Source organism: Rhizobium sp. 25PS6 (assembly GCF_032464655.1).
GTDB classification, from domain to species: domain Bacteria; phylum Pseudomonadota; class Alphaproteobacteria; order Rhizobiales; family Rhizobiaceae; genus Rhizobium; species Rhizobium laguerreae.
In genome coordinates, this window is the sequence record NZ_JAWDIV010000030.1 from 1 (window position 1) to 52,522 (window position 52,522).

Below are 52,522 nucleotides of genomic sequence, written 5' to 3' on the forward strand. Positions count from 1 at the left end.
AGGTTGAGGCGTCGATTTCGCCGGCGGGTCGGAATTTCTGCTTCTGGGCGGGGTTGGAACGCTTCCACGACCGGGACGGAGACTTCCGCGAATACTAAGCGTCAGATTCTATCCGTTAGCCGCCGCTTTCCCCAACCAACTCCCATAAATCGACCTTCTCGGCGCGCCCCTTGACCGGCACCAGGCCAAGCGGGCGAAGGTCGAAGCGATCGGCGACAGCGTCGTGGATGGCGGCGCTGACCAGGATCGAGGTATTGAATTCCTTGTTCAATCCTTCCAGCCGCGAGGCGACGTTGATCGTGTCGCCCATGGCCGTGTATTGCTGCCTGGAAATCGCGCCGAAACTGCCGACGACCGCCGGGCCGGTGTGCAATCCAAATCGGGTGATGAGCGCGGGACGGCCATTCCGGCGGTTGGCTTCATTCAATTCGTCGATCGCCGCTTTCATGGCAAGCGCGCATCGGCAGCCGTTTTCGGCATGTCTGGCATCTGGAACAGGGGCGTTCCACATGACGAAAATGGAATCGCCGAGATATTGCACGACAGTGCCGCCATTGCGTTCGGCGATCGTGTTTAACAGTTCGAAATAGGCTGACAGCATATCGACCACGTCCTCGGGCGAATGCTGCTCGGATATGGTGGTGAAGTCTCTGATGTCGGTGAAGAGCACCGTCACATCCTGTCGCTGCGCCTTGGCGACCGCTCGCCCTTCGGGATTGACGATCCGCCTGACGACTTCACGCGGAACATAGAGGGCAAACTGGCTGATGGCATGGCGGCTTGCCGCCAGCGCGCCCGCCAGCGTGTTGATCTCCGATATAAAGGAGTGGGAGACACCTTTCTCGCCGACGTCGAGATCGCCGATCCTGCGCGCCTCGTCGGCCAGCCGATAAAGGGAGCGGCTGACCATGCGCGAGAGCATCACCGAGGCAGCGACACCCGCGATCAGGAAGGCGGCCGCAATCAGGAGATTGTGCATCAGCAGCCGATCGGCCTCCGCCACCAGATCTTCCAGGGGCACGACGATTGCGGCGACGCTTCCCTTGAACAGACCGGACACACCGACGGGGGCGATCTGCAGGATCTGGCGTTCGCCATCGAGATCGATCCGCACCACGCCGCCGCTTGCAAAGGCCGGATCCCGCCTGAGCCTCGCCACCGTTTCGAGGCTCGTGTCGTAACTGTCTTTCGTCGTATCGACGGCAACGGCGCCATCGGCATTTTTCGACCATACGTCGAGAAGCCTGTTCATGATTGCCGGGTCGGAATGGGCGATCAGATCATCGGCGTCATCGATGATGTAGGCGCGCGCCCGCGGCGAAATCTCCTGCGCATCCAGCAGCCGGCTGACAGTCATCAGGTGGATGTTGATGCCGACGACAACCTGATCGTCGTCTCTCATCGGTGCTGCGATCGTCAGCGTTGGGAGCCGCAGCGTTCCTGCAACATACGGTCCGACGGATACTTCCTCGCTGTGCTGGATGACGAATTGGTACCAGGGGCGTTGCCGCGGATCGAATGATGCATAGTCGACGTCACGCTCGGCGATCGGCCTTGCCTGGCGGTCGAGGAAGCGAAACGTCGATATGACGTCCGGCCCCTGTCTGCGTGCTATCGTGCGGATCGCGAAAGCCGTGCCATCGGGTGCTGCAAGGATCCGGTGGACATCCTGCCTTTGCGTGTTGATGACCTGCAGATACGAGCCGTCAGGATAGCCCGTGTAGACGCTCGTCGCGTTGGGGACGTTTCTGAGAACCTCCAGAAAGAATTGCTGTTTCGCCGTGATATCCTGGGGCGGCGGGGAGGCGAGCAGCGGCAGGGTCGATGCCAGTGCCACCGCCTCGGTGCCGCCCTGCAGCGTATTGCGGTACCCCTCGATCAGCCGCAGGCTCATCTCGCGCATCTGCTGCACGCCCGCACTGACGGCAGCATCGCTTCCTTGCCTGAACGCCAGCCAGATGATCGGCGTCGAGGTGCAAAGCAGCGATGCGACGACCAGGACGCCGAGATGCAGTCTGAGCGGTTTGGACCAGTGCACGAGATTTCCCCCGAAATGCGGACACGTCTCAGCACACGAGGCATAGCCAACGATGGCAGCTAACTGCTTTTTGAAAACTTACACAAGGCGGTGAGTGCGGTCACACCGCCGCTGCGCGTCTCGGCTGGGATGACGGAGGGTGAGGGCGGGTTTCGACAACCAAATGGGCGGCAAAACTATCAGTCGACGTTTTACTTCGATCCGCCGTATTCGGGTAATGAAGACGACTATGGTAGGGCTGTGTTGAGCAGGGGATGACTTTGCCGAACTGGCAGATGTCCTCGGCAAAATTCGGGCCCGGTTCTCCTATCTTTGAGTGCCGTTCACTTGTCTTCGAGAGGTTTTCAACGTTCCAGATTGAAGAAATCGATTGCAGTTATCTGTCGCCGGTGGCGGGCATAGCAATACCGTCAGGGAGGTGATTATATCGCCCGCTGGGTAGAGGCAGCAACTCGTCGGGGGCGCAAATGTGGATTGAGCTGTCGGAACATACGATCGAGGCGCTCGCGCAGGTAATCAGTGGCGGCTCTGCCTCAGATCCCAACGAACCCATAGGGCTTTATCGGCGGGGATGGGAGTTGGAACAATGGTTCGCCTCCTGCCAGGTTCGTTTCAATCTGGATGCGGGCAGTCGCCATATTGCAACCCGACAGGCCATTTCAACTTTAGCGGGGTTCAAGGACGACAACGCCGCTCTTGAGCGCCTCATAGAGAAGGCTGCCGACCCTCGTGATTTCATCGAGCGGCCAGAGAGGCATGAGGGCGTCATGGAGTATTTGAACCGCCGCTTGGAGCACGATGGTCTCCAGCTTGTTAGAGAGGGGCGAAAGGTTCGCCTTTGCGCTTTCACCGAGGCGGGTTCGATCGCGAATCTCATAACTGCTGGGACTAAGATCGATTTTGATACCGTGAACAGAGACCTTGAGCGTGCAAAGAAGGGTGTAGTGGATGACCCGGAAGATGCAATCACAGCGGCTTGCTCTTTGGTCGAGAGCGTCTGCCGATCGATCTTAGTCGAATTGAAAGTGGAGTTCCCCAAAAAGCTGGATTTGGCCGGAGTCTATAAGGCGGTCCGAGAACCCTTGGGACTCTCGCCAACAAAGGAAGGTGTGGCAGACGAGATCTCTGCGGATGTTCGTGCTGTGCTCTCTGGCCTTGTCAACGCGGTGCAGGGAATCGGCGCACTTCGGACCCATGGTGGCGACGCTCATGGTAGGGAGCGGGGCTTCAAGAGAGTGGATCCCAGAATTGCGAGGCTCGCCATTCATTCGGCCAGCGCTGTCGCGGTGTTCCTGATCGAGACCTGGCAGTTGAGATTTCCGGGCAGGGATTTACCAAAGTCTGAAAAGTAAACTGGAACTTTCAAGCTCGCCATTTGCCGGGCTGCCCTTGGGATGACCAAGCCTCCGAGGGCGTGGCCGATGACGGAAAGCTGCGTCTTTTCGGGGCTCCGCAAGGTTTAGGGATAAGGCGGCGGTTTATGCGATCGGATGGGGAAGTCCGTTTCAGCCTCGCGCAATCGAGGCGAAATAGACACGCCTATGCATAAGGAAAGACACCGATGCCGAAGGAAAGACACCGATGCCGAAGGCACTCCTGAACCCGCATATGCGACTGTGCTTCACAGCAATTTTTGCTCTGTTGGTTATGGATCTGACGCCAGCAGCCGGATTGCCGCGATGCCCTCCTCAGGAAGAACTGCTGGCGAAAGCGGAGATCGTGGTTGAGGCGCGCGTGAAATCGCTGTCGATCGGCGAATCCGGTTTCCTAGGGACAGAAGACTCTCCGACGCGGTGGATAAGGGCAGATCTGGAGATCAAGAGAGTTATCAAAGGCAAATTCCCGGGAAAGGAGGCGACTGTGTACGGTGCCGTGTATCCCCCAGGGCCTTTCGGGGAACTGACCATGATGGCGTTATCTTACGGTTTCGATGGCCGTGACACCTTCGAATGGGAGCTTTCGCGCCGCGAAATCGGTGACGATGTGGCGTTGTTTTCGATGAACGCCTGCAACTATCACAAATTCCCCGACGGGGCAGTTGCTCCCCGCTGATCGACGGTGTCACATCGCGATTGGCGCCCGCCGCCTCAGGCCCGCTTCCGCCGCATCTGCGTGACGCTTCGCCAGACGGCCGAGACCAGGAAATAGAAGGCGCCGAGGCCGGCATAGCCGGCGATGTTGGCGATGGACGGTGCTTCCGGCATTTGCGCCTGGGCGATGAAGAAGGCGCCTGCCACCGCGGATTGGCCGCCGCTGAGGATCATCGCCCACTGGCCGCCATCGGTCTTCCATCGCCGGACGGCGGTTCCAAGCTGCAGCAGGCCGGAAAAGATCGCCCAGAAGCCGAAGACGCCGAGAACCCAGTTCATGCTCATCGTCAGGGCGACGACCACGGCCGCTGTCGTCACCGCGCTGACGGCGACGTTGATCGCCTGGCTGCGGTTGTTTGCCAGGCCGCCGTTTCGTGCTGCATCGATGAGGTTGGCGGCGGCATCCCAGGCCGGGTAGAGGATCAGCAAGGCGGCCGCGACGGCGAGCGACTGGCGGCCGGCCGTCAAGGCTGTGGCGACCCAGATGGCGGAAAAGGCTGCGCGCGTGAAGTAATAGCGCGTCAGCCACTCTTCCCTGTCGCCAGACGCGACGGTGGTTTGATCGGTGGTCATCATGATCTCTTTCCTGTGTGTGATGGTGTTGGTCTGATAGGGGCGGCTCACCGTCATCAGCGGCGGCGTCCGTCATCGAGATTGGATTTTCTGGGTTTGCCGGAACCGCCCGAGCATCGCCGGGCTGCTGTCGAGACGACGTCTTTCGTCATTCGAGTCCATCGCCTGCCGGTCAGACGGCATTCCCTGGTAAATCGCCGGTCGAACCGGGGGCGGCCCAGCCGACCGGCGACGATGTGGTCACATCGGCGGGACCACGCCATTTTTCCCGACAAGCACCTGATGGGCGAGGGCCCCCGAGGCAGCCTTCTCGGCGGGGATGAAGACGACGGCGCCGGGAACGAGATCGTCCTTGGTGGCCGGAGCGATGGTCACGACCGGCGTGCCGTCCGGAATGGCGATCTTCTTTTCCTTGCCGTGATAGGAGACGGTGACGGTGCGGCCATCGACGCCCTTGACGGCGTCGGCCACGGTCGCATTGGTCATGCTGCTGTTGGGCTTGAGGTCCCAGCCGTAGCTGCCTTCACCGGCACCTTTCATCGCCGGCGGGAAGATCAGCACCTCAAGCGCGCCGTCGCCGCCGCCTTCACTCGGCAGGGATGCGATGCCGACGAAGTCGCCCGGCTTGATGTCGGTGACCGCAGCATTGGCAACGCTCGCCAGTTTCCAGCCGTCGGCAAGGGTGACATCGACGGTCTCTCCCTCGCGGGTCTTTACCTTGAGGGCGGAGCCGCTATAGGCGACGATGCTGCCCCTGAAATGGACCTGCTCGGCCTTCTGGTCTTCGGCATGGGCGGGCGCCGCTGGAAGGGCCGCCGACGCGATTGCGCTGAGCCCAAACGCGAGAGCGGGAAGAATGGACTTGAACATGTTTGTCTTCCTACTAGTTGGTAGTTTTCTGTCGTGGTTGTTGCTTCGGGCGTATATTCCGTCCGGAGCTCTATCGAGCAGCGGTTGGCGTGAGCCGCTGCAAGGTGGGAGCCAGAATGGTGGCGAAGACCTCCGGAGTCCCGTAGGCCCGGGCTGAGAGCATGGCGCCATGGACGGAGGCCATGAAGGCTTCAGCCTCGACGCGCGGTTCGCTCGACAGTTTCAAACTCCCGTCCTGAACGCCTCGTTCCATCACCGAGGTCAGCCATGCCGAGGCAAAGCGGAAGAAAGCCTTGACCTCGGCTGCGACCTCCGGCGGCAGTGCCGGCAGTTCGCTCGCAAGCAGGGCGCAGACGCAAAACGGCCGGCTGGCGTCCTCGATGCACTGGGCCCAGTGGCCTGCATAGGATTGGAGAAGCGCCAGGGGATCCTGCACCCGCTGCTCCAGGCCCGCGATACCCGCCTCGGCATCTTCGCGATATCGCACCACAAGCGTGCGCACCAGATCGGTCTTGCTGGGGAAATGGTGATGGATGCTGGCCTTGCGGATCCCGACGACGGCAGCAATGTCGGCATAGCTGAAGCCGTTATAGCCTCCGGTCATGATCAGGGTTCGGGCGGAGGCCAGGATCTCGTCGGACGTCGTCAAAAGATTGCTCATAAAGCCATCTACCTTCCAGTAGGAAGGCTGTCAAGCAAAATGCGGTTTTCTGCTGTCGGCCGTCGTCGAGGCGGTCACCGTGATGGCGGCATCGGTTGTAGTGACCAGCCTTGACTCGCCTCGAACCACCAGAACATAATCAGAACACCTAATATGTGGGGATGGAGTTCTGGATGTGCGGCCGCGTCTATATCAAGACCTCGCTTGAGGAGTTGGTGCGCAATTTCGCCTTCGCAGAGCGAGGCGCGATCGATGCGCTCGGAAACCGATTTCCACTCTACAACGGCGCGCCGACGCTGGATTATCCAATCATCATTCGCGATATGGTCCGCGAGCCTGACATCATGGGGCCGGTATTCGCCTCGGCGCGCTGGGGTCTAATGCCGGCATGGATGAAGCCGGGTGGGCGGCCGCCACCGATCAATGCGCGCTGCGAGGGCATCAGTACCAACGGCCTGTTCCGCTCGGCCTACAGGTCGCGCCGTTGCCTGGTGCCGATCAACGGCTTCTTCGAGTGGAAGGATATCTTCGGCACCGGCAAGAACAAGCAGCCCTATGCGATCGCCATGGCCGACGGCTCGCCCTTTGCGCTCGCCGGCATCTGGGAGATTTGGCGCAGCCCGGAAGGCGTAGACATCAGAAACTTCGCAATCGTGACCTGCGAGCCGAATGAGATGATGGCGCAGATCCATGATCGGATGCCGGTCATCCTGCATCGTGAGGATTATGAACGCTGGCTATCGCCGGAACCCGATCCGAACGACCTGATGAAGCCGTTCCCGGCGGAACTGATGACTATGTGGCCGATCGGCCGCAATGTGGGTTCGCCGAAGAATGACACGGCTGACATTATCGATCCGATCGACCCCGATCCGGAACCGACGCTGATCTGAATTCACCGGCTCGGGCGGGAGCCATCCACCAACCATGCGGTCAAAGAGAACCTCGCGAGAGGACAGGACGACGCATGCCAGAACAAATCACCTGGAAATCGTGGGAACATGTCAGCGGCCGAGAAATCAAATACAAATGGCGGCACGCCTGGAAAGAAAAACCCGGCGACGATTACGTCGCTTTTGACGGCGATACCCAGATCGGAAGGATATTCCGGCCACAGGCAGGCGGAGGGATCGATAGCCGATGGTTCTGGATTGTGGCGGCTGACGGCAGCCATCGATTGGATTGGCCGTCAGCCGGATACGAGGACAGTGCCTATGTTGCCTCGAGGCGGCTGGAAATGATCTACGAGAGCATCAAGAGCGGGAAACGGAGGACGGCGCACCCATGAGCATTGAAGCAGGCAGGCGTGATGTCGGCTTCGCCGATCGCGACGTGAGGGTCTCACGCGCCCGACGGTGCAACGGCCCGCAACGCGGTCCTGACGATCGCATCGCCGAACTCCGGCGAGACAGGGCGATGGCCGACCAGCAGCCGGAAGAAGACCGGTCCGTAGATCATGTCGAGCAGCGCCTCCATATCAAGCGGCGGAACGATCTCTCGCCGAGCCAGAGCCTCCTCCAGGATGACACGCCCTGCGTTGCGGCTCGACAGGATCACCTGTTTGCGGAAGGCCTTGGTGAATTCGCTTTCCGGGTCGGCGGCCGCAAGTGCCATGGTGATCTGCCGCCCGCGCGTGCTCGCAAAGGCAGTCACCAGTCCGCTCATCTGCGCGCCGAGAGCCGCCTGCGCCGTGCCCCCTCCAACCTCCGCTTCCGGTAGCCGGTTGACCAGAAGAGCGGCCATCGCCAGTTCCTGCGCATTGGCCCAGGAGCGGTAGATCGTCGGCTTGCCGACACCGGAGCGCGCCGCCACGGCTTCGATCGTCATGCGGCCAAAACCTTCGGCCATCAGGATTTCATGGGCGGCCTCCAAGGCGCGCCTCTGCGCGGCGGCGCTTGGCGGCCGCCCTCGTTTCTTCGGTGTTGCGTTATTTTCTTGACTCATATCTTTACGATACGTAACGTTAATATAAGACCCAGTCAAGGAGGATCACCCATGCCGAGTTTTGCCCGAAAAGTGAGCGCCTACTTCATCGTCAAGGATGCGGCACGGGCTATCGACTTCTACAAGGAGGCTTTCGGCGCCACGGAGGTCTTCCGCATGACCGATCCTTCGGACGGGCGGATCGGGCATGCCGAGCTGCGTTTCGGAGAGACGCTGATGATGTTGGCAGACGAATATCCGGACTTCGGCGCCCTCTCTCCCGATACCGTCGGAGGCTCGCCGGTGACCTTCCACATGGACACGATGTCGACCGACGAAGCACTGGCGCAGGCGCTGTCGGCCGGGGCGACGATGCTGCGCCCGGCGACCGACCAGAGTTTCGGCGAGCGGGTGGCGCAGGTGCTTGATCCCTTCGGTCATCGCTGGATGTTGTCGCAAACCATCGAGCAGGTCACGCCTGAGGAGATGCAACGCCGCTGGAACGAGGATATGTCGGCGTGAGTGCCGCAGCCCTTGAAGCGCTCCAGGAGGCTGAGCGCGCCTTCAACGCGGCGATGGTGTCCAACGATCCCACCCAGATCGCCGCCTGCATCACGAAGGACTGGGTGCTGGTGACGCCTGAGCGTGGCCCGATCCCTGCACAGGCTATTCTTTCGGCGATCGGATCCGGTGTCCTGAGCCATGACACGATGACCAAGACGACGCATCACGTCCATCTGCTCGGCAATGTCGCCACGGTTACCGGTCGCGGACAGAACACCGGCATGTTCCGTGGCGAACCGATATCAGCCGACGAATGGATCACCGACGTCTATCACCGGCAGGGTGAAAGGTGGCGGTGCGTACTGACCCACCTCACCCCTGTTTGCAGCCCCTTGGAAATCCCTTCGATTCAAGACAAGATCATCCCGCTCTAGCTGGGGGACTCTGATGGAAAACCACGAGCCGTTTTTACGCGAGGCGATTGCACTCTCGAAATCCGCGCTGGAACACGGCGGCGAACCGTTTGGCTCTGTGCTGGTGAAGGCCGGCGAAGTCATCCTGCGCGCCGAAAACAGCGTTTTCAGCGGCCACGATATGACCAACCACGCCGAAATGAACCTGGTCAAACTGGCGGCGCAGCACTACGACGCTGCTTTTCTCGCCGACTGCACGCTCTACACCAGCACGGAGCCCTGCGCCATGTGCTCCGGGGCAATCTACTGGTCGGGCATCGGGCGCATGGTGTTTGCGTGCTCCGAAACACGGCTTGGCGAGATCGCCGGGATCGGGTTGAACGTGCCGAGCCGGGCGGTGCTGCAAACCGGCGCGCGCAATGTCACCGTGGTTGGCCCGACGAACCTCGAAGAAGAAGCCGCCAAAGTTCATCAGGAATTCTGGCCGAAGCATCTGGGCAAGGCTTAGAGGTTGCCGGCGATAATCCGAGGGCAGCTATCTCCCGCAACGCCCGCTATCAAGTGATCGCTGCACGGATGTCTGGCGGCCGCGCACGCGTAGGACGCGGTCTGCGGTTCAGCGCCTGTATTCCGGCTCGCTGCGATCGAGCGCGCGCTTCACCGATTCCAGATGGAGCCTGGCCGATTCCGGGTCTCCTTCGCGCATTTGCCGGTACGCCGCTTCGGCGATCTCAGGCGCGACGGCAAGGACTTCACGTCCGGTCGACAGCGCGAGCGCCTGCACTTCGCAGGCGCGCTCGAGGTAATAGAGGTCGTCCCAGGCTTCGGCGATATTGGGTGCGCAGACCATGACGCCGTGGTGCTTCATGAAGACGATGTCGGCATCGCCGATAGCGGCCGCGATGCGATCGCCTTCGCGCGCGTCGAGCGCCAGGCCGTTATAGTTGCGGTCGACGGCCGTGCGTCCATAAAATTTCAAGGCGGTCTGCCCGGCAAAGATCAGGGGATCGCCCTCCGTCATCGAAAGGGCGGTGGCATATGGCATATGGGTGTGGAATGCCGCCTTGGCGCGGGGAATGTTCTTGTGAATCCTGGCGTGGATGTAAAAAACGGTGGCCTCAGGCTGTCCGCTGCCCGACACCACATTGCCGTGAAAGTCGCAGATCAACAGCATCGATGCCGTCAGTTCGGCGAAAGCGTAGCCGTAAGGGTTGACGATGAACAGGTCGTCATAGCCTGGAACGACGACCGAGAAGTGGTTGCAGATCCCTTCCTCCATGCCGAGCCTTGCCGCCATCCGGAAGCAGGCCGCAAGATCGATGCGGGCCTGCCAGATGTCGTCCGTATCAAGTTTCGGCTGGTTGGGGCCGCCGGCGGGCGTTGGAGCTGTATTGAGGGAGTGCGCCATGAGGTCGTTTCAGATTGGTTCGAAGGAGAAGGTGGATGCCTTCTGGATTACGCCCGGATCAGCCTCGCATCAAGCCGGCTGGAGACAAACATGGTTCGCGTCATCTGCACATTTTGGGTGAGTACGCTGGCAGATCGTCGATCATCACGGCCGGGTAATCGCTGCTGTTTACTCCTATGCCCTCCGACCGCGGTAAGTCGGCGGCGGAGGGAGCGCCTCATGGGCTTGCGCCAGTGTCTCGAGCCAGGTCGCTAAACCGGCCGGGATCTCTTCGTTTCCGGCCTCCAGCGCTTCAATCCAAGACAGCTCGCATTGCAGCGCCGAGGCAATGTTGATTGGCGTCAGCAGGCACTCGGAGAAACGTTCTGAAGTCATGATGAACTCGCCAATTATCGTGGCTGCGAGTGTGCCACAGAAGAGGCTCGGAACCAAACCCTGACGGAGCGGTCAGAATGGAGTCTGGTGGCTCCCCAATGAGCGGAGAAACAGATCGTCGGCCAGCCGTCTCCGGCAACGATTCGGCGAGGTCGACAAGGCGCATAAACGGCAATTCGATCGGCGGTGAATTCGAGCAGGAACTTAGCGGGCGTCGTGGAAGTTTCTCCTGCTCGAAAGGAACGCATCATGGCAAAACTGAAGATTCCGAAAAAGGTCGGCGCATATAAGATCCCGAAGGCAATTCGCAAGAATCCGATTCTGAAGGGCATGCTCGCCAACAAGGCGGGACGCGATGTCCTCGCCAAGGCCTTGGTTGCTGGCGCGGGTGCGGCAGCGGCTGTTCTTGTCGAGGACCGCAAGGACGTCGCGGACGCCGCAAAGACCACGGGGCGTACGGGCGCCAAGGCACTGGGCCTAGTTGGAGAGGCCTTCTATCGTGCATCCGACGCCGCAGTCGACGTCGTGCGCGATGCGGCTGGCGACATGTTGCCGAAGAAATTCAAGAAACAGGCAGACGAAAACCCTCGGAAGGGCGCCGTCGTGCACTAGCCACGGCGCCGCCCAGGAAGAAGAACCGGCGGCTGGAAACACTGATGCGCAATCGTGCCGCGGGCGGGGTGCTGGAGCAGGCCAAAGCGGCCGCCACAGCGAAAATGATCGGAAAGCTCCTTCGCAAGCACCCGCTCATCGCCGCAGAACTGGTTGCCTCAGGGGCCGCCAGAGGGCTTGCTGTGGGAATTGACGAAGTTCGTCATCTGGTCTTCGGTGGTGACGCCACCAAAGAGAGAAGGAGCAGCGATGAAGGAGAGTGATCTTAAAGAACTGGGCGAGGCGATCCTCAAGGAGACACGGTCCGATATCACACCCAAACAACTCATCAAAGCAGTGCGAAAAGCGCATCCGGAGGCGACGAAGAAGGAGATCGTCCGGGCTGCATTCTATGCGCTGATCGCTAACGCCGATCGGGAACCGCAAAAGGCGGCGGCGCTGCAGGATTTCGCGATCACCCAGCGCATGAACGATGACGAGCTGCAGGACTGACGGGCCTCGTCGGCATGGAATTTCATTCTTCTGTCACGCAACCTTCTGCCGATGACGGACTTAAGCGAAAGGTCCATCAGCAAAGGAAGACGCTATGTCAGATGATCGCAAGAGCGCCCCGCCGGCAAAGCAGGCGGTTTTGACCCCGGAGACGAATGTCGTCGACCGCGCAGCGGCGGCAACTTTGGTAGAAGACCTGCGCCGCGATGTCGGACCCTCGACGGAAGCCCATGAAACCGCAGATCAATCCGCAAAGGCGCTGACCTGGCACCTGGATCCCGCAGATGTTGCGAATGCGGCTTTCTCGACGGCCAGCCTATCATTGATCCTGTGGAGCCAGTCTCTGTCGATTGCGCGGATGTTCTGGTCGCTGCCGATCGTGTCGTGGCAGGCCGGGCTCACCACACCATCGACCGACAAGAACATCGGTTAGCGTGATGCCGAAAAGTATGAGCGGTTTTCTCCTGTTCTAGGCAGAAGACAGGTTCTTTGGGTGCGAGCGGAGGCCGCGAAGCACATCCTCAGCCCTGGCTGACGGACATGGCGGACGGCCTCTGCCAGAGGCACCCTCTTCGGTGCGATGATCGAAAGCTATCGCGCCGCTGGATTGCTTCCAACCTGAAACGAACCTTTTCGAGCCGTTGCCGGATGGCCGCCACCGCGCCTGCGCCGCTATGGTAAGAATGATGGATGCGTCGTAGGGAACATTGGTCGCGTTTGCCGGTTCGGCAGAATAAGTTGCCATCATCGCGAGCAGGTATCTCATGACGACCGAGTGGCCCCCATTGCCGCCCATCCGCACCGGCATACGCGGGCTCTGCCCGCGCTGTGGCCGCGGGCATTTGTTCGATGGCTTCCTGACGCTGCGCAAGAGGTGCGAAGTCTGCGATCTGGACTATTCTTTCGCCGATCCTGCCGATGGCCCGGCATTTTTTGTCATCTGCTTTGGGTGTATTCCGAGCGTCCTGCTCGCGGTCTGGCTCGAAGTTAGGTTTCAACCGCCATGGTGGGTGCACATGCTGGTGACACTTCCCTTCATGCTGTTCACCTGCATCCCGCCTTTACGCCCTCTCAAGGGCTGGTTGGTGGCAAGCCAATATTATCACAAGGCCGAGGAGGGAAAGCTTTCCCGCCCGTCTTAGGGGCAGCCGTCATCGTCCATCCCTTGGCTCTCGAAGGCGAGCCGATGATCGTCGGCTTGTGATCGTTCTGCGCTTTCACACCCGCCTCTCGCTTGCCCCAAAATCCCGACAGTCTCGGCATATCGGCCGGCGACATTGTGATGGTCCCTGCCGCGATGAAGGCGGTGGGGCGGCTGCTCACCGATCCCGATGTGCCGATTGATGCGGCGCGATGCTGTCGCCAACAGCATCCGTCTTGACTCACTCCGCAATGAGAACATAATAAGAACATCGGCGCTGCGGCCGCCATCTGAAAACCGAAGATGTGGAGAGTGGGCATGCGCCAGCAGCCGAGCGGCGAAGCCGCCGAAGAGTGGGATCCGCGTGAGGTGATATGGCCGCCGGAGAAGGAGATCGATGTCTCCGAGGCGCATGCAAGTCTGGTCAAGGCCGTGGCGGGAAGTCGCGGCGTAAGATATTTCACGGCCTTTATCATCGACGTCACCAACGATGGTTATCTCGGCGATGTCCAGATGGCGATCGATGATGTCGCCGGCGAGGCCTGCGGCATCCTTTTGCGGTCGTATGTCACCGGCAGTGACGCCGCAACGGGCCAGCCGATCCTTGCCGAGGAAGCCACGCGGCCATTCAAGTTTCCCTGCGGCGGGGGCGTGGCGAAGGCGATAGCGGTGTTTTGCGACAAACTCAAAATGGCCGGCGTTTTTCCTTGAGTGCTTCCCTTGGGCCCGAACGACATGATCGGGGCAGGCACCGCCTTCCCGAGAATTCGTGATCCGTCGAGAGCAGGGGCGGGCGAGATTGTCTACATGCCGAAAGGTGAAACGGTGACCATCCGCTCGCAGGAGGCTCGCGGTGGTCTGACCGTCGATTGCACAATCTGACACGCCGTTGCCCCGCCTCACATCGGCGGCATTCCCTCGAATTTTTGCGCAGCCGGATCGGTCTGATCCCAGGCAAGCCCGCGCGCGGTGTAGGTCACCATCTGCGGCTGGTATCGGCCGGGCTCGTCGAGGCTTGCGGCGTGGATGGTGAAAAAGTCAGGCATGTAGGAGAAGGTCATGTAGACCGGCGAGCCGCAGGCGGGGCAGAAACCGCGGATCTTGACGTTGCCGTTGTCGGCGACCATCTGCCAATGCGTCGCCTGGCCTTCCAGCTTCACCGCCTGCCGGCTCGGGAAGGTCAGATAGGATCCGTGCCCGGTGCCGCTGCTTGCCTGGCAGTCGCGGCATTGGCAGTCGTTCATCGCAATCGGTTCTGCCGAGATTTCATAGTGGACCGCACCGCAGGCGCATCCGCCGGTGTAAGGCTTGCTCATGTCTCTCTCCTGATAAAACGCCGTATTGGCGACGGCGGTCGCCTCAGTTCTTTTCGTCGGCGATGGCGCCGATATTCTTCACGACCTTCTTCCAGCCTTCGCCCATCTTCTCGAAGGCGGTCTCGTTTTTCGGCAGCACGAAGCCGGAATGGATGAGGCGCAGCCGCGTGCCGTTCTCGACCTTGGACAGGATGAAGGTGACGACGGTGTCGAGCGGCGAGCCGTAGCCGGCATTGCCCTCATGTCCGCCCTTCCAGGCATAGGTGAGACGCTCATTCGGCGTCACCTCCAGCACCTGGCAGTGAATGGTGCCGTCCCAGTCGCCGGCCGGCGTCGTCTGGTAGGTAAAGTGTTTTCCTTCGATGGGCTCGAATCCGGTAGGAATCATCAGCCAGCGGCCCATCAGATCGGCCGTCGTCAGCGTTTTCCAGAGCGTCTCCGGCCGATGCGGGAAAACCTCGTCGACCACGATCTCCTGCGTGTCATGCTTCAATGCGGCGTCGTTCATGGATCGATTTCCTTCAGCAATGTTCTGAGATTGGCAAAGCGGTCGCGCCAGAAGGTGCCGTAATGGCTCATCCAATCGACAAGCGGCTCCAGGCCTTCCGGCTCGGCGCGGTAATAGACCTTCCGCCCTTCCGGGCGCTCAGTGACCAGGCCCGCCTGTTTCAGGGCCTTCAGATGCTGCGAAATCGCGCCCTGCGTGACGCTGCTTGCCCGCGTCAGTTCGACGACGGTGATCTCGTCGGAGTCGACGATCTGCTCGAACACGGCCCGCCGGGTGGGATCGGCAAGTGCGCGCATGACGGCGGTGATGGAGGTGGTTTCGATCATGATGAAATAAATAGTGTAGGCTAATTGATAAGTCAAGGCTAATTTGTTTTCTCGCATTGTACCACTCTGGCTTTGCTAAACTTCTGTTCAAAGCTAGGGCCTTGTTGTTGACAACGTCAGCAACACAGGGTTGTCGTGAGTGTCGGCGCAGGAGGAATGACCTCGGATGAACTTCATGAGATTGATTGGTTTTTTAGTTTCGATGGCGTCGATTGTTTACGGGCCGTCGGCTAACGCGGGCTCCTTGGATCGCGACGATCTCGAAAGCATCCCAATTGGCAAAGCCACGGAATTTTCGAATCTATCGACCTTTGATGCTCAGGCGGTTTGCCTGCTTCACCCCTACCAGGATCGATTGTCGTCCAAAGATGAGTTGGCCGTCCGAGTGAACACGTATCTCGCGGCGAACAAGCATGTTTCGGATGAGGGCCATTTTGCATTTGTGCTGGTCGGGAAGGACGGCATCGAGATTGTACCGTTCAAACGGTCTCGGAACCTTGATGTCTTGGCAAAACATGAGGTTTCCTCATCAGTCGATGAGATGTTGCCGAAGGGTTTCGCCCCACACGACTGTGCCAACGGTCAATCCGCAGCTTTTTTGAAGATTGGATTGCGAGCAAGAACCTATCTCGTGCTTGGTGAGCTACGCTAGGCACTCAACCGGTGGTGATCTCTGCCGGAGACATGCTCGGCGGATGAAGCTATCGGTTACCCCTCCGTCATATGCTGATGCAGGGTGCCGTCGAAATAGAAAGCCAAAACGACCATGAAAAACCGTAGCAAGCCGCTCTCGGGGAAACACACCGCCGACGCTCCAGCGGTCGACGCATTCACCCGGAGCGCGCTTGCATCGGATCTGACGTGGCTGCCGGATATGACGGCTGTTGGAAAGCCACCGCTTACCGCTGAAGCCTATGTAGAGGCCTATCTCGCAGATCCCGGCGAATGGCATTGGTCGACGCTTTTGCTGCATGATCCGAGCGAGATCGTCTTGAAGCGGGTGCTCGCCATCATCGATCGAGCCCAATTGCCCAGCCACGAAAAAGCGCTCGGCCAATTGGGCGCCGGCCCGCTCGAAGACATGATGTCGGAGGAGTTGCTGGCTCGTCTGCAACATTGGCTGCCCTTCACACCGGCCATGCGCCATGCGCTCAGTCAGGTTCGAATGGCTGTCGAATCTCCTGTCTTGCAACAGCGACTGAAGGCGATGCTCTTGCGCTAGTGTCTCCGCGAGCGGCGGGCATGGATCCGAGGCTCGAGGCCTGGGATGACGGAGGGCAGGGGCGCGTTTCCGCCAAATTGCCGGCGACAGGCTGAGAGATCGGCCTTAGTTCGAGAGATAGCTTTGAAGGAATGTGCGAACGCTGCGGATGGACTTTGCGGCGGCCTCCGGATTGTATTTTTCGATGTGACCCAACACCTTCCTTCCCACCTTGAACTCTGGGGCATCGAAATCGTGGTAAGTACCCTTGTAGACATTGAGCTCGATCGGGGGGCTATCGTCACTCAGATTGGCAAGCCTCTTCCGGCATCGGTCGGCCGGGCTCCAATTGTCTCGTTCGCCAGTCAAGATCAGGATCGGCACCGTCGCATCGCCCTGAGCTGCCGCGCAACGGGGATAGTAGGCAACCGCTGCCTGGAATTTGTGGTCCATCAACTGTTCGTTGCCTTCGATTTTTGTTCCCTCCAGCGTCGCCGTGCCGCCCGTCGAAAAGCCCATCAAGGCAACGCGCCTGATATCGACGAAGCTTTGTTTCGACAAGAAACTCAAAGCGCCATAGGCGTCGAAGACGCGATCGGGGAGGTGGCCTTGACACGTGTCCTTGATATTGCGGGTGGTGAAGCTATCGACGACGAGCACGACGTAGCCCCATGAGATCAGTCGTTTCGGCCAAAGCTCCTTGACGCTCAAACGCATGCCCTCGCATCCATGCAGGACGACGACCGCCGGGAAGGGGCCATCACCCCGGGGGCGGGATAGATATCCGAGCAGTGGTGTGCCTTGCGGTTGAGAAAGAGTTTCTCCCTGTTCCCTAGCCTTGCTTATTCGAAACGGGCTGAGCTTGACGGGCGCGCTTTCGAAGTGAACCAATTCCTCGGCGTCAGCCGGGTTTTCAGCGAACGTGGCGCTGAGAAAAGCGACGAGGCAAAGAAAAAGTCTCGTGGTTTTCACCGAACTTCTCCACCGTTTGATCAACAGGCTGCTCATTGTACGCCGGAGCTGAAGGCTCGCAAAGCGGTGAGGGGTTTTACCGCCGATTGGCTCCGGTTGGGTCGATTTCCAACAGCAGCATGATCTGCGCTCAAAAGTGCTTGATCACCCCCTGGCACATCCGTTATCACTGCCGTAAATCCAAGCTGCGAGATTTGAATTCAGAGGTGATGTCGGGTGGGAATGCGTTTTTGGCAGACTTGCCGCCGGCGCATGAAATAATCCGCGACCCACGTTTAGCCGTTGATCACCCCCCGGCAAATCAGTTAAGACTACCGTAAATCCAAGCTGCGAAATTTGAATCCAGAAGGTGACGTCGATCAAGGCGCCGCCGCCCTTCGATTGGTGTGTCTATCACCGTCCGGCCAGCTTCCCCAGATCATCATTGATCCCCTATCCTCTTCCGCCTGACCTCCCATCTTCGATCACATCGGGATCGGGGCCGGGTAGCGCGCGCCTCTTCCAAGGAGAACTATAATGGACCCTTCGATTGCTCCGGCCTCGCGGGCCGCAGTGGTGACGCCGAATGACAGCGCCATCGTCGGTGCGCGCGCGCTTTATATCGGCACGGCTGGCGATGTTGCCATTGCGCCGCGCCGGGATATGGATCCGGTCATCTTCAGAAACGTGCCGGCCGGGACCATCCTACCGGTTCACGCCGCCATCGTGGCACTGACCGGGACCACAGCCTCCAACATTATCGCGCTGTTCTAGAGCTCCCAAAGGCGGGCCATATGGGCAGACCGATCAAGTTCACCCAGGCGATTGCCGACAGGATTTGCGAGCGCATCGCCGACAGGGAAAGTCTGCGGTCGATCTGCCGGGATGAAGAGATGCCGGCCATGTCGAGTGTGCTCTCCTGGCTCGCCGATGAGAACAAGGCAGCGTTTCGAGCCAAATACGCCCTGGCGCGTGAGATTCAGGCCGACGGCTTTGTCGACGAGATGGTCGAGATTGCCGATGACCGCGCAGACGACTGGATCGAAAAGAAGAATGCGAGCGGCGAGACCACCGGCTGGCAGGAGAATGGCGAGGCCATAAGGCGTTCGCAGCTCCGCATCGCCACCCGCCAATGGGTCGCCGAGAAGCTGAAGCCGAAGAAATACGGTTCCAAGGTCGAGCCCGACCGTGGCGTTGTCGCGAGCGAAGTTTCGCAACTTCTGGAAGATATCAATGGCAAGACGCGCGGACTTCCAAACGGCGGTTGACCAGTTTTCCGACTGGCGCTGGCGTCTGAACAACCTCTATTGGATCACCGACAAATCGGGCAGACGCGTCAGGTTCGAGATGAACTGGACGCAGATGACCTTTTTCGAAGAGATGCATTACCTCAATGTGCTGCTCAAGGCCCGCCAGCTGGGTCTGACGACCTTCATTCAGATCTTCATGCTCGATGCCTGTGTCTTCAACAGGGATATCCGCGCCGGCACGATCGCCCATACGCTGGGCGACGTGCAGACGATCTTCAGGGACAAGATCAAGTACCCTTATGACAATCTGCCCGACGGTATCCGCAACGCCGTGCCTGTCGTCAGGGCCAACCAGACCGAACTGCTGCTTGGCAACAATTCGAGCATCCGTGTCGGAACATCGCTGCGCTCGGGTACGCTGCAATATCTGCACATCTCCGAATATGGGAAGCTTTGCGCGAAGTATCCGCAGAAGGCGAGGGAAGTCCGCACCGGTGCTTTGAATACGGTGCAGGCCGGCCAGCTGGTCTTCGTCGAAAGCACGGCGGAGGGCCAGGAAGGGCATTTCTACACGCTTTGCGAAGATGGCCAGGTCAAGCAGCGCCAGGCGCTAGAGCTGACCGAACTGGACTTCAAGTTCCATTTCTTCCCCTGGTGGAAAGAGCCGCAATATGCGATCGCGCCCGAAGGCGTCATCATCACCGACGCTTTTGCAAAGTATTTCGGCAAGCTGGCCGACCAGGGCATTACGCTGACGGACCGGCAGAAGGCCTGGTATGTCAAGAAGGCCGAAACCCAGCTCGGCGACATGAAGCGCGAATACCCCTCGACGCCGGCCGAAGCTTTTGAGGCGAGCGTCGAGGGCGCCTATTATGCCGACCAGATGGCGGTGGCCGATGCTGAAGAGCGGATCGGGGTCTTCCCGCAGGTCGAAGGTTATCCCGTCCACACCATTTCCGACATCGGCATGGACGATACCAACAGCGTCTGGCTGTTTCAGGTGCTGCCCGGCAGGGTCAGGATGATCTGCTATTTCGAGCATACCGGCACCGGCATGGACGGCATGCTCGACGAGCTGGAGCGGCGCGGCGCCGAGCATGGCTATGTCTACGGCGTCCACAACATGCCGCATGACATCAAGGTCAGGGAATGGACGCGCGGCGGCATGACCCGCATCGAAGTCATGCTGAGAGAGGTCAGGGCCCGCGGCCTCGGCACGGTCCGCAAGATCGAGCGCGCCTATGTCCATGACCGGATCAACGGCACCAGGCGCATTTTGGCGAAGATCGAGTTCGATCAGGCCGGCTGCATCCAGGGCATCAAGTGCCTCAGGAACTACCGCAAGGATTGGGACGAGGATCTGAGCGTCTTCCGCGACGAGCCGCTCCACAACTGGGCTTCGCACGGTGCGGACGCTTTCGGCGGCCTCGCCATCATCTTCACCGGCTTGGCGCCCGAACCGCTGAAGCCGGAACCCAAGCGACTGCCGACGTTACAGACGACGACGTTCAACGACTTCGTCGCAGCAACCCCTGCATATAGGGAGCGTGTTTGATGGAAGACGAAACAACGGCTTTGGAGGGCGGGCAGCAATGGGATCTGGCAAAGGTCGGCGCCCGGTGGCAGCAGGAGCTCGAGCGCGCCCAGCGCTATTTCCGCTCCTGGCATGACCGCTGCGTCAAGATCGAGAAGATCTATCTCGACCAGCAGTCGGACCAGACGAATGCGGCCAAGCGCCGGTTTCCGATGCTTTGGGCCAACACCTCGGTGCTGCAGCCGGCCGTCTACGCCCGTGTGCCGCAGCCCGTCGTCGAGCGCCGCTTCAAGGATGCGCAGCCGGTGGCGCGCATGGCCTCCGAGCTCGTCGAACGCAATCTCGCCTATATGGGCGATGAAGCCGATATTGATTCCATCATGCGGGCGGTGCGCGACGATTTCCTGCTCTGCGCCCGCGGCACGGTGTGGCTGCGCTACGAGGCCGATTTCGAGCCGCTCGACATGGGCGTCCAGCCTTCCGACCCACCGGCCAATGGTGCCTTACCCGAGGGTTTGCTCGGCGGCTTGCGCAGTGGTCTCCCGGGCGGCATGGGCGAGGATGGCGGAGCGCCGCCCGAGGCGATCAGCGACGAGCGTGTCTGCATCGATTATGTGCACTGGTCCGATTTCCTGCATTCGCCGGCGCGGCGCTGGAAGGATGTGACATGGGTGGCGCGGTGCGTGCCGATGACCGACGAGGAGATGGAGAAGCGCTTCGGCCCTGACGCTGTGACATCGCTCCAGGCGCAAGCTGCGGGCAGCAACAAGGGCACCAACCAGACAGAGCGCGCCGAGAACGAAGGCAAGACCCATGTCTGGGAGATCTGGTGCAAGAGCGAAAACTATACCGTCTGGATCGCCGACGGCGCCCCCGTGGCGCTCGAAGTGTCGGAGCCGCCGCTCGATCTGACGCACTTCTGGCCGTGCCCGCGCCCGGCCTATGGCACGATGTCGACCAGCTCGCTGATCCCGGTTCCCGACTATGTCTATTATCAGCAGCAATGCGACGAGATCGATCTCTTGACGAAGCGCGTCAACAAGCTGACCGATCAGCTGCGCCTGAAAGTGTTCTATCCCTCCGGCGACGGCGCGATCTCGCCGGCGATCGAGAAAGCGATGCGGCCGGAAAACGACACGGTGATGGTGCCGATCCCGGAATGGGCTGCCTTCACCGACAAGGGCGGCTCGAAAGCCATCGTGACGCTGCCGATCGACGAGGTGCAGAAGGTCATCATCGCCTGCATCCAGGCCCGCAAGCAGCTGATCGAGGACGTCTATCAGATCACCGGCATATCGGACATCGTCCGCGGCGACACCCAGGCGTCCGAGACGGCGACGGCGCAGCGCATCAAGAGCCAGTGGGGCTCGATCCGCATCCGCGACCGCCAGGCCGAGCTTGCCCGCTTCGCCCGCGACATCATTCGCCTTGCCGGCGAAATCATCTGCGACCAGTTCCAGCCGGAAACGCTGATGCTGGTGAGCGGCATCAAGCTGCCGACCATGGCCGAGAAGCAGCAGGTTCAGCTCCAGATGCAGCAAATGCATATGGCGGCGCAGCAGGCCGCAGCGCGCGCAGAGCAGATGGGTCAACCCGCACCGCCGCCGCCGCAGATGCCGCCGCAGCTTGAGCAGATGATGCAGCAGCCGACGATCGACGAGGTCGTGCAGCTGCTGCGCAACGACAGCATTCGCGGCTTCCAGATCGATATCGAAACGGATTCGACCATCGAGCCCGACGAGGACGCCGAAAAGCAGCGCCGCATGGAATTCGTGCAGATGATCGGCGGTTTCCTGCAGCAGGCTGGCGCCATGGCGCAGCAGAACCCGATGCTGGTGCCTGTCATGGTCGAGACGCTGCTCTTTGCCGCTCGCGGCTTCAGGGCCGGACGCCAGCTCGAAAGTACGCTGGAGCAGGTTGGCGCCCAGCTCTCCGAGGCCGCCACAGCCCCGAAGCAACCGCCGGAGCCGCCGGCCGAGCAGATGATCAAGCTGAAAACGGCTGAGGTGAAGGCCGGTGCGGAACAGCGCAAAGCCGAGCTTGGCCTGGCGCAAGCCGAGATCGAGCATCGCGCCGTGCTGGAACAGGCGCGCGGCGAGGCGGCAGCGCAGGCGCTGCAGCAGTTCCAGGCGCAGCAGGCCGCCTATCAGTGAACGGAGTGAAAGATGAGAGAACGCTATTGCCGCGTCTGCGGCGGCTGGCACCCGCTCGACAAGTGGCCGCACAACTGCATGCCGGTGAAGAACCTGGCGCAATCCGATCTGCCCGCGCCGCATTTCGTCAGCGACAGCATCGATATCCAGTCGATGCATGACGGCAGGCATTACACCTCGAAAGCCAAGCTGCGCTCCGCCTACCGATCGGCCGGCGTGGTCGAGATCGGCAACGAAAAGCCGCAGCCGATCGAGAAGCCGAAGACGGATCGCAACGAGATCCGCAAGGAGCTGCAGCGGGTTTACGCAGAATACAACGCCTAGAACCAACCTCTCCAACCTTTTGTTTTTACGGGCATCAATCCCCGACAAAGGAAGTTTCCGACATGGACATGGAAGACCTGAACGAGGCCGGCAACGGCAGCGAAGATTTTGGCGCGTTCGACGACAAGCCCCTGAATGACAGGCCGGTCAGCATCCGCGACAGCCTGAAGGCGGCAATCGACACCGTCGAAGGCAGCGGACCGGGCGATATCGCCGGCCAGCCGCGCGACGGCGAAAACGGCCGTTTCCTGGCCAAGGGGCAGGAGCAAGCCGCAACGGCGAGGGCAGGGCAGGCGCCCGCGGCAAACGCCGCTCAACATCCGCCTCAAGCACAGGCCGAGATGCAGACCCGTGAACAGCCCGCAACCATCGGCAGCCGGGTTCCGCCCGGCTGGTCGGCGGAGGCCAAGGCGCAATTCGCAAGCCTTCCCGGTGAAGTACAGGCGGCGATTACCAAGCGGGAGCAGGAGGTCGATAACGGCTTCCGCGTTCTGCAGGATTACAAGGGGCTCGAGGAGTTCACGCCGCTCATCCGCCAGGCCGGCATGACCCATGCCGATGTCATGCGCCGGGCGATCGACTGGGAAAAGGCGCTGATCCACGATCCCGTCAATACCGTCGTTCACGTTGCCAGGATGGCCGGGGTCAATCTTCATGCCCTGGTCAATGGCCAGACGGATCACGTCCTGCAGCGGAGTTCGCAACAGGCCGGACCACAGCCCGGACTACAGCAAGGAGGACCGCAGCCGCGACACGTCAACGTCGAGGCGACGGTCGAACATGTTTTACGGAAAAGGGACACCGAAACTCAAGTCGATGCCTTCCTTTCCGATCCGGCAAATGCGCACGCCGATGACGTGCTTGATGACATGATCGCCCTTATCAATGCAGGGCGGGCATCGTCGCTTCAGGACGCCTACGACGCCGCATGCTGGATGCGCCCGGACATTCGCCGGCAGTTGATCAGCCAGACTGTGCAGGCACCCGTCCGAGAACAGCAAGCCCAGAGGGCAGCAGCGGCAGATCAAGCCCGCCGCGCCTCGCGATCCATCTCTGGATCTTCCGCGCCGGGCCCGACCCGCGATGCGGCAAGAGGCCAGCCCACCTCAATCCGAGACTCGCTGCGCGACGCCATGCGTTTTTCGCGCGGTCAAGTCTGATCAAAGGAATGATCAATGCCCATCTCGCCCAACCTTTCTGAAATCGTCACCACGACGCTGCGCAACCGCAGCGGCACGGTCGCCGACGACGTGACGAAGAACAACGGTCTTCTCACCCGTCTGAACAGCCGCGGCCGCAAGAAGCCCATCTCCGGCGGCCGCACCATCGTTCAGGAACTGCAGTACCAGGAAAACAGCACCTTCAAGCGCTATTCCGGCTACGACATTTTGAACGTTCAGCCCTCCGACGTGATCACCGCCGCCGAATACGACCTCAAGCAGGCCGCGGTCGCCGTCTCCATGTCCGGTCTCGAACAGCTACAGAATTCCGGCGAGGATGCGATCCTCGATCTGCTCGAGCAGCGCATCGAAAACGCCGAAACGACGCTGAAGAACAATATCGCGCTCGACTGCTATTCCGATGGCACGGCCGATGGCGGGCGTCAGATCGGCGGGCTGCAGCTGTTGATCTCGACCTCTCCGACATCAGGCACCGTCGGCGGCATCTCGCGCGCCACCTGGGGTTTCTGGCGCAACCAGAAATTCTCGGCCTCGGCCGATGGCGGTGCCGCCGCCTCGAATGCCAACATCCAGAGCTACATGAACCGGCTCTATATGTCCTGCGTTCGCGGCTCCGACGCGCCTGATCTCGTCGTCGCCGACAACAACTTCTTCCGCCTCTACTGGGAATCGCTGCAGGCAATCCAGCGCATCACCTCGGCGGACAAGGGCATGGCCGGCTTCCAGTCGCTGCAATACATGGGCGCCGACGTGATCTTCGACGGCGGCTTCGGCGGCGGTGCGCCGCTCAACCAGATGTTCTTCCTGAACACCAAGTACCTGTTCTACCGCCCGCACCGCGACCGCGACATGGCGCCGATCGGCGACGAGCGCATGAACACCAACCAGGACGCCTTCGGGCAGCTCATGGGCTTCGCCGGCAACCTCACCATGAACAACGCCTTCCTGCAGGGCGTGCTGTTCGCCTGATCGTCAACGAAAGGAAAAGCAAATGTCGATCGCTTCAATCCAGTCCGATCGTCTTGGCGCGAACCCGTTCGTCGTCGAAGGCCCGATCGTTCCCGGCTCCGGTGTTCCGGGTCCGAACTTCTCCCTCGGCACTGTTGCCGGCGGGGACCGCGAATCCGAATGGGTCTATTGCCAGCTGGTGCTGGCCTCGCAGACGACCCTTCAGCCCGGCCAGTGGTTTCAGTGGACCCGGGATTATGTCGCCTCGCTGCTGACCACGGCAGCCGCCGTCGTCGGCCAGCGCTGCGGCGTCTTTTCCGGTGCTGCCCAGCCTCCGACGCTGACCGGCGGCCCGGTCGGTTCCATCACGCTTGCACCCGGCACCTATTACATCTGGCTACAGCGCAACGGCCAGGCGCCGTCCCAGGTGGCAACCGCAACGGCGGCCTTGGTCGTTGCCGAAACCACGGCCACGGCAGGCCAGGCGAGCGCCCCGGCATCCGCCACGGCAACCACCAAGGCCATCGCCAACGTCAACTTCGCGGCGGCCAACCAGACGTTCACGGCAACCACGGTCAACGGCTCCAACCTGCTGACGAGCCTTTCCGGCCTCAACGCCGGTTCCGGCCCGTTCATCGGTGCGGCTGTCTCGGGCACCGGCATCGCCGGCGGAACGACGATCTCGGGCATCACCTACAGCCCGAGCGGCGTCGTCCAGAGCATCGCCCTCTCGGCCAACGCCACCGCCAATGGCACCGGCATTACGGTCACGGCGACCGGCGTGCTCGAGGCGACGCTGATGCGTCCGTTCCTGTCGAAGGTGAATTAAGCCACGTCAACCAACGGGCGCTGCGGCGCCCGTTCCTCATTTCCCCGCCATCAACAGCGAGACACGCACCATGCCCGACAACAGCACCGGAATTTATGCCTCCTTCAGCCTCGAACCGGTCGAGCAGACTTTTCTGACGGAGAAGGAAGGCCGGCCGATCTTCGCTGACAAGGAATTCGTCCGCATCTTCATCTCCGGCGATAAACACACCGAAGTCTATCGCGAGGTGACCGAGAACGACAAACAGCGCTTTTCCGATGCCTACAAGCGTTTCAAGGAAGGGGCTGCCGCCCGCGAGCAGCTGACCGGCACGCCGCTTTCGCAATGGCCCTATCTGAAGCCCAGCCAGATCAAGGAGCTGGAGGCGGTCAATATCTATACCGTCGAGCAGCTCGCTGCCCTTTCCGATACCGTCAAGCAGAAGGTGGGCATGGGCGCCAACGAGCTCGTCGCGGCTGCCCGCGCCTATCTGGCCACCGCTGAAAACTCGAGTGCCGCCTCGGCCTTTGCCGCCGAAAACGAGCGGCTGAAGGACGAGGTGACGCGGCTGCAGGAGCAGATGAAGGAGATGGCCTTGCGCTTCGAGGCGCTGGAAAGCGAACGTCAAACCGGGACCAAGTCCCGCGGCCACGTTGCCGCCTGAACCGGAGATCCGCGCATGTCGCTACTGACCATCATTCAGAATGTCTGCGCGGAAATCGATCTCGATCCGCCGACGGCCGTCATGTCCTCGGCGGATCCGCAGATCATGCAGCTGCGCATCCTCTCCACCCGCGCCGGCCGCGACCTTATGCGCGAGCACGACTGGTCGACGCTGATGGTGCAGCGGCAATTCGCAACGACGGACGCCAATCCGGAGCCGGCCGAGCCGCCCGCCGACTGGGACCGCTTCGCCGCCAATTCGAAGATCTGGAATGCCTCGCGCCTCTGGCAGCTCAACGGCCCTGTGGAGCCGCAGACCTGGCAGCGCCACACCATCATCAATTCGAACCCGGTGCCGCAGATCTGGCGCATGGCTGGCGGTAAGCTCGATATCCATCCGAACGCTGCCGGCGAGACGATGGCTTATGAGTATATTTCCGGCTTCTGGGTGGCGCTGAATGGCGAGGCGACCTATGCCGCCAATTGGGCGAACGATACCGATACCGCCCGTTTCCCCGAAGACCTTCTCGAACTTTCGCTGATCTGGCGCTGGAAGCGGGCCAAGGGTCTCGACTATGGCGAGGAGATCGCCAGTTTCGAGCGATCCAAGGAAGCCACGATCGGCGCCGATCGGGCGGCAGCGCCCGTTGACCTCTCGCTGCCGGCGAGGGGGCAGGCGCCTGAAAATTACTGGCCCGGCACGATCACGGTGTGCAACCCATGACCCGCAGACCTGTCCCTCAAAACGGGCGCACCCGCCGCGTTTCGCCCGGCAAAGACTGGATCGCGCCGATCGGCGGCTGGCGAACCGATGTCGAGATGGCCGATATGCCTGAAGATGCGGCGTTTCAGCTCGACAATTTCTTTCCCGAGGCAAACCGGGTGCGCGCCCGCTATGGATTCCTCGCTTTCGCCACCGGCCTTGGCGCCGACGTGCAGACGGTCATTCCCTATTCCGGCGTCGGCAACAGGCTGTTTGCCGCGGCGGGCGACAAGATCTTCGACGTGACGGCGGGCGGCGCCGTCGGTGCGCCCGTCGTCTCCGGCATGGCAAGCGCCCATTGGTCGGTGCAGCAATATACCAACCCGGCCGGCCAGGAGTTTCTGCGCCTCGTCAACGGCCTCGACACACCGCTGCTCTTCAACGGCACCGCCTGGACGAATAATTTTCTGGTCGGCACGGCAACGCTCGCCACCCAGAACGTCGCCGTCAGGAACACGGTCTATACGCTGAGCTTCTTCGGCACCGGCTCCGTCACTCTTTCCGGCGCCTTCGCCGGCACGCTTGATGGAACGGGCGTCGCCAACCGGGTGTCGCTGACCTTCACGCCGGCGGCCGGCACTCTTGTTGTCACCGTCTCTGGAACGGTCACCAATGCGCAGCTGGAGACGGGCGCGGTCGCGACCTCTTACGTTCCCTCGACGATGATATCGGGCATTCCGGACGCCTCGCTGCTGATCGCCGTCACCGCCTATCGCTCGCGTCTCTGGTTCATCGAGAAGAATTCGACCAATGTCTGGTATCTCGCCACCGATGCCGTCAGCGGCACGGCGACGGTGCTGCCGGTCGGCGGCAACATGAAATATGGCGGCACGCTGATTGCGATCAACGTCTGGACCATTCCCGTTTCGACAGGCCTGCAGCAGTGCCTGGTGCTGATCTCCTCGGAAGGCGAGGTGATCGTCTTCCAGGGCTCCGATCCCTCGAGTGCTGCCAATTGGGGCCTGATCGGCACCTTCAAGCTCGGCCGGCCGCTCGGCACCGATCGATGCCTGTTGTCGGTCGGCGCCGATCTTGCGATCATGACGACTGATGGCATCGTGCCGATCACCAAGGCCGTGCAGCTCGACCGCGGCGCCACCAGCCTCGGGGCGATTACCGCCAGGATCGGCCCGACCTGGCGCGAGACCGTTGCGGCGACCGGCACGACCTCTGAGGAGTGGCAGCTTTCGAGCTTCCCGGCGCGGCAGATGGCGATCGTCAATCTGCCGTCCTCCTTCGGCCCCTATCAATATGTGATGAACACAGAAACCGGGGCCTGGTGCCGCTTCGTCGGCATGCCCGCCTCCTGCTGGACGACATGGCAGGACCGGCTGTTTTTCGGGGCGGGCGACGGCACGGTTTATGAGGCCGAAGTCGGCGCCAACGACAATGGCGTGGCGATCGATGCGCTGATGGTCGGCGCATGGAGCCGCTATGGCGACGGCCTCTCGACCAAGCTTTCGAAGCTGATCGGGGTGACGGCGCAGATCGGGGTTTCCACGCTGATGTATGCCGGGATCTCGGTGGACTACCAGACCAAGATTCCGACAGCACTTCTGTCGTCGATCGAGAACAATACGGCGGCGAAATGGGGAACGGCGGTCTGGGGTGTTTCGAAATTCCCCGGCATTTCGCTCGTCCGCAAATTCGCCTCCGCCGGCGGTGCGGGGTCGGCCTTGGCGCCGACGATCCGGGCGCTGATCTCGGGCTCGTCCGGCTCCGTCTCGGAAGCGGCCGTGGTCGGCGGCTCCGTGCTTTACGAAAAGGGCGCGCCGATTTGATCGTCTGCGAACCGCGCGAGGAGATCGCAGCTTGGGTCGGCAACAGGATCGGCGTGAGCTTCCATCCGCCTTACACCACGCTTGCCCATATCGACCGCGGCCGGATCATCGCCGGCTTCGTCTTCAACGTCTGGACCGAGCATGACGTCGAGGTTTCGCTTGCCGCCGACCGGCTGACGCTGACGCTGATGCGATCGGTCTTTGGCTACGTCGTGCATCAGCTCGGCTGCCGCCGCGCAACCGCAAGGACCCGCACCGACAATGCCGAATCCCAGAAGGTTCTGGCAAGACTCGGCGCCCGCCTGGAAGGCCGCCAGCAGGCCTATTTCGGCGACTGCGACGCGCTGCTTTACGCAATCATGAAAGAGGATTTTCCCTATGGTCTCCACGCCGAAGGCCCCAAAGGCGCCTGATCCGACACAGACCGCAGCGGCGCAGACGGCCACCAACGTCGACACCGCCATCGCCAATGCGGGCCTCAGCCACACCAATCAGTACACGCCGGATGGCTCGCTGGAATACAAGGTCAGCGGCTACCAGACGATGACCGACCAGAACGGCAAGACCTATCGGCTGCCGACCTATTCGGCCTATCAGACCTATTCGCCCGAGAACCAGGCGATCTACGACCAGACGCAGCAGACGCAGCTTGGCCTTGCCAGGCTCGCCAACGACCAGACCGGCAAGATTTCGGGCATCCTCGGCACCAATGTCGATCTCAGCGCCGGCAATGTCGACAAATATGTCAACGATCACTGGCAGTCCGGCTTCAACAACCAGTGGGACCGCGATCGGGCGAGCCTCGACCAGAGCCTTGCCGACAAGGGCATCTCGATGGGCTCGGCCGCCTATGACAACGCGCTGCGCGATTTTTCGACGCGCAAGCAGGCCGCATCCGACCAGTATCTCGGCGACATGTATTCGAATGCCCAGAATTCGATCCTGACCGAGCGAAACCAGCCGCTGAACGAAATCTCGGCACTGATGTCGGGCTCGCAGGTCCACCAGCCGAGCTATGTCAACACACCGACGACGCAACTGCCGACTGTGGATCAGGCTGGGCTGATCAATGAGAACTACAATCAGCAGATGGGCCAGTACAATCAGCAGCTGGCCAAGTCGAATGCGGCGATGGGCGGTCTGTTCGGACTCGGCTCGTCGCTGCTTGGCGGCTGGGCTATGGGATCTGACCGACGGCTGAAGGAGGACATCAGGCGCGTCGGCACGCTTGATAACGGCTTGCCGGTTTATGCCTTCCGATACAAGAAGGGCGGCCCCACCCAGATTGGTCTCATGTCCGACGATGTGCGCGAGGTTCACCCGGAATCGGTGTTCGAAGATGCCGATGGGTTTGATCGCGTCGATTATGAAAAAGCGGTGGTGTAATGGGCTTCTTATTCGGCGGCGATACCCGCAAGACGCAGGGCGACCTTAGCGACCAGCGCAAGCGGCTGGCTTACGCCATGCTGCAGCAGGGCACTGATACGAGCCCAATCCAGTCCCCGTGGGAAGGGGTCGCGCGGCTTGCCGAAGGCGGGCTCGGCGGTTTGGCGATCCGCCAGCAGCGGCAGGAGCAGCAGGCGGATGGCGCCGCAGGGACCGCCGCTCCGGCGGCTGCGCTTTCGACCCCCGCGCCAGCCTCTCCCGGCTTCCTGTCGTTGCTCTTCGGCAGCGGCCCGGTGCGCCGGATCGGCGGCTGAAGCAAAGCATCAGGCGCGTCGGCCCGCTGAACAACGGTCTGCCGGCAGACGCCTTCAGGCGCAAGGACGGCGGCCCGACCAATATCGGCCTGATATCCGACGATATGCGCAAGATTCATCCGAACGCGGTGTTCGAACAGACGGTTTCGACGGCGTCGATTACGAAAGGGCAGTGGGCTCATGTCATTAAAGTCATTCATATCAGGCGGCGATACCGGCAAGACGCAGGGCGAGATCAGCGACCGGCGGAAGCAGCTGGCCTACGCCATGCAGCAACAGGGCATGGAGTCGGGTCCCGTACAATCCCCCTGGCAAGGGGCTGCGCGTCTTGTCCAGGCACTCATGGGTGGACTGGCGATCCGTCGGCAGGAGCAGCAGGCAAGCGGCGACGGTAGCGCGGCGCCAGCTGGCGAGCCAGGCGACTTTCCCTTCGCTCCGCTGCCTGACAACGGGCCCGTTCCGCCGCAAAGACCCAATCTCGACCCGCTGATGACGACGGACGATCGCGGCGGACAGCCCATGGGCCCGGCCGCGCAGCCGGGCGCCGGTCTCTTTGCCCCGCTGCCCGACAACCGACCCATTCCGACGCCGAGGCCCTATCGCGACCCGATGGTCACGACGGATTATCGCCGGGAACAGCCTATGGCGGCCGATCAGCCAGGCGACGATCCCTTCGCTCCGCTGCCTGACAGCGGACCCATTCCGACACCGAGACCGGCGTACCGCGCGCCCGCGGCATCAGCCGCCCAGCCCGTCGACGGCAATGTCTATGACGGCTTCATGCATACGGTGAAGACCAAGGTCTCGAATCCCTATGGGCTCGCCGCCATCGCCTCGACGGGGCAGGCGGAAAGCAGCTTCTCGCCGAAGAGAGCCAACAGCTCCTGGTCCGACCCGAGCCAGAGCGGGCAGCAAGGCACCTCCGGCGGCATCATGTCGTGGCGCGATACCCGCCTGCAAAAGCTCTATAACTTTGCTGCCACCAGAGGTGAAAAGCCGGGCGCGATCAGCCCGCAGACGCAGGCCGAGTTCTTCCTGCAGGAGGACCCCCGGCTGATCGCCAGGCTGAACGCCGCAACCTCGGTCGAGGAAGCGCAGCGTCTCATGAATAATGCCTGGCGATTTGCCGGCTACGACAAGCCCGGCGGCGAGGCGGCCCGCAGGACCGAGCAAGCAAATAGTCTCCTGCCGCAGTTTCTGACCGAAGGCGCTGCCGATCCCTTCGCGCCGCCTGCCAACCCGCCCGTTCCGACCCCGAGGCCCTATCGCGATCCACTGGTGACGACCGACTATCGCCGCGGCCAGCCGATGGCGGCCGACCAGCCGGACGACGATGCCTTTGCTCCGCTGCCTGACAATGGACCCATGCCTTCGCTGAGACCCGGCTATCTCGACCCAGAGATGACAACCGACGAACGCCGCCAACAACCCGCGGCGCCGGCTGCTGGCGGCGGGGCTGCCGGATCCGCAAACGACGGTGCAGAGCTTCAAACCATTCTGTCCGATCCCGTTCGTCGCGCCGAGTTGCCGGCCGGCATGCGCAACAACAATCCCACCAATCTCAAGTACGTCGGCCAGCAAAAGCCAGGGATCATCGGCCCTTCCGAGAACACCGACCAGGGCGATCCACAAGTCGTCTATGCCACGCCGGAAGCGGGCATGGAGCACAATTTCTGGCAGGTCATGAGGAAATATCGAAAAGGCATGCTGACGCCGAACCAGATCATCGCTGGAAAGGGGGGATGGACGCCCGACTCCTTTACGGCGGCCGCCAACATTGCGCGATCGATGGGCATCGGCCCTGACGACGATATTCGCCTGACTGACCCGGTGATGGCAAAGAAATTCCTTCGCGCCCTCATTACTCAGGAGCAGGGAACATCGGGCGATCTTTACCCGGATAGCATGATTGAAGCGGCGATCGCGGCACAGCCCAAGGCGGCCGCGCATGCCGTCCGTTCGCTGCCGGCCAACGTGCCCATTCCCACCCCGAGACCGGATCTTGACCCGCGGGGTGCAAAGGACGATCGCCGCGGACAGAACGGGCCGCCGGCCGACTTTGGCAAATCGGCCGCGCTCGTACGTGCGCTACTTGCTCGGCAGCAAAATGGCCTCTGGTAGGAACGCATCTAAACAATCCTAAGATTTTGCAGCACACATCAATGGCCTCGCGATGCGCGGGGCCTTTTTTTCGGAGAAGGTGAATGCCCAGAAACCCCTGGACCGGCGCCGCTCGTAGCCGGAAACCATGTCTGTGTCGTCGACCGTACTCTTATCCTCGGCTACCGGTTGCCTCTTCCAAACTGAAGGGCAAAGTTGTAGATGCCTCTTATGATCAAGAAGCTCCTTAAAGCGGTTCTACCGAAATCTGCAATTGTCGCCGCCTACCAGTGGCATACGCGGGAACGGCGATATAGATCTTGGGCCCACGCGGCAGCGGCCAGCGCAGAGTACGGGTCGCGGGATCTCACGGCTTTCAGGGTGGCGCGCTCGCGGCAAATCGTCGGCCACGAGGATTCCTACGCAAAGCCGCCAGAAGAACTACTCCAGACCTTCGACATGCCCTCTGGCCGGTTCGTTGATTTCGGCGGTTCAGCCGGGGAGATGTGCGCCGTCCTGCAACGGCGGTTCCCTTCGTGGTCGTTCGCCGTCGTCGAGACCAAGGCAATGTCGGATGCATCGAGGGCGCTGCGCCCATCGATATCCTATTCTGATCAACTGCCCGATGGATACGATGTCTTCTATAGCAGCGGAACGCTTCAATATCTGGCCGATCCTGAACGGCTATGGAGTGATGCTCTCGGCAGGACGGGACGGTACGCTTATCTGGCGCGGAATTGTTTCTCCAATCGGAAGGCATTCAGTGTCCAGTCATCCAGGCTCTTTGACAACGGCGCTGGGCCGATTCCTGAAGGCTTCGAGGACGTCAATATCCGCTACCCGCATCAGACCATTTCAGAGGCATCGTTGACCGCGATAGCTGGTCGAATGGGCTTCGATCTTATCGCCCGGTTCGACGGCCGCAATAGCGGCGTCACCGGCAGCAAAACGGATGCCTACGGAGCCGACCTTTTATTTAAGAGGCGATAGCCCGACGTAGGTCAAAAAGAACGCGGAAAACGGGTGCACTTTTTCGAAGCCACCGTTTCCCCCGCTGCACGATCTCAACAGCGAACTGGTTCGAATGCCCGCCTTTGAAGAGACGGGTGCGTTGCCATGTCCGCGATCTTGAGGTGGCCGATCGAGGCTGTCGATCTCTGCAGTGCTCATTCGGTGCGAATACAGTCGCCTAGCACCCGCCTTCGTAAGACACCACCAATGGCCCCGCATGCGCGGGGCCTTTTTCTTTGGAGACGATCAATGCCCAGGAACCCCTCAACCGGCGTCTATTCAAAGCCTGCCGGTACGACACCCTCTGTCGGCCAGGTCATCGACCCGGTACCATGGAATGCGCTGACGACCGACCTCGGTAACGAAATCACCAACTCTCTGCCGCGCGACGGCTCGGCGCCGATGGTCGCACCCCTCAAGGCCGCAGGCGGAACTGTGTCCGCCCCGGGCATCGGCTTTGCCTCGACCCCGCAGACCGGCCTCTATCTGAAGGGCGGCGGCCTGCTTGGCTTCACGCAAAACGGCGTCGACGTCGCGTTCGATAAGGGCATGGTCTATGTGGCCAAATCAGGCGATTACACAGCGCTCGCGTCCGACGACAATGCGGTTCATCGCTTCACCGCGGCAGCCACACTTACCCTGACCGCAGCGGCAACGCTCGGTGCAAACTGGCACTATGCGGTCATTGCCGATGGCGGCGATGTGACCATCGATCCCAACGGGTCGGAGACGATCGACGGGGCGGCATCGCTCGTCGTTCCGAACGGCTATTCGGCATTCATCATCTGCAGCGGATCGGCGTTCTTCACCGACAGGATGGCGTCAACGCTCAAGACAGTAGCGGCGTCCGCACCCGCTGGGCACATTTACGGGCTGACTCTTTCCAACAATGCCGGCGATCCAACAAACTCGATCGATATCGCAGCCGGCGCGGCAGCAAGCGATGGTACAACCCCAGTTCTCATGAGCCTTGCAAGTACGTTGATCAAGGTCGGAAACGTCGAGTGGGCCGTGGGCTCCGGCAATGGCTGGCTTGATACCGTGGCAATCGCGGATGGATGGTACTATCCCTATATCATCGCTCGGTCGGACACAGGTGTTGTCGACTCGCTTCTTTCCGCAAGTGCAACGTCCCCCACTATGCCTGGAAGTTATGACAGAAAGCGCCGTATTGGAGCTCTCCTGCGGGTATCCGGGGCATGGGTGAGTTTCGTCCAAGATGGGGATTTCTTCGCATACAAAGTGCCGACGACTGACGTAAGTACGATTGCCACATCCGCCGCCTTGAGAACGTTGAAAGTGCCCCCAGCATTCCCGGTAATGGCTCGCATAGTGGCTCAAATAGCCAACACTGGCGGAGCAATCGCGAATATCAACCATTGGGATCCAACATTGGGGACGAGCTTACCGTCTGCGGCAACCGGGTTTGGCCAAAACTTCGTCAACAACCCTGTGTCGCAGGCATTCTCACGAGAAATGGATATTCGGACCAATTCTGCCGGTCAAATCTACAATGTCGCCTCTTCCACCTCATTCAACTTCTACACCATTTCGACCCAAGCGTATTTCGACACGCGCGGTCGCTTTAATTGAGGTCTGTGTCGGGGTGGCTCCACAGGCAGCCTCTGGATATGGATTGGTGGCTTCTTCCACTTCCCATGCGGAAGGATTTCGTAGTAGAGCTCCCGCATGAAGATCGACAAGGCATCATATCGAAACAGAGGCGGACTAATCCAGCGGATCACTACCGCCTATAAGCGCTTCCGCTACTTCACAGCGGCCGGTAACGATCTCGTGGTAAAGCGCAGCGCAGAGTTCCGCATGGTGAAGCACGCTGTCCTCAAAGTCGGCTCTGGCGTCACAATACAGGACGAAGCGTTCTTTCAACTGACAATGCCGGAGCCCAAGGTCTTCATCGGCAACAATACGGTGATCGGCCGACGCAATGTCATCACCGCGAAAAACCGTATCTCCATAGGCAACGATGTGCTTATCGGCTCGGATGTCCAGATCATCGATCACAGCCATGGCATGAGACGAGACGTACCAATCAGGCTTCAGAAGGCTGAAATCGGCTTTGTGGAAATTGGCGATGATGTCTGGATTGGCGCGGGTGCCAAAATATTGATGAACGTTACGATAGGAGCGGGAGCCGTGATCGGAGCAAACTCAGTCGTTACGATCGATATTCCCGACTATGCAATCGCCGTTGGCTCGCCAGCGAAAGTGGTTAAATACCGTATGTAACACATATGATTGTACGTCCGTAGTGTTGGGGCAGTGCTGCTTCAAGCATTTCTTAGGCGGCTTCTTCGCAGTAGCATAACACCTTCTGGGGCCAAGAGTTCAGCGGCGCCTTGGTTTGTCGCTGCGCTACAATCTGCGACGGCGGAGCTTATCTTACGGTGCTCCGGCCACCATGTGCGATGCGGCCGCAGGCATCGCGGTCCTCAGTACCTTTGAGGGGCTACGCACCGTCGCCTATCGCGACCCGATCGCTCTCTTCCAAGCGACGTCTGGCCGCTAACTGCTCCATTGTCTCTTTGGCACGGCGCGCGGCGACGTGACACGGCTTCTCGATCCATCGATAGAAGGGATAGACGAGCGCCAGTGATAGGGCGCAAACGACAATCGGCGGTGTCACAAACCGTTCAACAGCCGCCGCCGCGATGACGTGGATAAGGTAGATCGAAAAGCAAGCGGCGCCGATCTTTTCCAGAGCCTTGACAGGGCCTCGATCTGTCGCGGTTCTGATCTCTGCCAGTATCCAACATCCCGCCAGCACCGCGAAGGGCACCATAGTCAGGTAAAAGCCGGCAGACGTGTTCATCGTCGCCCAATAAAGTGTGGAAGCACTTACGGCAGTCGCGACACGCCAAGCCCAAACATTGCCTGGAAGTTTCAGGCGGTCGAGATTTTCAGCGAGATAGCAGCCAAGAAGCCACGCCGGTAGCCCGACAACCCAATTGAGTTGCGGCCCGTATTTCATAGCGTTCCCATATTGGTCCGAGCCGAGGCCAATTGCTACGCCATAGGAGGCAATGACCGAAACGGCGATAAGAACCGGCCATCCGATCCGGCGCGATATCGGTAAGATCAGCGGGTACAGGCAGTAGTAGACGGCTTCGCAGACGACGGACCATAGAATGTAGCCGTCTATCGGATTGTAGGCCCTCATGCCCATCGCTTGAGCCAGGATGAAGGCGGCGGCCGCAGGCGGTACGATCCGAATGAAGCGGCCGGAGAGGAATGGCGCAACCTGCGGACTACGGAACCGATACGGGTAGTGAATGCAGAAGCCGGAAACAACGAAAAAGGCGATCACGGCAGGGTGGCCGGTGAAAATGTACTTCGCAACCCCAGGCAACGACGGCCCAAGAAGATGTGCGAATACGACGGAAAGGGCTGCAATCGCCCTAACGGTGTCCAGCCCCAAAACTCTCTGCTGATCGGATGTCATTCCCCACCTTATCCGCCTGGCGACAAACACCACAATAAGAAAACAATGATCGGACCTCAGCAGGCCTGATTCGCGCCCATCTATAATCCGGACTCTCCATACTCGTCCATAACTTACCCGAAGTGCTGAAACGTGCCTGGTCGGTGCGGCTGATGCAGTTGCGCTGCTCTTCATTACCATCGCCCCTCTACAGCTCGCGGCCGCCACCTGGGTATCCCGCAACATCTACATCTAATTCGCCATTTCGGCGATCACGGGCCTTTCCGTTGCCGGACGATCTCCGCCGACTGGAACCGTATGCGCCCGTCGTTGAAAGCGATCCCCGTCGATGCAGAGGCGGCCATATGGGCAGCAAGGCGTCGTCAACTGGCCGTCGTGATGCACCGCATACAATAAACTCTGACGCGGGTAACGTTTAGGAGCGCTTTCAATCCCGGCAGGATTGCGCTATTCCGCCGCGAGACGGAGGGATTGGGCGTTGGATGCTCCTGCACATCGAGAGTTAGACATACAGGCGCGCGGTCGCATACGCGGCTTAGATGGACTTAGAGCAATATCGCTACTTTTGGTGCTGATGGCCCATTGGTCACCAATTCCCTATCTTAACAATGTCGCCGAATGGGGGCGAGGCGGGCTCGTAGTATTCTTCGTCATCAGCGGTTTTTTGATCACGAGAATACTTGTCGACTTAGCCGGCCGAAGGCGTGAGGTTGAGGGCATACAGCTTCTCAAGGGCTTCTATGGCCGCCGATTCTTCCGCATTCAACCCATCTATTATCTGGCCCTCGCATTTGTCATTTGCATAGGGCTGAATGACGCCGTGCGGGAGGATGTGATTTATCACGTCTTCTTCGTGCAGAATCTTTCAAATGTATTGCTGAGAGGCGATATCGGAATTTATGGACCAGCCGCCCCCTGGTGGTCGCTTGCGGTTGAAGAGCAGTTCTATATTTTCTGGGCGCCAATCGTCATCTTTCTCCGGCCGAATGCTTGGAGGCTTTCGCTGTTGGGAGCATTTGCCCTTGCGATCGGCTGGCGCGCTTTTGCCTGGTATGCCGATCTTGGGCAGGCGAATGTGCTCGTCACATTCGGAAATCTGGATTCGCTGGCTGCTGGCGCAGTTGTCGCCATCATAGTGTCGACAGGCCGGATTACGCCCGTAGTGTCGCGCTGTTTCTCCGTAATTCTTACGGTTGGCATCGCGGCACTCTGCCTGCTGTCATTGACAGAGATGAGCGAAGGTATATTCGCGTTTCGGACTAGCTTTATTGGCAAAGTGCTTGCCGACGTGCCGTTTTATATGATCGCCTCATCGCTAATATTTTTCTTGGCTCTCGGCAGGGCGACAACCGCAGCGAAGGTGCTGGAAACCCCGGTTTTAGTGTTCACAGGCAAGCGTAGCTATGGTGCCTATGTCTATCATCAGGTCGTGAACTACACGTTCTATTTCTTCGTGACACCGCGTTGGCTGGAGCCAAGTTTCGGCGTGAAGCCTGCATTGCATGGTCCGGGTGAGTTTTTAGTTTTCACGGCAATAACACTGCTGCTCGCAGCCGTGTCCTACAAATACATTGAGCAGCCGATATTCAGGCTTCGTGATCGGATCTATCCGACCACTCGATAGCGTTCGTTGAACGTGTCGCCTTTCTGGTGACCAAACATGTCGCCCGTCTCCTTCGAGACGGGTGCCTTGCCACATCCAAAATCCGGAGCCTACCCCATGCTCGTCCATAACTGGCGCGAGGTGCTGAAGCGTGCCTGGTCGGTGCGGCTGATGGCGCTGGCGCTGCTCTTCATCATCGTTGAGCCCGTCTACACCTTCGTCGCCGCCACCTGGGTGTCGCGCAACATCTACATCCAGCTCGCCATGTCAGTGGCGACAGGGCTTCTCGCCGTTGCGGCGATCATCGCCCGCATCTTCGTCCAGCAGAAAATCTCAGGAGACCTGAATGGCAAACCGCCTGCAGAAGGGTAGTGCCGCCGCGGCCATGGCCGTGGCGCTCGTAGGATCGTTCGAGGGATTGCGCCAGAATGCCTATCCCGATCCGGCCACGCAAGGAAAGCCGTGGACGATCTGCTATGGCAGCACCAATGGCGTGAAGCCGGGGGATCGCAGGACGGTGGAGCAGTGCAAGGCGCTCCTGGCGCTGGAGCTCAAGACCTATGCGGGCGGCATCGAAAGCTGCGTGCGCGTGCCCCTGCCGGATGCCCGTTTCGTGGCGCTGACCTCCTTTGCCTATAATGTCGGCGTCAAGGCGGCCTGCGGCTCGAGCGCGATGAGGCTCATCAATCAGGGCAGGACAGCCGAGGGCTGCGAGGCGCTGTTGAAGTGGAATCGCGCCGCCGGCATCGTCTTTCCGGGCCTCACCAGGCGCCGGCAGAAAGAACGCCAGTTCTGCCTCGAGGGCATCTGATGATCTCTATCCTCGACACCCTCAAGATGGGCGCCGGCATCGCCGCCGGGCTGCTGCTCTATCACCTTTATGCCGTTGCGATCGGCTATCCCTCAGCTGCGCGGGAGGCGCGCGCCGGCTATGTCCTTGTTGCCGAGAAGAGTGCAGCCGAGGCTGAGGCCGCTGAGATGGAACGCCAGCGCAACGCCGCCGCCCAAGCGACCGAAGAGCACCGCAAGCGCCTCGCCGCTGCCTCGGCCGCCGAGCAGGCCGCCAAAGACACACTCGAAACCGAGATCCAATCCTATGAGCTTCAGCTTTCGGAACAGAACCGCGCTTGCGCTGTCACTGCTGCTGATCGTCAGTGGCTGCTCCGCCACTGAGCGCCTCAACAAGGCGGCGGTGATGAAGGGGCAGGCGGCGGCCGGCGTCGCTCTGCCGCCGTTGCCGGACGATCTCCGCCGGCAGGAAGCGCATGCGCCTGTTGTCGAAGGCGAGCCCGTCATCGCCATCCTCGCCCGCGAAAGACAGGCGCTCGACCGCGCCAATGCCCGCCAGGGGCGCACCGTGCAATTCTACGACGACCTCACCAGCAGATATGGAACACGCCGATGATGAATGCGATTTCGCTTGCCCTTGCGAATCCGATGCTGAGCGGTGGAGGCGGGGCGGGCGGCGACCCCGATCGCTACATGTTCTTCGCGACCCGCAACCGCATGCCATCAGGCAGTATCGTCACCGCGGCATCCGGCGCGAATTATGTCTGCAGCAAGATTGTCGTCAACACGCCGCAGTACAAGACCAGGACCTTCCGCTTTCACCTCTCGGGCTTCGCCTCGACGGAAGGCGGAAACTCGCCGCAGGAAACGGTCGTCACCGGCACGATCGGCACGCCTGGCAATTCCGTCGTCGCCGATGCGATGTTCATCAGGGCGGCCGGCGTCTTCTACCAATGCACCTTCGCCGGCCTGAACACGGTGACCGTCGCAGACCAGACGAACGGTGCCTGGACGGACGAGCTGACCATTCCCGATGTCGCGCCGGAAAGCGAAATCGAAATCTGGCTATTTTATCATACCGCCGTCGGCGAGAAGATCTGGCCGGTCTACCGCATCCAGAAGCATCGCGGCGAGCGCGTCTGGGGTGCGGGCGATCTCGCCACGCTGCTCGCCTTCAAGGACACGCCCCTCGCCGACAGCACGGCCGCACTCGATACCAATTACGCGACCGTCACCCAGCCGCAATATTACGGGACCGACTTCATGGTCGCCAAAGGGGATTGGGATGGTCGCCCGATCGTTCTCGGCCTTGTGGACAGCATCGGTGAAGCGCGCCAGCAGTTTTCCGCGGCTGCCGATGCGCGCGGCAATCTCGGCTGGTTGCGTCGCTGGCTCGATAGGGACGGCGGCATTGGCCGCATTCCGCATCTGATGATCGGCATGCCGGGGGCGGGGTCCGTGCGCGAACTCGCCGGCACCGGTGCCGCGATCGCGACCCGGCGCTGGGCCATTCTCGACGAGATCACCGCCTTCAACAACAACAAGAAGCCGTTCACCGTCATCGCCAACCAGATGGGACAGAACGATACGGCGGCGACCTACACGCAGTTTTTCAACACCAATTACAGAAGCCTGATCACCAGGCTTCGGGCGCGCTATCCGGGCGTCACGATCGTCGCCTTGCCGCCGTTCGGCCGCACCGTGTCCACCCGCACGGTCACCCTCACATCGGTCGGCACCGATGCAACGGCCACGATCGCCTCGGGCATCAACGGGCTTACGACCGGCCAGACGGTGTCGATCTCCGGCGCTGCGCAGACGGAGTATAACGGCAATGTGGTGATCACGGTCACCGGGCCGAACAGTTTTACCTATAATTTCGCCGGATCGGCGACATCGCCCGCGACCGGCACAATCACCGCCAACGACCTCTATCTCAGGGCCTCGTATCAGAGCTTCTCGGCCAACAACACCTGGCCGGCGGACGGCACGGATGCCTCGGGCAAATGGCGGCTGCGCGCCGATATAATGGCGAAGACATCGGCCTGCTGCGACGACGCGATCGATACCTATGCGGCCTGGGTTTCCGGCGAAAGGGATGGCGTCTGGCCCGGCATGCTGGAGCTGCCGAGCACGGCGGTGACCGTGCAATCGGGTACGGATGGGGTCGCGACCTACACGACGATCGAAGTGGCGGATGCCGGCATCTTCGGGCCGGAGCAGGAGATCAGCACCTATGCCGGGCCGGATGGCCTTGCCCGCCTGTCGACCACGTCGATCGGCAGCATCTCCGGCAATACGATCACCATTTCGATCCCGCGTTCCACGGTGCTGCCGGTCGGCTCCATCGTCCGCCCGAGCGTCACGCCGGATGGCGTCCATCCCTACGGCGCCGTGATCGACCGTGTCGTGGGCGGCATTCCGCAATCCGAAAAGCTGAAATTCCATCCATAGGCAGAGCGAACGAAGAGGCCTTCGCGTCACTTCGGCTCCGGCTGCTGGATGACCGGCGGCGGCGTTTCGCTCTTGCCGCTTCCTTGAATGAACGGCTTGATCACCGGGATGCTCAGGATCGACGCGACCATGACCCCGATGATGATCATCAATAGCATTCTCATGGGCGCCTCGCTTCAGATCGATTGAGCTGTCTTGCGGCATGCATACGCCTCTTCGGGAATCCGAAGATTCAACATCCCCAGGCTGAAAACGTTCCATCGCACAACAGAGCACCGATAGAGATGACATCCAATGACGATATCCTTCGCGCCCTCGGGCGCGTCGAGGGCAGGCTGACCGGCATCGAGGAAAACGTGGCACTTCTCCGCAACGAGGTCGGTGAAGAAAAGGCCAATGCCCACGACTTCAGCGCCGTAATCCACAAGCGGCTTGACGAACAGGCCAGGCAAATCGCCTATCTCGATACCAGGGTGGCGATCAGCGGCGGTTCGGATGCGTTAATCCGCGAGGAAATCAGAACCCTCAAGGAGACCGTCGAGAAGAACCAGGAAGCGGTGGGGCCGGCGCTTGAGGAGTGGAAACGGATGAAGACGATCGGCTACGGGATATCGGGGTTGATTGCCTTCGCGGGGCTGACGATCGGGGGCATCATTGCCTATGCGAGCGATGGGGCTGTGGCGGCGCTTCGGCATTGGTTGAAGATCAATTGAACTCGGTATTCCCGGTGAATGTCCTGGTGCAACAGCAGTGACCGGCCTGCCAATCAGCGGTGAACCTCCTCAGAGCATATTCCCAAGCCGATTCCCATTTAGGCTGGCAGGATGAACCACCTGCGGTTCCGGTCCCTCGATCAGCCGCTCGTACTCCTGCTCCGGCACGCCGTAGCAGCCGCCTGCAATCTCGATCAGCTTGTTGCGATCCGTAATGCGGACGTTGCCGCGTGTCGATTTAATGGCGTGCATGCCTTCGAGAATGTGCAGTTCATCGGTGACGCCCGCCCGCCTGACGCCCAGCATCAGCGCCAGGAATTCGTGGGTCAGTGGCAGATCATTGCCGTCTATGCGGTCGTGACACATGAGCAGCCAGCGGGCCAGCCGCTGATGCATGTTGAACTTTGCCGCAGCCAGCGCGCTGTGGGCAAGCTGCAGTTCGCAGGTATGGACATAGCGCAGCATCAGTTGCCGCACGCAGGGGTGCTCGAGGACCGAAAGAAAATCCTCGGTGGCCACCTGAAGCCCGAAGCCCGCCACCTGCATGAAGGCTTTGTTCGGCGTTTGGTCGACGCCGAGGACGACAGGGTAGCCGGCGATGCCCTCGCGGCCGATATGACGGATTTCAACGCTTTTGCCGTCGGCGCTTTCCGCAACCATCGAGGCGAGGCCGCTTTCAAGAAAACAGACATGCTCGATCGGCTTGTGCGGCAGCACGAGCGGATGGTTGACAGGAAGATCGACAGGTTGGAGAAGCGGCGCGAGAAGCTCGAAGGCATCCCTCGGAAACCGGCGCAACAGTCTGTTCTTCACTCCGCTCTGGACCATCATTGTCATGATCTTACACCGCCTGCTGAACGCCCAACGCGAGGTTAATCCTATGGTTCAAGCGATTTCACACTCTGTGCGGTTTTGACAATTGAAACGGCTCGTCAGGCGTCTGCGCCGGAGGCGCCAAAGCACGCTTGATCGTTCGGATTCGCATCCTCGCGCTTCAGCTCTTCATTCGGATTACGTCGGTCGCAAAAGGGGCGCACATCTTCGCGCGACATGCATTAGTCCAAGTGAATAGCCGACCGGAAGGGGACTGTCGCAACCAACGCGCCGTCTTCCGTCATGATCTCGAAGGCGCCGCCGTTCGCCGGATCGCCGGTACGGATCCTCTCCGCCACGATTTCGCGGGCGGCAGCGGTTGCTTCCTCGCATGCAAGCTCAGGTGAGGCCAGGTCAATGCCTTCCGGATCTTCCTCGAAGACATCGTTCCGGCGGACATGGAAAAAATACTTTGGCATGATTTCCTCCGTCAAAGAGATTCCCCCAAACCGCGCGCAAGGCCAGTTGTTCCCCCGATCTTCGATCGAACTCCATGCCAAAGTGCCGAGTGCAGAAAAAAGCCCCACCGAGGCGGGGCGAGTTGGTTCTTGGGAGGAATGGTGGGCCGCACGGAGGTATCGAAGTGCATGGTTGTGAAACCTGCCCTCCACACGACCCGGCGCCCCTTACGCTTGCGGGATGCTCTTGTTCCCTGGCCGACGGAATATTCTCATCAATCGTTGCGCTGAGCGCGGGTTCCACATCGTCGAAAGGAGTATTCTTTCCTCCATCCTTGCCGCGCGGCAAACCTGATAGTGGGTTAATTTCGGAACATGCCATCGCTAAATTTTAGAGTTCGCTAATGAACAAATCAGCGGCATTCAGGTTCTCCTTTCGAAAGGAGATCGACATGAAGAGCATGAACAATCGCCAGGTTCGCATTCCCGGTCCGCGAGAGCACGATGTTGCGGAGCACTGCCGCAAGTTCGGCATCGGCCCGGCGGAGGAGAAGAAGCTGAAGAAACTGCTCGGATCCAAGGCGCCGCTGCATGAGATCCAGGCCAATGCGCCGCCGCGCCAGCCAAGGTGGCGTTAATTGGGAGACGTTCGAAGCGGTTTCCCCGGGAATTGCATAATACAAAAGATGAGAGCGATTCAGTCCATGAAAGCTGAATCGCTCTCATTCGTGAAGAGGTCGCGAAAAGCGGCGCATATGAGCGTTTCACGCCGCGTTACGGCATTGATTCAAAGATTGAGCGAGACGATGAAGCGTCGGGAAGGCGCAGGAAAGGGGCCTTATTGCTGGATTTCCAAATGTCGATGGCGTTTAAAATGTAGGCCGACTGCTCGGCTGGCTCGGCTTCTACCCGCTGAAAGCCCCGCTCCGGCGGGGTTTTCGCGGCGTTCCGATCTAGCTGTCGATCTTCACAAGCCGATCGGCGTGACGGCCGCAGTCGTGCCGGGCAGGGGTCAATGAGCCCTAGGAGGATTTTTCGGAATCGCGGTGCTGTCGCACTGCCTGGAACTTCAGGCAATATGAGGGGTTTTGCCGGCGGATCGCGCGGCAGGTCTCGTCTCCTGTACCACTGCTACCCCTGCAGTTGCTGCGCGGTCCACTGATGCAAACGACTCACGGAAGGCTTACTCGCGGCTCTTGACAGCGGGCGAAGCCACGCTTTTCGTCCGTCACCTGCAACGCTTAAGAAGGCACTGTTGCGCGCCCGCACAGCCTATCAATGCCGTGGTTGCCGCGACAGCATCAGGATGTAATCGTCTGCGATATCGGCAACCACCATGGCGGCTTCCGCGGCCGTGTATCCCCTGCCGATGGCGTCGCTGACGATCTTCATCACGGCAGGTTCAAGCGCTTCGCGGCAATCGGACAGGCTTTCGACATGCGGGCATTTTGGACGAAATTCCAAGACGTTATTCATGGCACACCCTCCATTTGATTGAGCTCGAGCCCTGTGAAGGCAAGCCGGCCTCTCCCAGAAAGGCGGGCCACGGTTCCGGCGAGCTGCTTCAGGAACCAGAAGCGTTATCGTGAAGCTACGATGGCATAGGAGCGGATGTATTCAAGCGCATGCTGATATTAAGGTAAGCCAGTAGGGTTAATTCGTCCACCGATGTTGCATCGTGGCATCGCCGGCAGAGGGAAAGCCGGCAGTCGCGAATACAATGTCATCCGAATGTTGCAGCGGTATTAGGATGACGACATGCATGAGCGCCTGCCAGACCATGTTCTGCCTTAGGCGCTGATGCGCCGGCCGGCCTTGTCCGCCTCTTTGCGATTGGCGCCGTGTTTTTCGATGATGTCCCGGGCATCTTCGTTGGAAATACGGTGTTTCTTCGCGAAATAGATGACGTCGTAGGGTCCGTCAGCCACGGCCGCTTTGGCGGGCTGGACCTTTTTGCTTGTATCATTGGTCATGATTTTTCCTTTCAGGGCAAAGTTGCGCCGGACATCAGCTGATGTCGCGGCGCGTCAGCACCAGAACAGGATGATGTTAGGCCGTGTCGGCCTGAAATCGGAATCCTGCTCTCAATTAAAGAATTAGTGCATGATGTCGTTCGGTCGATCGAAGAATGGCCTTCGTGCCGTCTTATCGATGGGCCCGGGCCGTCATATGTTTTTCCCAGATCTGCGTTGCCTGCGCTGCCGTGCCGGTCTTGTGAAATCGCAGCAGGTGCAGTCCTTCGTTCCGTCGTTTTTCGTTAAAGGCGCTGTTTTCGTAGTCGGTGCCTTCGACAATGCTCTCACTTTGAAGAACGGCCTTCAACTCCTGCACATAGTGTCCGGTGATGTTGAAAAGCGCTTCATTCTCAGGTGCGTCTGTCATCGTTTTCCCTGTGGGTGGTCGTGTGGCATTGAACGCAGTGCTGCGGTTCAGCTGGCCACGTTGGTGGATGCATCAAGCAATCCGCGCCCCTATGGGAAAGGCTGGTATCGGACAGCGTTTAGCTGGAGGTGTCTGTCTGGAGTTCCATATATCATGCAGCAGCGCACCCTTGCCAATCAAGGATTAAGGCGCGGCGAGTCTGAACGCCCGCATGTTAAACTACTTGCCTCCCCGATACCATCTCAATCGAAATGCCGAAGAATATGGAGGGAGCAGGGCCGTCTTCGCTTTCCGAGTTTAAGGCAAGCGATCCGGGTTCCCACCAAAACGATTGCTTCTGCAGGAGAGACCAGGCGTGGAGGCGTTCGTCATGCCGGGCCGGCGTATCGGTCAGCTCATCATAGGTGCCCTGAACAAGCACGCTCTTCCATGTTCGGTTTTCGCCGAATTCCTCAACCTGAACACAGGTGGGTGAATGGGCCCGCAATAGATCAATCTTCAGGCCCGGCATGGAAAATACGAAAAGCCGGTCTTTCTCAAAAGCATACTGAATGGGAACGATGTAGGGATATTTTTCGCCGAGGCATGCCAAGTGGCCGCGGGTGTGGCTTGCCAGAAAGGCGAGGCAGTCTTGTTCACCCATTTCTCGCAGTTGCATCGCGTTATCCAATTCCGTCAGCGTTCAGCCCTTTGTTTGATAGGCAGCAGAGCGTCTTAGCTCGCCGCAACAGTCTTGCAGCGCCTACCAGAACACATCGTTGAGAATGATATAGACGATAAAGGCCAGACAGATTGCTGGTGTCGATTTCACCAGGAAGTCGATATACCGGAACCTGCCGATATGCTGAGCCAGGCGTTTCCACGAATGGATGTTTACCGTGGAAGACATGATGCCCTCCTTTGGTTGGGGCCGGGTAACTCTGATTACCCCGGGAAGCAGCACCCGTTCACAAGCTGCCACTACACCAAATATGGGCGCCAAACATCTGCGCTACAAGGCGTGGCGGATTGCCGGTCCGGCCGAGAGATCCCGCTGTTGTGTACGATCGCAAAGGGCGGCGCGGAGGTGCCAGGATTGCTGGGCACGTCCATAGAGGATTGCGCTTCTACCTCAACCATCGCTTCGATCAGTTTCAGCCGATCGAGCTTCCGCCGTTGATCGTCGTAGAGCCTGCCCAACAGCGCATAGGCCGGCCCGGAGGGTCTGCCTTTGCGCAATAGTTTCCTGATCACCATTTCCTGATCGGCAACGCGATGCGCCGCCTTCACGATATGGCGACGCGCCAGTTTCAGGTCTTTCGGGCGGTATCGTGTGGAAACCATATGCTTTGCTTCCCCTGTCTCATCCGGCAGTAGCAGGATGGTGGCCATTTCAGTTCACCGGCCGCATGCCTTCCAGCGATCAGCGAAAATCTGCAGCCGTGAGCGTGAAGTTGTTTCCGCGTCGATGCTGATAGGCTCTCGATGCGGCCTCCTGAATGGAAGAGCGCGCCGCATCAAAGGCATTGAGATAGGCGGCCTCGGAAGAGTTCTGGGTGATCGCGCTGCCGAGGGCTGCTTCTTCGACCAGAAACCGGACTTCGAACATGCCGTCATAGCCGGTGAAGCGGACGCCTTTTCTCGCTTCGTCGAAGCTGCGGCTTCTGTTGGGGAAAATAAGTGTCATTGCGGTTATCCTTGGAAGTGGGCGCGGCCGACCTGCGGAACTCGGGCACCGGTGGTGATGATGGATGCACGAGGGAGCGAATAGCTTGACGCCGGATGTCCAGCGATCAGCCTGCCTGCATGTCCGGGCGTCGGCAGATCTTAGTGGATGGTCTGCACGATAACCCGGTTTTCAAGCAAGGCTTCCGATGTCTTGATCAAGCGCATCGTACCCGTGATAACCTCATCGGAATAGAGCGAATCCGCACGGGAAATTTCGTCCGTCATATCGCGGAGAACTTTATTGATCTCCAGCAGAGGCGGCACGAATTCCACCAATCCGGCGGCTGCTAGCCCGTGCGTTAGGCGCGCGATCGCCTCTCTGAGGTGATCGACCAGCGCACGCCTTTCCACCGGCAATGCCGACGGCTTTGTGAGGGTCGCTTCATCGTTGAACTGCATGATGCGCATCCTCCTTTAGCTAAAATGGGTTCCGCCATGGCATTATCAATGGCGGCTGCCGAATGAGGTTGCGGTCAGCCGGCAATAAGCGCAAGCTAATTTATCGGCGGGCACGATACGGGCACCGCTGCTTGGGGCGCGCCAGTGAACCCTAGCCCCAACGAAGGAGGACGTCATGTCTTCCACGTCAGATCAGTTTTTCGGTGTCGACAATTTGAGAATGCTCGATCGTATTCTGCGAAAGGCCGGCTTTCGCGGCGGCGAAACCCACGCGGCCGATGAGGGTGAGATCACCGCCACAAGTTTCCTCATTGATTGCTTCCAGATGGGGATCGTCGATGAGGCCGCGTTGAAATCGGCGCTGAAAATGTATCTCGCGACACAGTTGAAATCAGGCCCGCTGCCGCAGGCAATGGAGGACGGCTCCTTTGCCCGATGGCAGGATGACGGCGGTGCCCCGGTGAAAGCCCATCGGATCGCGCGGTATACGGCGTCCGAGCGTGCGGACGCACCGCTGCGGCCGCCAGCCTACCGTTTTCCCAAAACCAGGCTGCCTGAACGACTGTCCGAGATCCCGTGAACAGGCCTGCTGCGATGTCGCCGGCAACCCCCGATCGATCGTCGCGATGACATGACGAACAAGGAAGAAGACATGTCTGGGATTCACGCAGTTCAAAAGGACAGGGCCAGGAAAAGCAAAATCATCGCCTTCTTGCGGAAAATCGTAACCTTAAGCCCGACTGCAGACGATCTCATAGCGCAGGCGCGTCAAGCGCGGTTGTCGTCAGCGGAGGAGGGGATCGATAGCGCCGCCTATGGTCTGGCGCGTCCACACAAAGGTCCGTTCGATAACGCGACGGCATTCAGTGCTTCCACCTACGACCATGATCTCCCGACGCGGCAGCAATTGGAGGCGGCGCAACGCAGCCACTCCGATGCGGTAAAGCAGCAAGAGGCAAACCGCCAAACAGGCAAATTTCGTAGGCGTGCAAAGCGGACGAAGCTGAAATCTCCCTGAGCAGGAAATAGAGAGACGGACGGCGCCCTGTAGATTTTTGCCGCCTGAGCGGTGCTTGGCTTCCGTCGAAAAGCCCGCCTCAGGCAGGCTTTCCTGTTTTGCGGCAAAGCTCAGGCCGCCGTCAGGCCGCCCCAAACGGCACGGCGACGAAGGTCTTGTTGCCGTCGCGTTCGACGAGCAGCAGCACCGACTTGCGGCCGGCCTTGCCGGCCTCAGTAATCGCGGTCTTGACGTCGCGGGCGTTGTGGACCGGTCTGTCATTCACCGAGACGATGACATCGCCGGACTGGATGCCGGCGGTAGCCGCCGACTTGTCCGGGGCGACCTTGGCGACCACAGCACCGCTGATCGAGCGCGGCAGGTTGAACTCTTGGCGCATGTCGGGCGTCAGATCGGCAAGGCCGATGCCGAGGCTCGGCTGGCCGGTGCTCTGGCCTTGGGCGTCCGGGTTCTCAGTCGCCGCCTGCTTCCGGCCTTCCTCATTGGTGCCGACGGTGACGTTGAGATCGATCGTCTTGCCGTCGCGCCAGACGCTGAGGGATTTTTTGGCGCCCGGCGAAAGGTCGGCGACCAGGCGCGACAGGTCCTTCGGCGTCTTGACGCTCTCGCCGCCGACTGAGGTGACGATATCGCCGGGCTTCAGGCCGGCATGGGCGGCCGGCGTATCGGCAGTGACGGCGGCAACCAGCGCGCCGCCGGTCTTGTCGAGGCCGACGGCATCGGCGACATCCCTCGTGACCGGCTGGATCTGTACGCCGAGATAGCCGTGATCGATCGAGCCATCCTTCTGCAGCTTGGCGACGATCGCCTTGGCCTCGTCGGAGGGAATGGCGAAACCGACACCGACGCTGCCGCCGTTCGGCGAATAGATGGCGGTGTTGATGCCGACGACATTGCCGTTGCGGTCGACGAGCGGGCCGCCGGAATTGCCGTGGTTGATCGGCGCGTCGATCTGGATGAAATCGTCATAGGGCCCGCTGTGCAGGTCGCGGCCGCGCGCCGAGACGATGCCTGCCGTCACCGTGGTGCCGATGCCGAAGGGGTTGCCGATCGCCAGAATCTGGTCGCCGAGCTTCAGCCTGTCGGAATCGCCCCAGGCAATGGTCTGCAGCGGCTTGCCCGCCTCTATCTTCAGCACGGCGACATCGGATTTCGGATCGGTGCCGATCAGCTTGGCCGGCAGTTCCGTGCCGTCATCCAGCGTCACCTTGATGTCGACGGCATTGTCGATGACATGGTTGTTGGTGACGATCACCCCGTCGGGGCTGATGATGAAGCCGGAGCCGAGCGCCATCGCCTGCTGCGAAGGCCGCTTTTGCGGTGCCTGGCGCGGCAGCGGGATACCCTGATCCTCAAAGAACTGGCGGAACTGCTCGTCCATCGGCGATCCCTGCTCTCCGGCGCTGACATCGGTCGCCTTCATCGTCGTGGTGATGGTGACGACGGCAGGCTTGTCGGCATCGACGATGGAGGCAAAGGAGCCGCTCGGCGCGAGAATGCCGCCGGTATCAGAGGCCGCGGCAACGGCATTGGAGGCGTTGATGGCGAAGGGCAGGCAGGCTGCGCCGGCGATGATGGCGGCCCCGACAAGCGCTGCGGTGCGATGGTTGCGGAGGATGTGTGACATGGTGGTGATCCCTTGGGCGGGTCCCTTGCGAGAGCGTTGGCTTGGATGGCGTCGTGGTTCCATGTCCTGGGACCTGGCGTCGGATGGCGTTTGGCGCCAATTCCTCCTGGGAACACGCAGTCGTCGAGGGCGGTGGCCGGGGGAAGAGAAGAATTGGCGCTTGGGATTCATATGATCCCACCAAGCGGATTTACAAATTAAAGTTTGATCATGTTTATATTGCCGATTTGTAAGATTTGGCTGGAATTTAATCTTCGCTCCCGATGTGTTCCGGCCGACTGCCCCGCTTCAGAAATTCCGGCCTGGTCTTGCCTCGTTTCGCGTCCTTCGCGATGTTTTCATTCGAAAATAAATGGACTTATTCCCGAAGGCGGTGATCCGATTGCCGCCTGCGCCCGTAATTTGCCGAAAGACGATCCTGCGGCTGTTTCCGGAAATTATAGTCCCGGATCCTGTTGCGAATATAAAACGTTAGTAGACTCTAAATTATTTCTTCTTCAGAAAGTAAAGATCGCGAATCGAGAGCTAGCGAGTCTCGCGGGCGACATACAATGGGGCGGTGAGGACGGCAGTGGAGCGGGGGCGGAAGGCCAGGCGCGGCGCGCATGTGAAGTTGAGCGATGTGGCGAAAAAGGTTGGGGTCAGCCCCATCACGATTTCGCGCGCGCTTCGCAATCCTGAAATCGTCTCGGAAGATTTGCGGGAGGTTATTCTGCGCACGGTAGACGAGATGGGGTATATCCCCAATCTTGCCGCCCGGGCGCTGGCCGGCCGCCACAACGGCACCGTCGGCGTCATCACGCCCGCTTTGCACCGGCCCGCCTTTGCAGGCCTGATGATCGGCATCGAGGATCGATTGCGCGCCACCGAATTCGGTGTGCAATATTCCAACACGCTCCACCATGCCGATCGGGAGGCTGGCCAGCTGAAATCCTTCCTGATGCAGAAGCCAGCCGGCGTTATCATCGCCGGTGCCGAATCCTATCATGATCTTCTGCCGCTGATCGAGAATGCCGCCTGTCCGATCGCCCATATCACCGATCTCAGCCAGGAGCCGGAAAGGCTGGTCGTCGGCCTTGATCATCATGCGGCAGGCGCCGAACCCACCCGTTTCCTGCTGTCGAGGGGCTATGAGAGGATCGCCTTCATCGGCGGCAGCACGGATCTTCGCTCGCGCCGCCGCAGGGAAGGCTATGAGGACGCGATGCGCGAAGCCGGCCGTTTCGATCCCGAACTTGTCATCGGCGCGGATGCGGCAAGCACCACCGGTCTCGGAAGGGAATTGTTGACCCGCCTGTTGCAGCGCGTGCCTGATGTCGATGCCGTCTTTGCCCAGAACGACGAACTGGCGCTCGGTGTGCTCATCGAATGCGGCGTGCGCGGCATTCGCGTGCCGGAGGATTTCGGCATCTGCGGTTTCAACGATCTGGAATTTTCGGCCTTCACCGAGCCGTCGCTGACGACGGTCCACATACCGCGCT

At 60.5% G+C, this 52,522-nt stretch carries 68 protein-coding genes and 1 pseudogene (1 of these 69 cut by a window edge); 45 read left to right on the top strand and 24 right to left on the bottom strand.

What is annotated here, in order from left to right; translation table 11 throughout:
• Nucleotides 1-115 precede the first annotated feature (115 nt).
• The gene (locus RWK44_RS31660; protein ID WP_131666549.1) at nt 116-2,038 is read right to left on the bottom strand and encodes an adenylate/guanylate cyclase domain-containing protein; all 1,923 of its coding nucleotides are present in this window, start codon (nt 2,036-2,038) and stop codon (nt 116-118) included.
• Between the two features lie 467 nt (nt 2,039-2,505).
• Here RWK44_RS31660 and RWK44_RS31665 point away from each other — a divergent pair, with 467 nt between their 5' ends.
• Nucleotides 2,506-3,390, top strand: coding sequence for an abortive infection family protein (locus tag RWK44_RS31665; protein WP_316029932.1), 885 nt, complete (start codon nt 2,506-2,508; stop codon nt 3,388-3,390).
• 229 nt (nt 3,391-3,619) lie between these two features.
• The gene (locus RWK44_RS31670) at nt 3,620-4,090 is read left to right on the top strand and encodes a hypothetical protein (protein WP_245503936.1); all 471 of its coding nucleotides are present in this window, start codon (nt 3,620-3,622) and stop codon (nt 4,088-4,090) included.
• A 35-nt stretch (nt 4,091-4,125) separates the two neighbouring features.
• Here the strand turns inward: RWK44_RS31670 and RWK44_RS31675 are convergent, their stop codons facing one another.
• The 3 genes from RWK44_RS31675 to RWK44_RS31685 all read right to left on the bottom strand — a co-directional run bounded on the left by RWK44_RS31675 (nt 4,126) and on the right by RWK44_RS31685 (nt 6,232).
• The gene (locus RWK44_RS31675; protein ID WP_246622743.1) at nt 4,126-4,704 is read right to left on the bottom strand and encodes a DUF308 domain-containing protein; all 579 of its coding nucleotides are present in this window, start codon (nt 4,702-4,704) and stop codon (nt 4,126-4,128) included.
• Nucleotides 4,705-4,941: 237 nt separating this feature from the next.
• Entirely contained in the window at nt 4,942-5,571 is a 630-nt protein-coding gene (locus RWK44_RS31680) for a hypothetical protein (RefSeq protein ID WP_168283696.1), read from the bottom strand.
• Between the two features lie 70 nt (nt 5,572-5,641).
• Nucleotides 5,642-6,232, bottom strand: coding sequence for a TetR/AcrR family transcriptional regulator (locus tag RWK44_RS31685; protein WP_168283697.1), 591 nt, complete (start codon nt 6,230-6,232; stop codon nt 5,642-5,644).
• Nucleotides 6,233-6,405: 173 nt separating this feature from the next.
• Here RWK44_RS31685 and RWK44_RS31690 point away from each other — a divergent pair, with 173 nt between their 5' ends.
• Together RWK44_RS31690 and RWK44_RS31695 are read left to right on the top strand one after the other, a co-directional pair.
• Nucleotides 6,406-7,125 (top strand): SOS response-associated peptidase, encoded by a 720-nt coding sequence (locus RWK44_RS31690; protein WP_316029933.1) that lies wholly within the window; start codon nt 6,406-6,408, stop codon nt 7,123-7,125.
• Between the two features lie 74 nt (nt 7,126-7,199).
• Nucleotides 7,200-7,520: a hypothetical protein gene (locus RWK44_RS31695; RefSeq protein WP_316029934.1), complete on the top strand. Its 321-nt coding sequence runs from the start codon at nt 7,200-7,202 to the stop codon at nt 7,518-7,520.
• A gap of 53 nt (nt 7,521-7,573) precedes the next feature.
• Here the strand turns inward: RWK44_RS31695 and RWK44_RS31700 are convergent, their stop codons facing one another.
• The gene (locus RWK44_RS31700) at nt 7,574-8,176 is read right to left on the bottom strand and encodes a TetR/AcrR family transcriptional regulator (protein WP_316029935.1); all 603 of its coding nucleotides are present in this window, start codon (nt 8,174-8,176) and stop codon (nt 7,574-7,576) included.
• A 51-nt stretch (nt 8,177-8,227) separates the two neighbouring features.
• On the opposite strand from RWK44_RS31700, the gene RWK44_RS31705 reads away from it, so the two are divergent.
• From RWK44_RS31705 to RWK44_RS31715, 3 genes are read left to right on the top strand one after another with little or no spacing between them, the layout of a single operon-like run.
• Nucleotides 8,228-8,677, top strand: a complete 450-nt coding sequence (locus tag RWK44_RS31705) for a VOC family protein (RefSeq protein ID WP_131666543.1) — start codon at nt 8,228-8,230, stop codon at nt 8,675-8,677.
• A complete protein-coding gene (locus RWK44_RS31710) occupies nt 8,674-9,093 on the top strand; it encodes a nuclear transport factor 2 family protein (RefSeq protein WP_131666542.1) in 420 nt (139 codons plus the stop codon). Before RWK44_RS31705 ends, RWK44_RS31710 begins: the two co-directional genes overlap by 4 nt.
• Nucleotides 9,094-9,106: 13 nt before the next feature.
• On the top strand, nt 9,107-9,580 hold the full coding sequence (locus tag RWK44_RS31715; RefSeq protein ID WP_222000366.1) for a nucleoside deaminase: 474 nt from the start codon (nt 9,107-9,109) through the stop codon (nt 9,578-9,580).
• A 108-nt stretch (nt 9,581-9,688) separates the two neighbouring features.
• Here RWK44_RS31715 and RWK44_RS31720 read toward each other — a convergent pair whose 3' ends face one another.
• On the bottom strand, nt 9,689-10,480 hold the full coding sequence (locus tag RWK44_RS31720; protein WP_316029936.1) for an aldolase: 792 nt from the start codon (nt 10,478-10,480) through the stop codon (nt 9,689-9,691).
• Nucleotides 10,481-10,654: 174 nt separating this feature from the next.
• Complete coding sequence (locus RWK44_RS31725; protein ID WP_168255249.1) at nt 10,655-10,855, bottom strand: hypothetical protein; 201 nt, start codon at nt 10,853-10,855, stop codon at nt 10,655-10,657.
• A 249-nt stretch (nt 10,856-11,104) separates the two neighbouring features.
• Here RWK44_RS31725 and RWK44_RS31730 point away from each other — a divergent pair, with 249 nt between their 5' ends.
• The 6 genes from RWK44_RS31730 (at nt 11,105) to RWK44_RS31755 (ending at nt 13,811) form a co-directional block, all read left to right on the top strand.
• Nucleotides 11,105-11,467: a hypothetical protein gene (locus RWK44_RS31730; RefSeq protein ID WP_168255246.1), complete on the top strand. Its 363-nt coding sequence runs from the start codon at nt 11,105-11,107 to the stop codon at nt 11,465-11,467.
• 44 nt (nt 11,468-11,511) lie between these two features.
• Nucleotides 11,512-11,730, top strand: a complete 219-nt coding sequence (locus RWK44_RS31735) for a hypothetical protein (RefSeq protein ID WP_025393647.1) — start codon at nt 11,512-11,514, stop codon at nt 11,728-11,730.
• Nucleotides 11,717-11,959 carry a hypothetical protein gene (locus RWK44_RS31740; protein WP_168255244.1) on the top strand — a complete coding sequence of 81 codons (243 nt, stop codon included), beginning with the start codon at nt 11,717-11,719 and terminating at the stop codon, nt 11,957-11,959. Before RWK44_RS31735 ends, RWK44_RS31740 begins: the two co-directional genes overlap by 14 nt.
• A gap of 94 nt (nt 11,960-12,053) precedes the next feature.
• Nucleotides 12,054-12,392, top strand: coding sequence for a hypothetical protein (locus tag RWK44_RS31745; RefSeq protein ID WP_316029937.1), 339 nt, complete (start codon nt 12,054-12,056; stop codon nt 12,390-12,392).
• A 331-nt stretch (nt 12,393-12,723) separates the two neighbouring features.
• Nucleotides 12,724-13,101 (top strand): DUF983 domain-containing protein, encoded by a 378-nt coding sequence (locus RWK44_RS31750; protein ID WP_131666534.1) that lies wholly within the window; start codon nt 12,724-12,726, stop codon nt 13,099-13,101.
• 317 nt (nt 13,102-13,418) lie between these two features.
• The gene (locus RWK44_RS31755) at nt 13,419-13,811 is read left to right on the top strand and encodes a hypothetical protein (protein ID WP_025393650.1); all 393 of its coding nucleotides are present in this window, start codon (nt 13,419-13,421) and stop codon (nt 13,809-13,811) included.
• A gap of 188 nt (nt 13,812-13,999) precedes the next feature.
• Here the strand turns inward: RWK44_RS31755 and RWK44_RS31765 are convergent, their stop codons facing one another.
• Genes RWK44_RS31765 through RWK44_RS31775 form a run of 3 tightly spaced genes read right to left on the bottom strand, consistent with a single transcriptional unit; the run spans nt 14,000 to nt 15,250 of the window.
• Entirely contained in the window at nt 14,000-14,416 is a 417-nt protein-coding gene (locus RWK44_RS31765; RefSeq protein WP_316029938.1) for a GFA family protein, read from the bottom strand.
• 43 nt (nt 14,417-14,459) lie between these two features.
• Nucleotides 14,460-14,924: an SRPBCC family protein gene (locus tag RWK44_RS31770; RefSeq protein ID WP_316029939.1), complete on the bottom strand. Its 465-nt coding sequence runs from the start codon at nt 14,922-14,924 to the stop codon at nt 14,460-14,462.
• The gene (locus RWK44_RS31775; protein ID WP_221985134.1) at nt 14,921-15,250 is read right to left on the bottom strand and encodes an ArsR/SmtB family transcription factor; all 330 of its coding nucleotides are present in this window, start codon (nt 15,248-15,250) and stop codon (nt 14,921-14,923) included. Before RWK44_RS31775 ends, RWK44_RS31770 begins: the two co-directional genes overlap by 4 nt.
• A 166-nt stretch (nt 15,251-15,416) precedes the next feature.
• On the opposite strand from RWK44_RS31775, the gene RWK44_RS31780 reads away from it, so the two are divergent.
• Nucleotides 15,417-15,902 (top strand): hypothetical protein, encoded by a 486-nt coding sequence (locus tag RWK44_RS31780; protein ID WP_316029940.1) that lies wholly within the window; start codon nt 15,417-15,419, stop codon nt 15,900-15,902.
• A gap of 114 nt (nt 15,903-16,016) precedes the next feature.
• Nucleotides 16,017-16,472, top strand: a complete 456-nt coding sequence (locus RWK44_RS31785; protein ID WP_221985093.1) for a hypothetical protein — start codon at nt 16,017-16,019, stop codon at nt 16,470-16,472.
• Between the two features lie 105 nt (nt 16,473-16,577).
• Here the strand turns inward: RWK44_RS31785 and RWK44_RS31790 are convergent, their stop codons facing one another.
• On the bottom strand, nt 16,578-17,459 hold the full coding sequence (locus RWK44_RS31790) for a dienelactone hydrolase family protein (RefSeq protein WP_221985838.1): 882 nt from the start codon (nt 17,457-17,459) through the stop codon (nt 16,578-16,580).
• 480 nt (nt 17,460-17,939) lie between these two features.
• On the opposite strand from RWK44_RS31790, the gene RWK44_RS31795 reads away from it, so the two are divergent.
• The 19 genes and pseudogenes from RWK44_RS31795 to RWK44_RS31885 all read left to right on the top strand — a co-directional run bounded on the left by RWK44_RS31795 (nt 17,940) and on the right by RWK44_RS31885 (nt 35,865).
• The gene (locus RWK44_RS31795; RefSeq protein WP_025393657.1) at nt 17,940-18,176 is read left to right on the top strand and encodes a spike base protein, RCAP_Rcc01079 family; all 237 of its coding nucleotides are present in this window, start codon (nt 17,940-17,942) and stop codon (nt 18,174-18,176) included.
• 20 nt (nt 18,177-18,196) lie between these two features.
• Nucleotides 18,197-18,670 (top strand): terminase small subunit protein, encoded by a 474-nt coding sequence (locus RWK44_RS31800; RefSeq protein ID WP_168255229.1) that lies wholly within the window; start codon nt 18,197-18,199, stop codon nt 18,668-18,670.
• On the top strand, nt 18,636-20,207 hold the full coding sequence (locus RWK44_RS31805; protein ID WP_316029941.1) for a terminase: 1,572 nt from the start codon (nt 18,636-18,638) through the stop codon (nt 20,205-20,207). The genes RWK44_RS31800 and RWK44_RS31805 overlap by 35 nt, the downstream gene beginning before the upstream one ends.
• Nucleotides 20,207-22,339 carry a hypothetical protein gene (locus RWK44_RS31810; protein ID WP_316029942.1) on the top strand — a complete coding sequence of 711 codons (2,133 nt, stop codon included), beginning with the start codon at nt 20,207-20,209 and terminating at the stop codon, nt 22,337-22,339. Before RWK44_RS31805 ends, RWK44_RS31810 begins: the two co-directional genes overlap by 1 nt.
• A 12-nt stretch (nt 22,340-22,351) precedes the next feature.
• Nucleotides 22,352-22,663, top strand: coding sequence for a hypothetical protein (locus RWK44_RS31815; RefSeq protein WP_025393661.1), 312 nt, complete (start codon nt 22,352-22,354; stop codon nt 22,661-22,663).
• Between the two features lie 62 nt (nt 22,664-22,725).
• On the top strand, nt 22,726-23,823 hold the full coding sequence (locus tag RWK44_RS31820; protein WP_316029943.1) for a hypothetical protein: 1,098 nt from the start codon (nt 22,726-22,728) through the stop codon (nt 23,821-23,823).
• Between the two features lie 15 nt (nt 23,824-23,838).
• Entirely contained in the window at nt 23,839-24,813 is a 975-nt protein-coding gene (locus tag RWK44_RS31825) for a phage major capsid protein (protein WP_316029944.1), read from the top strand.
• A 22-nt stretch (nt 24,814-24,835) separates the two neighbouring features.
• Entirely contained in the window at nt 24,836-25,621 is a 786-nt protein-coding gene (locus tag RWK44_RS31830) for a hypothetical protein (protein WP_168255219.1), read from the top strand.
• Nucleotides 25,622-25,691: 70 nt separating this feature from the next.
• Nucleotides 25,692-26,264 (top strand): hypothetical protein, encoded by a 573-nt coding sequence (locus RWK44_RS31835; RefSeq protein ID WP_222060261.1) that lies wholly within the window; start codon nt 25,692-25,694, stop codon nt 26,262-26,264.
• A gap of 15 nt (nt 26,265-26,279) precedes the next feature.
• The gene (locus RWK44_RS31840) at nt 26,280-26,987 is read left to right on the top strand and encodes a phage adaptor protein (RefSeq protein ID WP_168287693.1); all 708 of its coding nucleotides are present in this window, start codon (nt 26,280-26,282) and stop codon (nt 26,985-26,987) included.
• Nucleotides 26,984-28,807 (top strand): hypothetical protein, encoded by a 1,824-nt coding sequence (locus RWK44_RS31845; RefSeq protein ID WP_316029945.1) that lies wholly within the window; start codon nt 26,984-26,986, stop codon nt 28,805-28,807. Before RWK44_RS31840 ends, RWK44_RS31845 begins: the two co-directional genes overlap by 4 nt.
• Nucleotides 28,804-29,220, top strand: coding sequence for a GNAT family N-acetyltransferase (locus tag RWK44_RS31850; protein ID WP_025393667.1), 417 nt, complete (start codon nt 28,804-28,806; stop codon nt 29,218-29,220). Before RWK44_RS31845 ends, RWK44_RS31850 begins: the two co-directional genes overlap by 4 nt.
• Complete coding sequence (locus RWK44_RS31855; RefSeq protein WP_025393668.1) at nt 29,186-30,193, top strand: tail fiber domain-containing protein; 1,008 nt, start codon at nt 29,186-29,188, stop codon at nt 30,191-30,193. Before RWK44_RS31850 ends, RWK44_RS31855 begins: the two co-directional genes overlap by 35 nt.
• Nucleotides 30,193-30,507 carry a hypothetical protein gene (locus RWK44_RS31860; RefSeq protein WP_025393669.1) on the top strand — a complete coding sequence of 105 codons (315 nt, stop codon included), beginning with the start codon at nt 30,193-30,195 and terminating at the stop codon, nt 30,505-30,507. The genes RWK44_RS31855 and RWK44_RS31860 overlap by 1 nt, the downstream gene beginning before the upstream one ends.
• Nucleotides 30,495-30,697: pseudogene (locus RWK44_RS31865) on the top strand (tail fiber domain-containing protein); the annotation flags it as partial. The gene RWK44_RS31860 and the pseudogene RWK44_RS31865, both read left to right, overlap by 13 nt.
• A complete protein-coding gene (locus RWK44_RS31870) occupies nt 30,688-32,628 on the top strand; it encodes a phage tail tip lysozyme (protein ID WP_316029946.1) in 1,941 nt (646 codons plus the stop codon). The pseudogene RWK44_RS31865 and the gene RWK44_RS31870, both read left to right, overlap by 10 nt.
• 210 nt (nt 32,629-32,838) lie before the next feature.
• Nucleotides 32,839-33,597 carry a hypothetical protein gene (locus RWK44_RS31875; protein ID WP_316029947.1) on the top strand — a complete coding sequence of 253 codons (759 nt, stop codon included), beginning with the start codon at nt 32,839-32,841 and terminating at the stop codon, nt 33,595-33,597.
• 270 nt (nt 33,598-33,867) lie between these two features.
• Nucleotides 33,868-35,211 carry a hypothetical protein gene (locus RWK44_RS31880; protein ID WP_316029948.1) on the top strand — a complete coding sequence of 448 codons (1,344 nt, stop codon included), beginning with the start codon at nt 33,868-33,870 and terminating at the stop codon, nt 35,209-35,211.
• Nucleotides 35,212-35,307: 96 nt separating this feature from the next.
• A complete protein-coding gene (locus RWK44_RS31885) occupies nt 35,308-35,865 on the top strand; it encodes an acyltransferase (RefSeq protein ID WP_131666511.1) in 558 nt (185 codons plus the stop codon).
• A gap of 220 nt (nt 35,866-36,085) precedes the next feature.
• Here RWK44_RS31885 and RWK44_RS31890 read toward each other — a convergent pair whose 3' ends face one another.
• Nucleotides 36,086-37,078, bottom strand: a complete 993-nt coding sequence (locus tag RWK44_RS31890; RefSeq protein WP_316029949.1) for an acyltransferase family protein — start codon at nt 37,076-37,078, stop codon at nt 36,086-36,088.
• Between the two features lie 478 nt (nt 37,079-37,556).
• Here RWK44_RS31890 and RWK44_RS31895 point away from each other — a divergent pair, with 478 nt between their 5' ends.
• The 6 genes from RWK44_RS31895 (at nt 37,557) to RWK44_RS31920 (ending at nt 41,924) form a co-directional block, all read left to right on the top strand.
• Nucleotides 37,557-38,702, top strand: coding sequence for an acyltransferase family protein (locus tag RWK44_RS31895; protein WP_131666508.1), 1,146 nt, complete (start codon nt 37,557-37,559; stop codon nt 38,700-38,702).
• Nucleotides 38,703-38,798: 96 nt separating this feature from the next.
• On the top strand, nt 38,799-39,053 hold the full coding sequence (locus RWK44_RS31900; RefSeq protein WP_316029950.1) for a hypothetical protein: 255 nt from the start codon (nt 38,799-38,801) through the stop codon (nt 39,051-39,053).
• Nucleotides 39,028-39,492 carry a lysozyme gene (locus tag RWK44_RS31905; RefSeq protein WP_222060271.1) on the top strand — a complete coding sequence of 155 codons (465 nt, stop codon included), beginning with the start codon at nt 39,028-39,030 and terminating at the stop codon, nt 39,490-39,492. The genes RWK44_RS31900 and RWK44_RS31905 overlap by 26 nt, the downstream gene beginning before the upstream one ends.
• Nucleotides 39,492-39,854, top strand: coding sequence for a hypothetical protein (locus RWK44_RS31910; RefSeq protein ID WP_316029951.1), 363 nt, complete (start codon nt 39,492-39,494; stop codon nt 39,852-39,854). The genes RWK44_RS31905 and RWK44_RS31910 overlap by 1 nt, the downstream gene beginning before the upstream one ends.
• 19 nt (nt 39,855-39,873) lie before the next feature.
• The gene (locus RWK44_RS31915) at nt 39,874-40,086 is read left to right on the top strand and encodes a hypothetical protein (RefSeq protein WP_222010728.1); all 213 of its coding nucleotides are present in this window, start codon (nt 39,874-39,876) and stop codon (nt 40,084-40,086) included.
• The gene (locus RWK44_RS31920; RefSeq protein WP_316029952.1) at nt 40,083-41,924 is read left to right on the top strand and encodes an SGNH/GDSL hydrolase family protein; all 1,842 of its coding nucleotides are present in this window, start codon (nt 40,083-40,085) and stop codon (nt 41,922-41,924) included. The genes RWK44_RS31915 and RWK44_RS31920 overlap by 4 nt, the downstream gene beginning before the upstream one ends.
• Nucleotides 41,925-41,950: 26 nt before the next feature.
• On the opposite strand, the gene RWK44_RS31925 is transcribed toward RWK44_RS31920, so the two are convergent.
• The gene (locus RWK44_RS31925; protein ID WP_155247477.1) at nt 41,951-42,088 is read right to left on the bottom strand and encodes a hypothetical protein; all 138 of its coding nucleotides are present in this window, start codon (nt 42,086-42,088) and stop codon (nt 41,951-41,953) included.
• 120 nt (nt 42,089-42,208) lie between these two features.
• Between RWK44_RS31925 and RWK44_RS31930 the strand changes: the two genes are divergently transcribed.
• Nucleotides 42,209-42,637 carry a DUF1515 domain-containing protein gene (locus RWK44_RS31930; protein ID WP_168283725.1) on the top strand — a complete coding sequence of 143 codons (429 nt, stop codon included), beginning with the start codon at nt 42,209-42,211 and terminating at the stop codon, nt 42,635-42,637.
• Nucleotides 42,638-42,706: 69 nt separating this feature from the next.
• On the opposite strand, the gene RWK44_RS31935 is transcribed toward RWK44_RS31930, so the two are convergent.
• Both RWK44_RS31935 and RWK44_RS31940 read right to left on the bottom strand, forming a co-directional pair.
• A complete protein-coding gene (locus RWK44_RS31935) occupies nt 42,707-43,474 on the bottom strand; it encodes a Crp/Fnr family transcriptional regulator (RefSeq protein WP_316029953.1) in 768 nt (255 codons plus the stop codon).
• Between the two features lie 218 nt (nt 43,475-43,692).
• Nucleotides 43,693-43,929, bottom strand: a complete 237-nt coding sequence (locus tag RWK44_RS31940) for a DUF6894 family protein (protein WP_025393683.1) — start codon at nt 43,927-43,929, stop codon at nt 43,693-43,695.
• A gap of 431 nt (nt 43,930-44,360) precedes the next feature.
• On the opposite strand from RWK44_RS31940, the gene RWK44_RS31945 reads away from it, so the two are divergent.
• Entirely contained in the window at nt 44,361-44,546 is a 186-nt protein-coding gene (locus RWK44_RS31945; protein WP_131666496.1) for a hypothetical protein, read from the top strand.
• A 637-nt stretch (nt 44,547-45,183) separates the two neighbouring features.
• Here the strand turns inward: RWK44_RS31945 and RWK44_RS31950 are convergent.
• The 8 genes from RWK44_RS31950 to RWK44_RS31985 all read right to left on the bottom strand — a co-directional run bounded on the left by RWK44_RS31950 (nt 45,184) and on the right by RWK44_RS31985 (nt 48,396).
• Nucleotides 45,184-45,384 (bottom strand): hypothetical protein, encoded by a 201-nt coding sequence (locus tag RWK44_RS31950; protein ID WP_017993327.1) that lies wholly within the window; start codon nt 45,382-45,384, stop codon nt 45,184-45,186.
• A gap of 314 nt (nt 45,385-45,698) precedes the next feature.
• A complete protein-coding gene (locus tag RWK44_RS31955) occupies nt 45,699-45,881 on the bottom strand; it encodes a DUF3606 domain-containing protein (RefSeq protein ID WP_077975832.1) in 183 nt (60 codons plus the stop codon).
• Between the two features lie 172 nt (nt 45,882-46,053).
• Nucleotides 46,054-46,290, bottom strand: coding sequence for a hypothetical protein (locus tag RWK44_RS31960; protein ID WP_017959490.1), 237 nt, complete (start codon nt 46,288-46,290; stop codon nt 46,054-46,056).
• A 214-nt stretch (nt 46,291-46,504) separates the two neighbouring features.
• The gene (locus RWK44_RS31965) at nt 46,505-46,948 is read right to left on the bottom strand and encodes a pyridoxamine 5'-phosphate oxidase family protein (protein ID WP_222000344.1); all 444 of its coding nucleotides are present in this window, start codon (nt 46,946-46,948) and stop codon (nt 46,505-46,507) included.
• Between the two features lie 84 nt (nt 46,949-47,032).
• A complete protein-coding gene (locus RWK44_RS31970; RefSeq protein ID WP_017959492.1) occupies nt 47,033-47,179 on the bottom strand; it encodes a hypothetical protein in 147 nt (48 codons plus the stop codon).
• A gap of 71 nt (nt 47,180-47,250) precedes the next feature.
• Entirely contained in the window at nt 47,251-47,613 is a 363-nt protein-coding gene (locus tag RWK44_RS31975) for a hypothetical protein (RefSeq protein WP_168283747.1), read from the bottom strand.
• Nucleotides 47,614-47,692: 79 nt separating this feature from the next.
• A complete protein-coding gene (locus RWK44_RS31980) occupies nt 47,693-47,956 on the bottom strand; it encodes a DUF1488 domain-containing protein (RefSeq protein ID WP_003546348.1) in 264 nt (87 codons plus the stop codon).
• 140 nt (nt 47,957-48,096) lie between these two features.
• Complete coding sequence (locus RWK44_RS31985; RefSeq protein WP_011650973.1) at nt 48,097-48,396, bottom strand: hypothetical protein; 300 nt, start codon at nt 48,394-48,396, stop codon at nt 48,097-48,099.
• 175 nt (nt 48,397-48,571) lie between these two features.
• On the opposite strand from RWK44_RS31985, the gene RWK44_RS31990 reads away from it, so the two are divergent.
• Both RWK44_RS31990 and RWK44_RS31995 read left to right on the top strand, forming a co-directional pair.
• Nucleotides 48,572-48,976: a hypothetical protein gene (locus RWK44_RS31990; RefSeq protein WP_316029954.1), complete on the top strand. Its 405-nt coding sequence runs from the start codon at nt 48,572-48,574 to the stop codon at nt 48,974-48,976.
• A gap of 72 nt (nt 48,977-49,048) precedes the next feature.
• Entirely contained in the window at nt 49,049-49,414 is a 366-nt protein-coding gene (locus tag RWK44_RS31995) for a hypothetical protein (RefSeq protein ID WP_168287953.1), read from the top strand.
• Nucleotides 49,415-49,535: 121 nt separating this feature from the next.
• On the opposite strand, the gene RWK44_RS32000 is transcribed toward RWK44_RS31995, so the two are convergent.
• Nucleotides 49,536-51,041: a DegQ family serine endoprotease gene (locus RWK44_RS32000; RefSeq protein WP_316029955.1), complete on the bottom strand. Its 1,506-nt coding sequence runs from the start codon at nt 51,039-51,041 to the stop codon at nt 49,536-49,538.
• Nucleotides 51,042-51,648: 607 nt separating this feature from the next.
• Between RWK44_RS32000 and RWK44_RS32005 the strand changes: the two genes are divergently transcribed.
• On the top strand, nt 51,649-52,522 hold the 5' portion of the coding sequence (locus tag RWK44_RS32005) for a LacI family DNA-binding transcriptional regulator (protein ID WP_221947654.1). Its footprint extends 116 nt past the window's final position; the window shows 874 of its 990 coding nt (coding positions 1-874); its start codon is at nt 51,649-51,651; the stop codon falls past the right edge of the window.

Bases quoted from the DNA above. Each gene is read 5' to 3' on its own strand.
- RWK44_RS31665 (WP_316029932.1), top strand. From the start codon at position 2,506: ATGTGGATTGAGCTGTCGGAACATACGATCGAGGCGCTCGCGCAGGTA.
- RWK44_RS31670 (WP_245503936.1), top strand. From the start codon at position 3,620: ATGCCGAAGGCACTCCTGAACCCGCATATGCGACTGTGCTTCACAGCA.
- RWK44_RS31675 (WP_246622743.1), bottom strand. From the start codon at position 4,704: ATGATGACCACCGATCAAACCACCGTCGCGTCTGGCGACAGGGAAGAG.
- RWK44_RS31680 (WP_168283696.1), bottom strand. From the start codon at position 5,571: ATGTTCAAGTCCATTCTTCCCGCTCTCGCGTTTGGGCTCAGCGCAATC.
- RWK44_RS31685 (WP_168283697.1), bottom strand. From the start codon at position 6,232: ATGAGCAATCTTTTGACGACGTCCGACGAGATCCTGGCCTCCGCCCGA.
- RWK44_RS31690 (WP_316029933.1), top strand. From the start codon at position 6,406: ATGTGCGGCCGCGTCTATATCAAGACCTCGCTTGAGGAGTTGGTGCGC.
- RWK44_RS31695 (WP_316029934.1), top strand. From the start codon at position 7,200: ATGCCAGAACAAATCACCTGGAAATCGTGGGAACATGTCAGCGGCCGA.
- RWK44_RS31700 (WP_316029935.1), bottom strand. From the start codon at position 8,176: ATGAGTCAAGAAAATAACGCAACACCGAAGAAACGAGGGCGGCCGCCA.
- RWK44_RS31705 (WP_131666543.1), top strand. From the start codon at position 8,228: ATGCCGAGTTTTGCCCGAAAAGTGAGCGCCTACTTCATCGTCAAGGAT.
- RWK44_RS31715 (WP_222000366.1), top strand. From the start codon at position 9,107: ATGGAAAACCACGAGCCGTTTTTACGCGAGGCGATTGCACTCTCGAAA.
- RWK44_RS31720 (WP_316029936.1), bottom strand. From the start codon at position 10,480: ATGGCGCACTCCCTCAATACAGCTCCAACGCCCGCCGGCGGCCCCAAC.
- RWK44_RS31725 (WP_168255249.1), bottom strand. From the start codon at position 10,855: ATGACTTCAGAACGTTTCTCCGAGTGCCTGCTGACGCCAATCAACATT.
- RWK44_RS31730 (WP_168255246.1), top strand. From the start codon at position 11,105: ATGGCAAAACTGAAGATTCCGAAAAAGGTCGGCGCATATAAGATCCCG.
- RWK44_RS31735 (WP_025393647.1), top strand. From the start codon at position 11,512: ATGCGCAATCGTGCCGCGGGCGGGGTGCTGGAGCAGGCCAAAGCGGCC.
- RWK44_RS31740 (WP_168255244.1), top strand. From the start codon at position 11,717: ATGAAGGAGAGTGATCTTAAAGAACTGGGCGAGGCGATCCTCAAGGAG.
- RWK44_RS31745 (WP_316029937.1), top strand. From the start codon at position 12,054: ATGTCAGATGATCGCAAGAGCGCCCCGCCGGCAAAGCAGGCGGTTTTG.
- RWK44_RS31750 (WP_131666534.1), top strand. From the start codon at position 12,724: ATGACGACCGAGTGGCCCCCATTGCCGCCCATCCGCACCGGCATACGC.
- RWK44_RS31755 (WP_025393650.1), top strand. From the start codon at position 13,419: ATGCGCCAGCAGCCGAGCGGCGAAGCCGCCGAAGAGTGGGATCCGCGT.
- RWK44_RS31765 (WP_316029938.1), bottom strand. From the start codon at position 14,416: ATGAGCAAGCCTTACACCGGCGGATGCGCCTGCGGTGCGGTCCACTAT.
- RWK44_RS31770 (WP_316029939.1), bottom strand. From the start codon at position 14,924: ATGAACGACGCCGCATTGAAGCATGACACGCAGGAGATCGTGGTCGAC.
- RWK44_RS31775 (WP_221985134.1), bottom strand. From the start codon at position 15,250: ATGATCGAAACCACCTCCATCACCGCCGTCATGCGCGCACTTGCCGAT.
- RWK44_RS31780 (WP_316029940.1), top strand. From the start codon at position 15,417: ATGAACTTCATGAGATTGATTGGTTTTTTAGTTTCGATGGCGTCGATT.
- RWK44_RS31785 (WP_221985093.1), top strand. From the start codon at position 16,017: ATGAAAAACCGTAGCAAGCCGCTCTCGGGGAAACACACCGCCGACGCT.
- RWK44_RS31790 (WP_221985838.1), bottom strand. From the start codon at position 17,459: ATGAGCAGCCTGTTGATCAAACGGTGGAGAAGTTCGGTGAAAACCACG.
- RWK44_RS31795 (WP_025393657.1), top strand. From the start codon at position 17,940: ATGGACCCTTCGATTGCTCCGGCCTCGCGGGCCGCAGTGGTGACGCCG.
- RWK44_RS31800 (WP_168255229.1), top strand. From the start codon at position 18,197: ATGGGCAGACCGATCAAGTTCACCCAGGCGATTGCCGACAGGATTTGC.
- RWK44_RS31805 (WP_316029941.1), top strand. From the start codon at position 18,636: ATGGCAAGACGCGCGGACTTCCAAACGGCGGTTGACCAGTTTTCCGAC.
- RWK44_RS31810 (WP_316029942.1), top strand. From the start codon at position 20,207: ATGGAAGACGAAACAACGGCTTTGGAGGGCGGGCAGCAATGGGATCTG.
- RWK44_RS31815 (WP_025393661.1), top strand. From the start codon at position 22,352: ATGAGAGAACGCTATTGCCGCGTCTGCGGCGGCTGGCACCCGCTCGAC.
- RWK44_RS31820 (WP_316029943.1), top strand. From the start codon at position 22,726: ATGGACATGGAAGACCTGAACGAGGCCGGCAACGGCAGCGAAGATTTT.
- RWK44_RS31825 (WP_316029944.1), top strand. From the start codon at position 23,839: ATGCCCATCTCGCCCAACCTTTCTGAAATCGTCACCACGACGCTGCGC.
- RWK44_RS31830 (WP_168255219.1), top strand. From the start codon at position 24,836: ATGTCGATCGCTTCAATCCAGTCCGATCGTCTTGGCGCGAACCCGTTC.
- RWK44_RS31835 (WP_222060261.1), top strand. From the start codon at position 25,692: ATGCCCGACAACAGCACCGGAATTTATGCCTCCTTCAGCCTCGAACCG.
- RWK44_RS31840 (WP_168287693.1), top strand. From the start codon at position 26,280: ATGTCGCTACTGACCATCATTCAGAATGTCTGCGCGGAAATCGATCTC.
- RWK44_RS31845 (WP_316029945.1), top strand. From the start codon at position 26,984: ATGACCCGCAGACCTGTCCCTCAAAACGGGCGCACCCGCCGCGTTTCG.
- RWK44_RS31855 (WP_025393668.1), top strand. From the start codon at position 29,186: ATGGTCTCCACGCCGAAGGCCCCAAAGGCGCCTGATCCGACACAGACC.
- RWK44_RS31860 (WP_025393669.1), top strand. From the start codon at position 30,193: ATGGGCTTCTTATTCGGCGGCGATACCCGCAAGACGCAGGGCGACCTT.
- RWK44_RS31870 (WP_316029946.1), top strand. From the start codon at position 30,688: ATGTCATTAAAGTCATTCATATCAGGCGGCGATACCGGCAAGACGCAG.
- RWK44_RS31875 (WP_316029947.1), top strand. From the start codon at position 32,839: ATGATCAAGAAGCTCCTTAAAGCGGTTCTACCGAAATCTGCAATTGTC.
- RWK44_RS31880 (WP_316029948.1), top strand. From the start codon at position 33,868: ATGCCCAGGAACCCCTCAACCGGCGTCTATTCAAAGCCTGCCGGTACG.
- RWK44_RS31885 (WP_131666511.1), top strand. From the start codon at position 35,308: ATGAAGATCGACAAGGCATCATATCGAAACAGAGGCGGACTAATCCAG.
- RWK44_RS31890 (WP_316029949.1), bottom strand. From the start codon at position 37,078: ATGACATCCGATCAGCAGAGAGTTTTGGGGCTGGACACCGTTAGGGCG.
- RWK44_RS31900 (WP_316029950.1), top strand. From the start codon at position 38,799: ATGCTCGTCCATAACTGGCGCGAGGTGCTGAAGCGTGCCTGGTCGGTG.
- RWK44_RS31905 (WP_222060271.1), top strand. From the start codon at position 39,028: ATGGCAAACCGCCTGCAGAAGGGTAGTGCCGCCGCGGCCATGGCCGTG.
- RWK44_RS31910 (WP_316029951.1), top strand. From the start codon at position 39,492: ATGATCTCTATCCTCGACACCCTCAAGATGGGCGCCGGCATCGCCGCC.
- RWK44_RS31920 (WP_316029952.1), top strand. From the start codon at position 40,083: ATGATGAATGCGATTTCGCTTGCCCTTGCGAATCCGATGCTGAGCGGT.
- RWK44_RS31925 (WP_155247477.1), bottom strand. From the start codon at position 42,088: ATGAGAATGCTATTGATGATCATCATCGGGGTCATGGTCGCGTCGATC.
- RWK44_RS31930 (WP_168283725.1), top strand. From the start codon at position 42,209: ATGACATCCAATGACGATATCCTTCGCGCCCTCGGGCGCGTCGAGGGC.
- RWK44_RS31935 (WP_316029953.1), bottom strand. From the start codon at position 43,474: ATGACAATGATGGTCCAGAGCGGAGTGAAGAACAGACTGTTGCGCCGG.
- RWK44_RS31940 (WP_025393683.1), bottom strand. From the start codon at position 43,929: ATGCCAAAGTATTTTTTCCATGTCCGCCGGAACGATGTCTTCGAGGAA.
- RWK44_RS31945 (WP_131666496.1), top strand. From the start codon at position 44,361: ATGAAGAGCATGAACAATCGCCAGGTTCGCATTCCCGGTCCGCGAGAG.
- RWK44_RS31950 (WP_017993327.1), bottom strand. From the start codon at position 45,384: ATGAATAACGTCTTGGAATTTCGTCCAAAATGCCCGCATGTCGAAAGC.
- RWK44_RS31955 (WP_077975832.1), bottom strand. From the start codon at position 45,881: ATGACCAATGATACAAGCAAAAAGGTCCAGCCCGCCAAAGCGGCCGTG.
- RWK44_RS31960 (WP_017959490.1), bottom strand. From the start codon at position 46,290: ATGACAGACGCACCTGAGAATGAAGCGCTTTTCAACATCACCGGACAC.
- RWK44_RS31965 (WP_222000344.1), bottom strand. From the start codon at position 46,948: ATGCAACTGCGAGAAATGGGTGAACAAGACTGCCTCGCCTTTCTGGCA.
- RWK44_RS31970 (WP_017959492.1), bottom strand. From the start codon at position 47,179: ATGTCTTCCACGGTAAACATCCATTCGTGGAAACGCCTGGCTCAGCAT.
- RWK44_RS31975 (WP_168283747.1), bottom strand. From the start codon at position 47,613: ATGGTTTCCACACGATACCGCCCGAAAGACCTGAAACTGGCGCGTCGC.
- RWK44_RS31980 (WP_003546348.1), bottom strand. From the start codon at position 47,956: ATGACACTTATTTTCCCCAACAGAAGCCGCAGCTTCGACGAAGCGAGA.
- RWK44_RS31985 (WP_011650973.1), bottom strand. From the start codon at position 48,396: ATGCAGTTCAACGATGAAGCGACCCTCACAAAGCCGTCGGCATTGCCG.
- RWK44_RS31990 (WP_316029954.1), top strand. From the start codon at position 48,572: ATGTCTTCCACGTCAGATCAGTTTTTCGGTGTCGACAATTTGAGAATG.
- RWK44_RS31995 (WP_168287953.1), top strand. From the start codon at position 49,049: ATGTCTGGGATTCACGCAGTTCAAAAGGACAGGGCCAGGAAAAGCAAA.
- RWK44_RS32000 (WP_316029955.1), bottom strand. From the start codon at position 51,041: ATGTCACACATCCTCCGCAACCATCGCACCGCAGCGCTTGTCGGGGCC.